Source organism: Kitasatospora sp. NPDC001309 (assembly GCF_042896295.1).
Classification (GTDB): domain Bacteria; phylum Actinomycetota; class Actinomycetes; order Streptomycetales; family Streptomycetaceae; genus Kitasatospora.
Map to the genome: position 1 here is coordinate 115344 of NZ_JBIAXC010000011.1, position 55443 is coordinate 170786.

Sequence of the window (55443 nt, forward strand, 5' to 3'; positions counted from 1 at the left end):
CCGCGATCCGGGCCGCGGCCGCCGCCGGGGCGCCCCGGCACACCGCCGCCTACCTCTCGCTGCTCTCGATCAGGCACCTGCGCCGCGGCGACCCCCGGGACGCCCTCGCCCTGCTCCGGGCCGCCCGGGCCGTCGACCCGCACCCCACCCCCAGGCTGGCCGTCATCCTGCACACCCGGCAGGCCCGCGCCCTGGCCCGGCTCGGCGAACCCGCCGCCGGCCTGCGTGCGCTGGAGCACGCCGAGCAGGCCCTGTCGGCGGCCGCGCCGGGCTGGGACGCACAGGCCGACCCCACCGGCAGCAACATCGACGAGGAGTACCTCGCCCTCGCCCGCGGTCACACCTGGCTGCGTCTGGGGCAACCGGCCCGGGCCCTGGACAGTTACCGGAGCCTGCGCACCGACGGCGCGCCGACGGCCCGGCCCCCCTCGCCGCACGCCGTGGCCCGGCTGCGCCCGCTGGTGGAGGCCCAGTTGGCGGTCGGGCAGGTCGACGAGGCGGCCGCCACCGTCCACGGCGCCGTCGACCGGGCCGGGACCCTGCCGCCGGGGCTCGCCCACTGGTTCGGCAGCCGGCTCGCGCCGCACGCCGACCACCCCGGCGTGCGGGAGCTCCTCGACCACCTGGACGATCGGCCCGCGCCGCAGCGTCGGACCGGGTTCGAATCCGGGGGCGGCTTTGAGTCCGGGGGCGGCTTCGAGCCCGGGTCCGCCTGAAAGCGTCAATTCCCGTTCCGGCAATGCCGTCGGCAGTGCCTCGGGGAGTGCCTCCGCGTCTGGCGAATTCCGTATCGGTTTTTCTAGGATCCGGTACCGAAGCCGGTCCGGAGCCGGTCTCGGTTCCCCCACGATCTACAGAGACATCTCAAGACTGCATCCATGGCGCACCCACTCATCCTGTTGCGGTCCGCGAAGGGCCTTTCCCACCCCGAATACGCCCGTCTCGTCGCCCGGACCCATGTCGAGCTCGGCCTCGGGCAGATGGCGGCCCGTCGGGAGAAGGTCTCCCGGTGGGAATCGGGACGGACCGTCCCCGAGCACACCGCGCAACTGGCGATGGCGCACATCCACGGAGTCGCCGCCCGCGAGGTGCGCCGTCTCGGCTGGCCCCACTGGCTGCACCTGGTCATCGGCGACACCACCCTGCTGGAGCAGCCCTACACGGCCGCCGGCGCCGAGCTCGCCCTGAGCAGCGCCCTCCACCTGCCGAAGGCGCCACGCTCCCCGCGGCTCCTGCTGCGGGGGCCGGCGCTCACCGCCCAACTGCGGTCCGCGCTCACCCAGATCGCGGCGGACGGCGGGGGAACCCGCGCCGGCCGGGACGCCCGCCCCGGCCGGGGTGACGTGCCGGGCCGGTCCCAGGCCCTCGCCGAGCAGCTGCACTGGATCGAGGCCCGCACCGGCGCGCTCGAACGGCACGAGGACGGCTCGCTGATACCCGCCGAGGCCCTCTACCGGGCGGCGCACGCCGAACACCGGCTGGTCGTCGGCCTGTTCAACGGCCGTGACCGCGACGACCCGGCCGCCCGCCCGCTCTTCCGGCTCGCTGCCCGCACGGCGCTGCTCTGCACCTGGTTGAGCAGCGCCGTCGGCGAGGAGACCCGGGCGGAGCGCCACAACCTCACCGCGATCCGGGCCGCCGCCGCTGCTGCCGCGCCCGGGACGGCCTCGGCGGCCATGGCCCACCTCGCCCGTCGCCACCTCACCGCCGGCTCCCCGGCCGATGCGCTGGCGCTCGTCCGGGCAGCCGCCGCCGTCCGCGCAGGGCAGTCCGGTCAGTCCGGTCAGTCAGGACAACCCGGACAGTCCGGACAGCGCGGGTCCTCGTACGGTCCGGAGAGCATCCTGCACTGCGCGGAGGCCCTCGCCCTGGCCCGGCTGGGGAACGCCACCGGCGCGGCGAGGGCGCTGGACCGGGCCGCCGCGAGCGCCGCCTCGGGGGGTGCCGGTCCAGCGGTCGGTGCCGGTGCCGGTGCCGGTGCCGGGGCCGAGCGGTGCGTCACCGTCAGCCGGGCCCTGGCCGCGCTGTTCCTCGGGGATCCGCAGGGTGCGAAGCCGTACTTCGAGCTTTTCACGGACTCCCTGCTGGCACCGCGGAGCGCCGTCCCGTCGCCCCAGACGGGTGTCTGGCTCCTCTACGCGGCCGACGCGCACCTCGCGCTCGGTGAGCTCGACCGCGTCGCCGACACCGTCCACCGCGCCGTCGACGTCACCGGGAGGCTCCCGCCCGGACTCGACCTCCAGTACCGCGCGCGGCTGGCCCGGCACGAGAACGAGCCGGCCGTCCGGCAGGTCCTGGAACGCCTGGACGAGGGCTCCCGCTCCAACCGGCCGATCCCGTAACGGCGATGACCTGGTGGCCTGCCGTCCGGTCCGTGCTGTCCACACGCTCGCCGCACGGGTCGCCGACGATCCGTGCCCGGCCGGGGCCGCCGCCCCTCGACCCCTTCGGAGGCGACATGGTCCACGTCCACCCCCTCACCCGGCTGCGCGAGGGCATGGGCCTGTCCCAGTCCGAGTACGCCAAGCTCGTCGCGCGCACCCACACCGCGCTCGCGCTCGGGAACACGGCGGCCCGCCGGGAGAGGGTCTCCCGCTGGGAGGCCGCCCGCTCCGTCCCCGAGCACACCGCCCAGCTCGCCATGGCGCACATCCACGGGATCCCCGCCCGCGAGGTCCACCAACTCGGCTGGCCGCACTGGCTCCACCTGGCCACCGGGGACGCCACCCTGCTCGACCAGCCCTACACGGACCACGGTGCGGTCCTCGCCCTGCGCGCCGTCGTGGACCTCTCCGGGGCTCGGCATTCACCTGAACTCACCCTGAGGGGGCGTGAGTTGGCATCCCACCTGGGTGCTGCCCTGACACAGCTCGCCGACCCGGGCCGGACCGGCTGGACCCGCCGGACCACCCGCTCGGCCGCCGGGTGCGTTCCCGGCCTGGTCGGGAACCGCCTGCGCTGGAGCGAGGCCCGCACCACGGCTCTCGAACAGCAGGAGGCCGGCACCTTGATGCCCGCCGCGGCCCTGTACGGCGTGGCGTACGCCGAACACCGGCTCGTCGTCGGCAACCTGCTCAGCGGTGCCCGCACCAGTACCGAAACCGGCGCCGGGACCAGCGGCGGCGTCGAAAGTCCGGGACCACGGCGGCTGTTCCCGCTCGCGGCCCGCACCGCCCTGCTCTGCACCTGGCTCAGCAGCGCCCTCGGCGAGGAGACCGGAGCCGAGCGGCACAACCTCGCCGCACTCCGTGCCGCCGTCGCCACCGGTGACCGGGCCGCAGCGGGCGTCGTGATGGCGCAACTGGCCACCCGGCACCTCATGGTGGGTGACGCGGCCGACGCGCGGATGATCGTGCGGGCCGCCAGGGCCGCCGACCCTGAGCCGGCCCCCGCCGCGGCCGTCGTGCTGCACACCAGGGAGGCGCTGGCCCTCGCCCGCCTCGGCCGGTCCGGTGACACGGCGCGGGCGCTCGACCTCGCCGCCGACACCCTCGCCGCCGACACCTCGGTCGCCTCCGACCACAAGCACCGGCACCGGCCCGGGTTCCCGTTCACCGTCGACGACCGCTTCCTGACCTCCGTACGGGCCGACGCCTGGCTCCACGCGGCCGATCCACGGCGGGCCGAACCCCACGCCGCCGCGCTGCTCGACTGGCTGGACGGCCCCGAGCCGGTGCTCGCCCCGCCGCTGACCGGCCGGATGCTGCTGTCCGTCGTCGACACCTACCTCGCCCTCGGCGAGGCGGCGCAGGCCGTCCGTGCCACGTCCTGCGCCATCGGCGTCTCCGGCACCCTTCCGCCGGGCCTGGCCCGGCAGTACCACCGCCGGCTCGCGGCGCACCAGCACGAACCGCTGATCCGGGAGGCGCTGGAACAGCTCGCCCACGGCGAGTTCTGACCAGGGCCCGGCGCCGGTCGGCAGGGGTCGGGCGGGTTCGGGCGGGAGGGCGCCGAACCCGCCCGAACCCGCCCGCCCGGTCGTCGATCAGCCGCCGTTCAGCTGTTGGCGCCCCGAGCGGCCACCGTCCAGCGGTCGACGACCTCCCCGGCCCGGACCACCTCCAGGGTGTCGGCCAGGTTCACCGGCGTGCAGACGTGGACCGGGACGACGGCGACCCGGGAGCCCAGGCGGGGAGTGGGCCCGCCCTCGGGCAGCACGACGGTGGCGTGGTGCTCGGACAGGGAGGCCACCACCGCATCCGGGTGGTCCGGGAGGTAGCCGTGACCGCGGACCCAGGGCGAGGCGTCGGAGCCCAGCACCTTGCTGCCCGCGTCGAGTACGAAACGACCGGGGCCCGGGCTGCTCACCACGGTCGCGAGCGCGTAGAGCCCGAGGTCGTCCGCGGTGCAGCTGCCGATGGCCAGCTGGGTCGCGTCGTTGAAGACGTACACCCCCGGGCGCAGTTCGTTCACCGCGCCGGACCGCCACTGCCCGGCCGTCGGCGTCGACCCGCCGCTCACCACCGGCACCGCGATCCCCACGGCCCGCAGCGCTTCCGCGGCCTCGCCGAGTGCCCGTTCCTCGTCGCGGGCCGCGTGCTCGCGGGCGCGGGGGTCGTGGCCGTAGCCGTGGCCGGGGAAGGTGAAGACGCCCGCCACCTCCAGCCCGGCGTCGACGGCGGCGAGGCCGATCTCGGTCGCGTCGGCCGGAACGACCCCGGTCCGGTGGTGGCCGGAGTCGATCTCGATCATCACCTGCACGGGGGCCGCCGCTCCCCGCAGCGCCCGCCCCAGCCGCCGGACACCTTCCACGGAGTCCGCCCCCACCCGCAGGGCGACCGAGTCCGCGAGGGCGCGCAGCCGACGGGCCTTGGCGTCGTCGACCCACAGGGGGTAGGCGATGAAGAGGTCGGACACGCCGTTCGCGGCGAAGACCTCCGCCTCGCCGACGGTGGCCACGCTCAGGCCCACCGCACCGGCGTCGAGCTGGCGCCGCGCGATCTCCGGGCACTTGTGGGTCTTGGCGTGCGGGCGCACCGCGAAGCCGCCGTCGAGGGCCGCCGCGCTCATCCGGGCGATGTTGCGCTCCATGACATCGGCGTCGACGACCAGCGCGGGGGTCGCCGGCTCCTCGGGGAGATGTGTGCTCATGCCCCATGATCACGCGTCCGGCCGACCTCCGGTTCCCGCCGCGCCCCCGTTCCTGCCGTGTCCCCGGTTCCCGCCGCGCCGGGGCCCTTACGGCCCGTACGGCCCGTCAGGCCTCCGCCGGACCGGGCCCGTCCGTCCCGGCAGCGCGAGGCGCGCCCGGCGGGATCGGCCCCAGGTAGGTGCCGCCGGAGGCGTCGACGGTCTGGCCGGTCACCCAGCGGCCGCGCGGGCCCGCCAGAAAGCCGACCACGTCCGCGACGTCCTCGGGCGTGCCGATCCGGCCCAGGGCGGTGATCGACTCCAGCCCGGCCATCGCCTCGGGGGCGCTGGTCCACGCGGAGGTCATGTCGGTGAGGATCACGCCCGGGTTGACGGTGTTGACGGTGATCCCGCGCCGGCCGAGGTCGTTGGCGAGCGGCGCGGCGAGCGCCTCCAGGGCCGTCTTGCTGACGGTGTAGCCGATCTGGAGCGGCGAGGCGATCCGGGCGGCCGCCGAGGCCACGTTCACGATCCGGCCGCCGTCCCGCAGCAGCGGCAGGGTCCGCTGGATCACGAAGAGCGGCGCGCGGACGTTGACCGCCATCACCCGGTCGAAGTCCTCCTCGGTGATCTCACCGATCGAACCGGCCAGGTGCACGCCCGCGTTGTTGACCAGGATGTCCAGGCCGTCCTCACCGCGCTCCGCCAACCCGGCGGTGAGGCCCTCGAACAGCCGGTCCGGCCCGTCGCCCCGGTCGAACCGGGCCGGTACCGCGAACGCCCGGCCGCCCGCCCCCTCGATCAGCTTCACAGTCTCCGCGGCGGCCTCCTCGTTGCCGCCGTAGTGCACCGCGACCAGCGCCCCGTCCTCGGCCAGCCGCCGTGCGACCGCCCGCCCGATCCCACGGGACCCACCCGTCACCAGTGCCGTCCTGCCGTCCAGCTCGCCCATGCCCGCCGTCCCTCCCACGCCCTCCCGGCCGCATCCGGGGTCGGGCCGGGTCGTCCCGCCCCGAAGCCGGACGACCCCTGATACCTGCCCGCCCCCGCAGGCCTGATGCGCGGGCTCAGGCGCCGGTCCGTCGGGTGGCCCGGTGGGTGGCGACGCGGACGCGGGTGGCGCAGCGGGGGGTGCAGTAGCGCTGGGGGGTGCGGCGGCCGGTGTCGATGTAGTGGCGGCCGCAGCCGGGGGCGGCGCAGCGGCCCCAGGCGCAGGTGCCGCGTTCGCTGAGCCACAGGCCGAGGGCGAGGGCGGCGGTGGAGAGCAGCCAGTGGGTGAGGCCGGCGTCGGCGGGGGCCCGGGTGTGCAGGGACCAGGGGCGGCCGGGGAGCCGGACGAGGTGCGGGCGGGGCGGGTAGCGGTCGAGGAGGGCGTTGATCGCCTCGGCGGCGTGGTCGGGGTCGTCGGTGTCGAGGACGGCGATCACGGGGGCGGTGGCCTCGCACAGTTCCCGGGCGTCGGCCTCGGTGAGGTGGAACGGCGGGCCGCCGTGGCGGTCCAGGAGGGCCTGGAGTTCGGCGGCGCCCGTGTCGGGGTTCGCGCGGACGGTGTTGGCGAGGTCGGCGAGGAAGTGGAGGCCGCGGGGGTTGTCCTCGGGTCCTCGGGAGGGGCCGGGGGGTTCGGGTGTCGGGTCGGGGGTCCGGGGCATGGGGTCGGGGTGTCCTCGTCTCCTGGGTGCTCTCTGCCGCCACCATGGTAACGTCAAAAGTCTCGAATAGCCGTTACGAAGGAGTGGCATGCGATTCCCGGCAACGACCTCCGTGCTCATCGTCGGCGCGGGCCCCGTCGGCCTGACGCTGTCCCTCCTGCTGTCCGGCCACGGCGTGGACCACCTGCTCGTCGAGGCGCACCCCGACACCTCCCGGCACCCCAAGGCCCGTGGCGTGTCGGCGCGTTCGATGGAGGTGTTCCGGCGCTGCGGCCTGGAGCCGGAGATCCGGCGGGCCGGCCTCCCGCCCTCCCAGGTGTACTTCTACCGCGGCCGCACCCTGGTCGACCCGGACTTCGTGCGCACCGGGGTCGCCGTGCCGGACGGCCCCGAGCGGACCCCGTCCCCCGGGCTGATCTGCTCCCAGGACGCCCTGGAGGCCGTCCTCGCCCGGCGCGCCCGGGAACTCGCCCCGCAGGCCGTCCGGTTCGCGACCCGGCTGGTGGCGTACACGGAGGACGCCGACGGCGTGGAAGCCGTCCTGGAGGATCGCGGCAGCGGTGAGCGGCACACCGTCCGCGCCGACCGGCTGATCGGCTGCGACGGCGCGTCTAGCACCGTCCGCGCGGCCGCCGGGATCGCCATGGCCGGGCCGACCGGCCTCGGCCACTTCCTCGGCGTCCGCTTCGAGGCGCCCCTCGGCGAGGTCGTCGCCGACCGGGCCAGCGCCTCCTACTTCCTCACCGAGCCCGGCCGGGGCGGCTTCCTCGCCGTCGACAACGACCGGCGCTGGATCTACCAGCACCCGTACGACCCCGGCCGCGACGACACCACCGCCCTGCGGGCCGACCACCCGCGGCTGGCCCGGCTGATCCGCGAAGCGGCCGGGCTGCCGGGCCTGGCCGTGACCGTCCTGGACACCACCACCTGGCGGATGGACGCCCAACTCGCCGACAGCTACCGGAAGTCCAGGGTGCTCCTGGCCGGCGACGCGGCCCACGTGACGCCGCCGACCGGCGGGCACGGCATGAACACCGGCATCGGCGACGCCGACAACCTGGCCTGGAAGCTGGCCGCCGTCACGGCCGGCACGGCCGGCGACGCGCTGCTCGACAGCTACGAGGCCGAACGCCGCCCCGTGGCCCGCCAGGTCATCGACATCTCCCTCGCCAACTCCCGTGCCCGCACCAGCTACCGGATGGACGACGAACTGCTGCTCACCGCGGCCTACACCTCCACCGCCGTCCTCCCCGTCACCCTGGCGCCGCGCCCACCCCTCGACCCGGACGGCGCCCACCCCGACCCCGCCCCCGGCACCCGCCTCCCGCACCTGCCGCTCCCCACCGGCTCCACCCTCGACCTGGTCGGCCCGGGCTTCGCCCTCCTCACCGCCGACGCCGCCTGGCAGCGCCACGCCGACACCGCCACGGCCGCCGGCCTCCCCGTCGCCCTCCACCTCCTCCCCGCCGACCTGATGCGGTCGCTCACCCTCCCACCCACCGGCGCCACCCTGGTCCGCCCCGACGGCCACATCGCCTGGCAGGCCCCGCACCCGGCCGCCGAAGCGACCCAACTCCTCGACGTACTACGGCAGATCCTCGCCCGCCCCTGAGTCGCCCGCCCCTGGGTCGCCCGCCTCTGGGTCGCCTGCCCCTGAGTCGTGCGGCCCTGTTGTCGCGTGGGCCGAGACGGCCCGGTCGGACCGGAGAGCGTCCGCCCGTTCCACGAGGTGGTCGAGAACCGCGAGGGTGAGGTCCGCGAGGTCGGTCCGCGTGAGCGAGCCGACGTCGAGCCGGAACTGGGTCGCCAGGCGCCGCTGCCGGTCGTGGAAGAAGACCGGATGCAGCCGGGGTGTGCTCGCGCCGCTGGCGAGCCGGTCGCGCCAGCCGGCCAGGACCTCGGGATCGGCGGGGCCGTTCAGGCCGTCGTGCTTGTCGGCGCGGAGCGCCGCGGCCAGTTCCGGACGGCCCCGCCGGCGAAGGCCCTCCTGGATCGAGGACAGCGCCATCGCCGGTTGCAGCTCCACGGCCAGGTCGTGGGCTTCGAGCACGGCTTCCACCGTCGGCCTGGCACCGGTGAGGACGTCGACGCACGGCCGGAACAGCCAGGGCTGGCTGGGCATCCCACGGCCGGGGCAGCGCAGGTCCACGGCGATCCAGGCGTGGTCGGAGCCGGAGGGGTGGTGTCGCCAGGCCATCACCATCGGGTTTCCGCCGCTGGTGCTCATGGCCCTCGCTTCGGCTGAGCCCGGATGGTCGCGGCGCAGCGCGTCGTCGAGGGCGAGGGCCGTACGACGGCTCACCACGTCCGGCACGTACCAGCCGGAGGAACTCCCGATCGCACCGTCGGCCTCCGTTTCCCAGCTGTGCAGGACGTCGGTGATCCCGTGCGCGAGCCACGCGGCGTGCGGATCCGCGGCCGAGTGCCACGCCTGGAAGAGCGTGACGAGGCGCAGCGATCGCCACGGCTCGGTGGGCCGGGCGGCGTCGAAGGTGCAGTAGAACAGGGCCGGTACGGGGTCGAGGGTTTCGGCCCGGGCCCGGTAGCGGTTCAACTGATCGCCGTGCTCGTCGGAGGCGCCCTTCATCTCCAGCACGGCCACGGGACGGTCGTCCGACCGCCGGTACACCACGAGGTCCAGGCGGCCGGCAGGCTGTTTGACCTCGCGTCGACACCGGTACGGGCCGGGGGCGAGGCCGAGCAGGTCGATCAGGGGCTGGGGATCGCGCTCGAACAGGAAGGCCAGCAGGTCGCTCAAGCTGTTCTCGTTGGCGACCAGTCGTTCGAGGGCAGGGCTGGGTTCCGGCATCCGGAGATCATCCTCCACCGGCGGCGGCGTTGCGGGGCTGTTGCAGGGGGAGTGACGGCGGTCACGGTGGGGTGGGGTGGTTCGTGATCGGATGGTCGGATGGGTGAGTTCGGGACGGGTGGGGTGGTGCCGGTGAGGCGCGGGGTCGGTGCGGTGGGTGCGGTGGCGGCGGCGGCGGTGGTGCTGCTCGCGGGGTGCGGGAGCCAGGTGGCCGGGGCGGGCGGGGGGCCTTCGGTCGCCGGCTCCGGCAGTGCGGGGCCGTGCGGGGTGGCGTCGGCCTCGCCGGGGCCGGTGGCGAAGGACGGGGTGCGGATCACGGCGGCGAGTGCGGCCTGTGCGGAGTACGAGGTGACCAACCCGGGCGCGGAGGCGGCCGATGTGACGGTGGTGTTCGGCCGGTCGGGGGCGGCCGGGGGTGTGCTGGGCAACGAGACGAGGACGGTCAGGGATCTCGCACCGGGGGCGACCGGGAAGGGGCGGGTGGAACTGGACGGGAAGGGCTCGGTGCTGACGGTCGTCAAGGTGCGGAGCGTGCCGAGCGCCGAGGCCTCGCGCCCGGACGGGCCGTGCCCGGCCTCCGGGGTGCGGGTGAGCGCGGACGACGGGGATGCGGCGATGGGGTTGCGGGTGGTGGGGCTGCACCTGCGCAACTGCGGGACGGCCACGGTGAACCTCAACGGCTACCCGGACCTCCAACTCCTCGACGTGGGGCACCGGCCGGTCGACGGCGTGCGGCTCCTGCACGGGGGTGCGCAGATCGCGAGCGGCACCGGGGCGGACGACCCGCCGCGGCCGCTCGCGTTGAAGCCGGGCGAGGGGGCACGGTCCACGCTGGCGTGGCGCAACACCACCGAGGCGGGCGCGGGTGACGCGGTGAACGCCCCGTACGTGCGGGTCCGGGTGATGCCGGGCGCCGCGCCGGTGACGGTCGTGCCGGAGCTGGACCTGGGCACCACCGGGCGGCTGGGTGTCGGCGCCTGGGTGCGGGAGGACGGGCAGCCGCCGGCGACCAGGCCGCCGGCGGGGTGATCAGGGCTCGGCGGTCATGACTCGGCCGTCATGACTCCGGGGACGATTTCAGGTAGGTGAACTCGTTGGCCGGCCCGGCCGGGGACGAGTAGCCGTTGGACACCACGGTCACGTTGACGGTGCTGGGCCTGCCGAAGCCGGTGCTCGGGGCGGGCGCGTCGACGACGATCTCGTAGGGCGGCTGGACCTGCGGCGACGCCGCGGGGTTGGTACCGAAGAACACCTGGGCGTCGGCGCCGAAGTTGACGCCGGTGACGGTCACCGAGGTGCCCTCGGGGCCGGTGGCCGGGAAGAGGCCGGTGGTGATCACCGGTGGGGGGCCGCCGTAGGCGAACCGGCCGAAGGGGACGGCCGCCGAGGTGCCCAGCTCGGTGGTGACCCGGACGTCGACCACGCCGACTCCGGGAGGCGCGTGGAGGCTGATCGCGAGGCCGTCGCCGCTGACCGCGAGGTCCTGGCCGGGGACGGGGCCGAAGTCGACGGCCGCGCCCGGGCCGAAGCCGCTGCCGGCGACGGCCAGTGCGGTGCCGCCCTCCCCGGAGTTCGTGGAGAGGGCCCGCACCACCGGGCCGGCCAGGACGTCGGGGGCGCCGAGCAGGCCCAGGTAGGTGGAGTTGGCGTGCTGGAAGGCGACCTGGCCCAGGAAGTCCGCGAGTGAGCTCTTGACGAAGTCCGGGTCGTGGGTCCGGCCGTAGTCGATGGCCAGGGGCACGGCCTGGCCGGGCTGGGCGTATGGGTGGGGACCGGGCAGACCGGCGATCACCGAGATGACGGCGTCCACCTCGTCGTTCGCCGCCGGTCCGGGGGGAGCCGGGTACCAGCCCTCGGCGTCGTCGAGCGAGGTCCAGGCGAGCGGCACGACGTCGTAGGGGTTGTAGTAGCGCGCGTTGACGATCCACGGCAGGGAGTCGACGTAGTCGGCGAAGTCCGGGCCGCCGGCGGTGGGGGCGGCGAAGGTGCAGAGGCCGAACTGCGGGGTGGCGCCGGGCCAGGACCGTGCCTGGAGGTAGGGCGCGACCATGGTGGCGATGCAGCCGCCGAGGCTGTGGCCGATCACGTACACCGTGGGGGTCTGCGCGGCCCCGGCGAGGGCTTCGGTGAGCGCCTGCACCAGGGTCACGCCCCCGCTGCTCATGGACACGACCTGGGTGAAGGCCGCCATCGCGCCCTGGGACACGGACACCGGGGCGGACGGTGCGCCGACGGCGGTGAACGGCACCACCGTGCCGACGTCGAGGTCCTCCAGCAGGTCGGTCACGTTGCCGACCGTGCCGCGGAGGACCACGGCGAAGCTGCTGGAGGAGGGGTCGGCCGCCAGGTACGCCAGGTTGGCGTTGTCGGGGGCCAGCGCCAGCCACCGGAGGCTCCAGTCGGCGCCGGTGGCGAGGTCGGTGTCGGCCAGCTGCCGGGTGATGCCCAGGAACACCCGGTTCAACTGCTCCGGCACCGTCTCCCCGGACGGGCGCGGGGTGGCGGCGGTCGCCGCGATCGCGGCGAGGGTCATCGCCACTTGGGGTGTCATCGGTGCGGTCTGCTCCGCCGCCATGCCCGCTCCTCGGGATCGCCTGGTGGGACAGGGAGGATCGTGTCCGATCGGCTTCCCGCCGCGCCCGTCCGACGCGGTGCCGGATCCCCGCGTCACGCCACCGGGCGTACACCGGCCCCGGGTGCGAAGCCGGTGCGCGCGCCCGTCCGGTCGGGGTCAGGGCGCGAGGTCGATGATCACCTTGCCGGGGTGGTCCTCCCGTTCGGCGGCGATGTCGGTCACCCGGCGCGGGAAGTCGTCCAGGCCGATCCGCAGGGAGGTCAGCTTCTCCAGGGGGAAGGCGAGCGGGTGTTCGGCGCGCAGCCGGAAGCCCTCCTCGTAGTCCTCGCGGTGGCAGCCGTAGGCGCCGGCGAGGTGCAGCCGCTTGCCGTGGTGCTCGACCGGCTCGATGAGCTCCGCGCGGCGGATGGTGTCGACGTCGGCCCGGCCGGGCGGGTAGGTGTCGCCCCGGCGGGTGCCGCCGTAGACGAAGAGGACGGCGCCGTCGGCGGCCAAGTCGCTGGCGGTGTCCAGGAGTTCGGTGGTCGATACGGTGGTCGCCACGATCACCACGTGGTACCGGTCCTGGTGCTGCGGCGCCTTGGCGTCGGTGAGCGGGTGGATCTCCTCGGCGGCGAGCAGGCCCTGCTGCCGGGCGAAGGCGCGCCGGGCCTCGCCGCGGTTGAAGACGGTGGGCGAGGCGCCCAGGTGGCGGGCGTACAGGGCGAAGGTGAGGCCGGCGCAGCCGGCGCCGAGGACGGCGACGCGCCGGCCCCGGAGGTCGGTGAGAGCGGTGAGTTCGAGCAGTCTGCGGAGCGCGTGCACGATGCAGGCGAAGGGCTCGGGCATCCAGACGGCGTCCCGGATGCCGGCCTCGGGGACGCGCACCACGGCCTGGTCCAGCTGCGCCTCGGTGCCGTGGACGAAGACGTACTCGGCGAAGCCGGTGGTGCGGGTGGGGGTGATGTTGGGGTTGAGGGTGACGAGTTCGCCCTCCCGGAAGCCGGTCCGCGCGCCGGCGAAGGCGACGGTGCCGACGAGTTCGTGGCCGAAGAGCGGGCCGCGGTCCTCGGGGACGTCGCGCGAGCCGACGACCTCCTTGGCGTCGGCGCGGCAGATGCCCAGGTGGTGGGGCTTGATGAGGACGGTGTCGGCGCGGAGCGCGTCGTGGGGGAAGGGGCGGGTGCCGAGGCTCACCACGCCGTCCCGCAGGGTGGTGGTGGCGTACTCGGCCGGGAGGTTCGGCGCTTGGGGCACGGGGGCTCCTCAGGGGCGGGAGGCGGACGGCTCGTGGGGGACGGACGGCAGGTGGGAGGCGGACGGCTGGTGGGTGCGGGCGAGGTCGCGGGCGCGTTCGAGGTCGAGGGCGAGGCGGACGGGGTCGCCGTCGCGGTGGTCGTTCTCCAGGACCAGCGCCTCGGGCCGGAACCCGTGCGCGGCGAGGGCGGCGAGGGACTCCCGGACCGGGCCGTCCCCGTCGCCGAGGAGGTCCCGCGCCACCACGCCGCCGGTGCCGTCCTTGAGGTGGACGTGGGGCGCGAGCCAGGGGTGGACGGCCTCGACCAGGGCCACCGCGTCGACCCCGGCGACCCGCGGGTTGTAGGTGTCCAGCAGCAGCCGGAAGCCGTCCGCCGCGACCTGGTCGACCAGGCGGCGGGCGCGTGCCGGGTCGAGGTCGTTCTCGTTGGCCAGCAGCAGCCCGCGGGCCCGGGCCTCCGCCGCCGCCCAGGCCAGTACGGCGGCCGTGCGGTCCAGTTCCGCGCGGTCGGTGACGGCGCTGCGGCGGAAGCTGGGGACGAAGGCCAGCGGGGCACCGAGGGCGTGGGCGGCGTCCAGCACCCGGATCAGGACGCGTCGGACGCGCAGCGCGTCCCGGCCGCCCGGCGGGGCGTGCAGGCCGATGTCGTTGAGGGTGTTGCCCGCGACGGCGAGCGGTCGGACCCGGAGCCGGGCGCAGTGCTCCAGGATCCGCTCGACGGTGCCCGGCGCGTCGAGCCACGGCCCGCGGCCGGGGCCGCCGAGGTCGAGCTGGAGGCCGTCGGCGCCGGCCCGGTGGGTGAGCCGGACCGCGTCGAGGTGGTCCCCGGGCAGGCGCCAGCCGGCCAGCCCGAGGAGCGGGGCGGCGGTCACGAGGCGGCGCCGGCCGCGGCCCTCGCGGTGGCGGTGGCGGTGGCCGGGACGGGGCGGCTCTGGGAGAGCGGCAGCCCCTCGCCGACCGGGCGCCAGCCGCCCTCGGGGTCCACCACCAGGTGGGCGCCGTGCAGTCCGGCGCCGGCCGTCGCCGCGAGCTCGCGGGCCAGCGGGGCGAAGCTCGCCGGGCGCATGTACGCGGTGTAGTCGAAGCCGTCGGGGCGCCGGCGCCGGATCCCGGGGGTGTCGACCATGCCGGCGGGCAGGGCCTGGACGATCCGCAGCGCCTCGGTGCCCGGCGGTTCGGCGGCCTCCTCCTGGGCGACGGAGTCGAGCAGGGCGGCGGCGCCCGCCTTGGTGGCGGCGTAGCCGGAGCGGCCCGGCCCGGCGTTGTAGACGACCTCGGAGGAGATGCCGAGGAACACCCCGGGGCGGTCGGGGCGGCGCAGGGCCGGGACGGTCCAGGAGAGGGTGAGCCAGAGGCCGTGCAGGTTGACGTCGAGTTGGCGGCGCCACTCGGCCTCGGTGCACTCGCGGAAGAGGGTCCGCCGGTCGCCGTAGTGGACGGCCGAGTAGCAGACGGCGTGCAGCGGTTCGGCGCCGGCCAGGGACAGGTTCTCGGCGACCCGGTCGGTGTCGGTCAGGTCGGTGGCCGCCCAGCGCAGCCGCTCGGCCCCGGGGCCGGCCGGGCGCGAGCGGCTGAGCACGGTGACGTCCAGCCCGGCATCGGCCCAGGCGTCCGCGACGCCACGGCCGATGCCGGTGGACCCGCCGACGACCAGGGCGCGGCGGCGGGTGCGGTCGGGCGCGGTCACTGGGCCTCCAGGGGTGTGGGCGGCGCCGGGGCGAAGCGCACCGCGAGTTTGACGAGCCGGCTCCCGGCGACGCTGCGTCCGCCGCCGGCCGAGAGCCCGGTCATGATCCGGGCGGCCTCCGGCGGCCCGACGACGTGCGTCACCAGGTCGCGGTAGGCCTCCGGGTGGTGGCACAGCTCGGCGGCGGCCTCGGCGAGGTGGTCGTTGCCCACGCCGCGGTGGCCGGTCAGCCGGACGCGTCGGCCGTCGGCGGTGCGGGTGGTGGTGAAGGCGTACGGGACGGGGTGCCCGGCGCAGTTGGCGGCCCGGACGGCGGCCAGGTCGACGCCGGGCAGTTCGGTGACGGCGGCGCCGGGCGGGAGGCCGCCGAACAGGTCGACGGTCAGGTCGCCGGTCGCGTCGTCGTCGAGGTGGTCCGAGAGTCCGGGGCCGCCGAGCCGCAGGGCGGCGGCGAGCGCGGCGAGGGTCCCGTCGCGCGGGGTCGCGAGCAGGGCCGCGACCGGCCCGGAGCCCACCGGGGGCACCGGGTTGAGCGTCAACTCCGCTCCGGGGAAGGCCCGTTCAGCGCTCCAGGCCAGCCCGTCCGGGGTGTGGTGGACGAGCAGGACGCGGACGTCGGCGCCGAGCCGGCGGCGGGCGGCCCGGACGGCGAGCTGCCCGATCGTCCCGTCGCCGTACACCACCAGGGTCCGGGGACGGCCGGCGGCCAGCAGGCCGAGGGCGTACCGGACGGCGGCCAACGGCTCGATCAGGGCGCCGAGCACCGGGTCGGGCTCCTGCGCCAGCGGCACCACCAGGCCGTCCCGGACGGCCGTCGCCGGGATCAGGGTGCGTTCCTGGAGCAGGCCGTCGACGTTGTGCCCGAGCAGGAAGGACGGGTCCGTCCGGTGGGTCGGGTTGACCACCACCGGGGTGCCCGGGCGGCGCAGGGCGGCGGGGACGCCCGGGCCGGCGGCGACCACCCGGGCGATGCCCTCGTGGCCGATCACCGGCGCCGGGTCGTCGCGCAGCCCGCGCAGCATCTGGATGTCCGTCCCGCACAGCCCGGCGACCTGGGTGGCGACGAGGAGTTCGCCCGGGGCAGGGGCCTGGGTGGGACGCAGCCGCAGCCGTACACCGCCGGGCTCGCGGACCAGCGCGCGGTGGCTGGGGACGCGCTCGGCCGTCGTCACGTCGACGCTCCGGCTCCGGCCGCGATCCCGGCCCCGGCGAGGCTGTCGGCCTCGCCGGGGGCGGTGACGGTGATCCGCCGGTGCAGCCAGTCGGGGGTGCGGTCGCTGGTCAGGTAGAGGCCCTCGCGGGTGAGGTGGCCCAGCAGGGCGCGCCGGTAGTGGTGGCCGAGGCCGTGGACGACGCCGCCGGTCAGCACCACCTCGTCCAGCTCGGGGTCGAGGCAGAGCGCGGTGCGCAGGACGGCCGCGACGGGGGCGGTCGCGGCGTCGAGCAGGTCGGCGGCGAGCGTGTCCGGCCCGGGGCGTCCGTCCTGCCCGTCCCTCCCGTCCTGGGCACGCTGCGCGCCGGTCCCGTCCTGCTCGTCCTGCTCGTCCAGGGCCCGGCGCAGTGCCGGCTCGAAGGCGGTGCCGCCGGCGGTGAGCCGACCGAGCCGGGAGGCCGCCCAACGGGCGGGCTCCCGGTGGGCGAGGGTGTCGGCCAGCCGGGCGATGCCGGGGCCGGAGGCGTAGGCGGCGAGGTGGCCGGGCCGGCCGCAGTCGCAGGTCAACTCCACGGTGCTGCCCAGGAGTTCGGCGTGCACCGGTAGGTGGCCGATCTCGCCCTGCAGTCCGCTGTCGTCGACCGGGATCCGGCGCTGCCGCTGGTCGAGCACCCGGCAGGCGATGCCGGAACTGATGGTCGCCAGCAGGACCTTGCGGTGGCCACTGCGCTCGGCGGCCGCGGCGGCGTGCAGCAGCGCGGCGGTGACGTCGTTGACGATGTGCCACCGGACGTCCGGGCGCCGGGCGGTCAGCGCGGCCCGCAGGTCGTACGGCTCGCTGTGCTCGCCCCACAGCGGGGCGGAGGCGTAGACGAGCCCGGAGCGGTGGTCGAGGGCCGCGCCGAAGGAGATGCCGACGACGGGGGCCGGGGTGTGCGGCACGCCGGCGCACAGCTGGCGGACCATCATGTCCTGGAGCTCGGCGACGGTGGCCGAGGGGAAGCGCTTGAAGCTGGGGGAGGGGTGCGTGGTGCGGGTCCCCAGCCCGCCCCGGCGCTGCCAGACGGCCCGGCGGATGTGGGTGCCGCCGACGTCGAAGACGGTGATGTCCGCAGGCGCCTGGCCGCCCGGCGAGGCGTCCGGCAGAGTGTCCCGGCCGCCGCCCGGCGAGGTGTCCGGAGAGGCGTCCGGCGAGGCCTGGGGCACGGTGCCCGCGCTCATACCGCCGCGCCGACGAGTTCGGCCCGCGCATCCGTCGTCCAGGCGCCGATGAACTCCAGGGCCCGGCCGAGCTCCGCCGGGGTGAGGTCGTTGGCGAAGACGACGGAGCCGATGCCCCGGGTGAGCGGGACGCGCTGGAGGCCGTCCCGGTGCTTGACCGCGTCGGCGAGCGCCTCCTCCAGCAGCTCCTGGGTGAAGATCGGGTGGGCGACGGGGAGTCGGAAGCCCTGGAGGAGTCTCAGTGCCCGGTCGGTGTCGTGCGCGGAGAGGTGGCCGCGGAGGTGGGCGAGGGCGAGGCAGATGGCCATGTCGACGGCGACGGCCTCGCCGTGCAGCAGGGGCGGGTCGGCGCGCAGTTCCAGGGAGGGGCTGAACGTGTGGCCGTAGTCGACGGAACGTTCCAAAACCTGTTCCCAGAGGTTGGGTTCCAGTTCGTCGAGCATCCCGGAGATGGCCCGGGACAGCACCTCGCTGACCGCCGAGCCGCAGCCGCCCAGGGTCTCGGGGGTGATGTCGCCGACGGTGGCCTCCAGCAGGTCGAACAGGACGGCGTCCTTGACCAGCGCCATCTTGATCACCTCGGCGATGCCGTTGGCGACGTGCCGGGGGTCGATGGTGCGCAGGAAGTGCGGTTCGATCAGGGCGAGTTCGGGGGCGAAGTAGGCGCCCAGGCGGTTCTTGTGGTGGCCGTGGTTGATTCCGGTCTTCACGCCGATGCCGGCGTCGATCTGGCCGACCAGCGTGGTGGGGACGCGGATGTAGGGCACGCCGCGGCGGTACATGCTCGCCGCGAAGCCGACGATGTCGAGGACGACGCCGCCGCCGACGGCGACGACCTTCTCGGCGCGGCGCAGGATGCCCATCCGGGACATGGCCTCGGTGACGAGGACGGCCTGCTCCAGGGACTTGGCGTCCTCGTCGCCCTGGACGACCTGCCAGGTCGCGTCGATCAGCCAGCGGTCGAAGTACGCGGCGAAGCGCTCGTGGTAGAGCGCGTCGACGGCGGAGTCGATCGCGAGCAGGCAGCGGAAGGGCCTGCCGTGGCCGCCGCCGACGGCGCGGGCGAGGGTGGGGTCGTCGAGGTCGAGCAGTCCGCGCACCATGCTGACGCTGTAGGCGATGGGTTGCTCGGCCCGGACGTTCCAGTGTAGGCCGGGCGGCTTGGGGAGATCCGCTACCGGGTTCAGGCCGGTCGGGCGGTGGTGCGTGGTCGGGCCGGGGAGTGGGGTACCGGACATGACGAAACCTCCGTGAGCGTCCTCGAGCGGGGGAGTGGGCGGTGGGAACGAGTCGACCGTCCGCCTGTTGTCGGCCTCGAACGCTAGTGCTCGATCCGTATACACGGCAACGTGATGGCGGTCACAGTAGATGCATTCGAATGCATATTTCTGGACTGTTACTTCGCATGGAGTCCTGTTGCGGGGAGGTGAAGCGGCATGAAGCGGCCCCGGTCGCGGGCGGTGGCCTGCGACCGGGGCCGGTGCGGGGAGGGGGTGCTCAGTCGATCGGCACCGCGGGCGCGTACCGCAGCCGGGCGACGAGCGAGGCGGTGGAGTCGCTCAGGGCGGCCGAGTCGAGCGCCTCGGCGAGGGCCTTGCGCAGGGTCTGCTCGGCCTCCCCGGCCAGCCGCCGGCCGGCCTCGGTGATCCGCACGTCCACCCCGCGCTTGTCGTCCAGGGCGCTGCGCCGCACCACCCACTCGGCGTCCTCCAGGCGGGCGGTCATCCGGCTGACCGAGGGCTGGTTGGCGCCCAGGGTCTTCACCAGGTCCGACATCCGCAGGGTGCCGTCGCGCTGCTCGGCGAGCGAGAGCAGGAGCAGCAACTCGTTCATGGAGACCCCGTGGCTGCGGGTCAGCCGCCTGCCCGCGGTCGCGTTGACCTGCTCCATCAGGCGGGTGAGCTGTCGCCAGATGGCGATCTCGTCCCGCCCGCTCCCCGGTCCCCATGTCTCCATCGACGCGGCCCCTCACTGAGTCCTTCGGAACGTTCTGCTTGTCCGTCCGCCACTGTTTTCCAGCGTAACTCTTTGCGGCAGTTGACCACCCAGGCACGTTCGTCCATTATCTATATGCAATCGCATACATCATCCTTGAACCTGGCTCCCTACGAAAGGCTTGGGTCGCCATGCCACTGCCCCTCCTGGCCCTGATGCTCGGAGTGTTCTGCGTCGGCACCGCCGAGGTCGTCATCGCGGGGATCCTGCCCGAGATGTCCGCCGATCTGGACGTGACCATCCCGACCGCCGGCCTGCTGGTCACCGGTTACGCGCTGGGGGTGACGATCGGGGGGCCGATCATCACCCTGCTGACCACCAAGTGGTCCCGCAAGGGGCTGCTGCTCACCCTGATGGGCGTCTTCATCGTCGGCAACGTCATCGCCGTGCTCGCCCCCAACTACCCCACGCTGATGGGCGCGCGCATCTTCACCTCGCTCAGCCACGGCACCTTCGCCGCCGTCGCCTGGCACGTCGCCGCCCTGATGTCCCCGCCGGACAAGCAGGCCACCGCGATGGCCAAGATCGCGCTCGGCTTCAACTTCGCCAACGTGCTCGGCTCCCCGATCGGCACCTTCATCGGACAGCACTTCGGCTGGCGGGCCACCTTCGGCTACGTCACCGGCTTCGCCGTGCTGTGCCTGCTGCTGATCGTCAGGTTCGTGCCCGGCGCGCTGTCCACCGAGGGCGAGGGGGGCGCGGAGGGGAGCCTGTCGCTGCGCGAACAGATGAAGGTGTTCCGCAAGGGGAGTCTGCAACTGTCCATGCTGATCACCGTGTTGGCCCAGGGGGCGGTCTTCACCACCTCCACCTACCTGGCCCCGCTGCTGCGCGACATCGGCCACTTCGCGCCCGCCATGGTCGGCATCCTGCTGATCGTCTTCGGCATCGGCTCCGTCCTCGGCAACATCCTGGGCGGCAGGGCCGCCGACGCCAACGTGATGCGCGGCGTGCTGCGCGCCCAGAGCGCCCTGCTGGTCGCCCTGCTGCTGTTCTGGCTCGCCGCGCCCCACCAGGTCCCGGCCGCGATCGCGCTGTTCCTGTTCGGCGCCGCGGGCTTCTCCATCATCCCGGCGCTCCAGGCACGGATCCTCGCGGTGGCCGCCGCCGCGCCCGCCCTCGCCCTCTCGGCCAACGTCTCCGCGTTCAACCTGGGCAACGGGCTCGGCGCCTGGCTCGGCGGCGCGACCATCGACCTCGGCTACGACGCCCGGGCCGTCACCCTCACCGCCGCCCTCGCCACGGCGGTCGCCCTGACCCTCTCGGTGCTGATGTGGGCCCGCGGCCGCCGCGAGGCGCCGGAGCCCGCCGCCGCCGCGCCCGCCGCCCGCGCGGACGGCGTGGACGCCGAACTGGCCCGGAAGGCCTGACCCCCGGAGCCCGGACTCCCCGCCGCCGCGCCGCCCGCCGTCCCACCGGCGGGCGGCGCGGCGGCGGTTTTCGGTCACCCCGGGCGAAGGGGAAATAGGCTTGCCGCCATGACCGTTCGCGCTGGTGTGGACACGATCTTCACTCGACCCGCGGAGCCCGACACCCGGCGCCGGACCGCCCGCCGTACGCAGTCCGATCGCACCCTGTCCGATCGTGCCCCGTCCGGTCGCACCCCGTCCGTCCGCCCGCCGGGCACCACGGACCCCGGACCGACGGCCGGCGGCGTCCTGGACGAGCTGTCCGAGGTGCTCTTCGCCCCGCTGCCGCGCAGCGACCAGCGCGCCAAGGGCGCCCTCTACCTGCGCGGGCTGATCGCGGCGGAGGGCCGCAAGTCGATCCGGAACATCGCCGCCCAGGTCGGCGGCCCCGAACTCGCCCAGAGCCTGCACCACTTCATCGCCGCGTCCACCTGGGACTGGGAGCCGGTCAGCAGGGCGCTGCAGCGCCACGCCGACAACGAACTGCGCTTCACCGCCTGGGTGGTGCAGGCGCTGCCGGTCCCCCGGAAGGGCCGGCAGGCGATCGGCATGTGGGGCGTGGCCAGCGACGTCACGGTGCCGGTCAGGTGGCACCTGGTGCCGTTCGGCCAGGCGGCGGCCGGGTGCGTCGCGGCGGCCGCCCGGGTGTGCGACCCGAGCACGATCGGGCCCCGCCCGGTCGTCCTGGACCTCCCGGGGGCCGAGCTGGGGCCGGTCTTCGACCGTTACGCGCGGGCGGGCGCGCCGTTGCTGTCCGCCGTCCCCGCCACCCTGCCGGTGCTGGACCAGGGGGCGGGCCGCGGTGCGGGCCGGGGCGGCCGCTCGCTGCCCGCCGGCCGGGTGCTGCAACTGCACCGGATGCTCCGCCGGCCGGTGGAGTGGACGGACCCGGCGACGGGCGCCGTGCGCCGGAGCCTGGTCGGCGGCGTGCCGGTGGAGTGGGCCGGGCTGCCGCTGCTGCTGCTGGGGCAGTGGGACGCCGGGCAGGAGCAGCCGGTCGGCTGCTGGCTGACGAACCTGACGGCGACGCCGCTCGGGGTGCTGCTGCGGCTGGCGAAGCTCCCGCGGCGGGTCGAGCAGGACTTCGCCGGTTCCGCCTCGCACGTCGGGGCCCTGGACGACTACGAGGGGCGCGGTGCCGACGGCTGGCACCGCCACATGACCCTGGCGGCCGCCGCGCACGTGGCCCAGGTGGTGGCCGCGGCGCGGGCCCGGGTCCGTCCGTGGACCCACTGCATGGTGTCGATGGAGCGGATGGGCCGCTCGTTCTGAGCGTACGGAGCGGGAGCCACGGCGCACCGACCACGCAAATCGGACATCGCCCGTTTCAAACCTCGGAGTTCGTCCTGTGTCACCTCGGCGGGAGGTTCTGACACAGGCAACGTGACCGCATCGCCCGGTCCGTCCCCCCGGAGCCATCATCGGAAGCATGCGAATTCTGGTTGCCGGCGGTGGTGTCAGCGGTCTGGCCACGGCGGTTGCGCTGGGGGCGCGCGGCCATCACGTCCTCGTCCTGGAGCAGCGGCCGGTGCTCACCGGGGACGGGGCGGGCGTCCGGCTGGCGCCGCCCGCGTTCCGGCTGCTGGACCGGCTCGGCATCGGCGACGCCGTCCGCGAACGGTCCCTGGTGATCGACGAGTTCCGAGTGATGGACGGCGCGACCGGGGAGCCGGTGAGCGCGATCGCCCTGCCCGCCCGGCACGGCGACGGCCGCCCGACGCACGCGACGGCCCACCGGCTGGACGTCTACGAGCCGCTGCTGGAGGCCTGCTGGGAGCTGGAGTCCGTCCAACTGCTCGCGGACAGCCGGGTGGTCGGCTACACCGAGCACGGCGAGTCGGTGGTCGCGACGCTCGCCGACGGACGCAGCGTCACCGGCGACGCCCTGATCCTCTCCGGCACGGCCCGCTCGGTCGTCCGCCGGGACCCTCGGTGGGCCGACCGCACCCCGCGGTCGCGGCTCGCGGTCTACCACACCGTTCTCCCGATGGAACTGGTCGCGGACCGCTGGCAGGACGGCGCCGCCACCAGCTGGGTCGGCGCGCAGTGGCAGGTGGCGCACTTCCCGCTGCCCGACTCCCGTTACCTCAGCCTCTCCGCGACCCGCCACCGGTACGGCGGAGCCGACCTGGACGGCACCCGGGTCGACCTGGAGCAGGTGCTCGCGGCCTTCCCGGAGATCGGCTACGCCGCCCGCAACGTGCTGACCATGGGCCGGGACTGGCGCGCCTGGACCGTCCCCGACCGGGCCGCCGGGGCGGGCCGGGTCCGCGGCCGGGTCGCCCTGGTGGGCGAGCGCGCCGAAGCATCCGGCCCGCTGGAGGACCCGGGCGGCCTGCGGCACGCGCTGGAGGACGCCGTCGACCTGGGCACGGGCTGGGACGCCTCGGCGGGCGACGCGCTCCGCTGGCTCGCCGACTTCGACGCCCGCCGCACCGCGCCGGCCCCGGAGGTCCCGACCGGCTGCGGCGGCGGGCTGCGCTGACCGTGCCGCCACCGGAACGGCGCCCCGGCCCCGGGTGAGCGTCAACTCACCGTGCCGGAGAGCCGGTTCCCCCCGCTCAGCGGTGCCAGGCCGGGTCGGTCACGATCGCCTTCAACCGGTCGGTGTCGAGCGCCGGATCGCCCCGGCGGTAGGTGTAGGAGTTCTCGCCGTTGCCCTCCGAGATCTGCACCCGGCTGCCGTCCGGGTAGTGCACGGCGGCCAGCCAGTGCAGCACCGGGTCGGTCGCGGTCTTCCCGTTGCCGAAGCGGTTGGTGACGACGACCGCCCCGTCCGGCCGCTTCTCCCGCACCTCCAGCGGGGTCGGCAGGTCGCCGCCCATTCCGGCGAACTCGTCGCGGCCGCGCTGGGACGGCGGGTCCGCGTTGACCACCAGTCGGCTGGTGCGGCCCTCGAAGGTGAGGATGAGCGCGCCGTGCTCCGGGTCCTGGCTCTGCACCTCGGCCCCGGCGGGCAGCAGCGGGACGAGCTTCGCGAGCAGGCCCGGGCCGGCGGGAGTGGTGGCGGTCGGTGCGGGCGTCAGGCCGGCGGCGGGCCCCGGGGTGCCGTCGGCCGGGCGGAGGGTGGCGAAGATCCGGTCCCAGGCCGGGGAGGTCACCAGGGCCGTCAGCTGGGCGGCGTCGAGCGGCGGGTTCGGCCGGTTCGCCGTGGCGGGCTGCCCGTTGTACTCGGTGAACTCGATCCGCCGGCCGTCCGGGGCCGCCCAGGTGACCCGCCATTCCCGGCCGTTCTCGGGGTGCAGGCTGCGCAGCTTGTCGATCACCAGGACCGAGCCGTCCGGCCGGACCGTCCGGTCGCAGGAGTCCTGCGGCATGTCGGTCGGGTCCATGCAGACCGCGCTCACCTCGGGCTTGAAGTCCGTCCGTTGGGCGCTGAACATGAGGATGCTCGCTCCCGCGCCGTCGTCGAACAGCAGGGTGGTGCCGGTCCGGTGCGGGTCGGCGATCCCGCGCGAGCGGTCGGTGAGGCCCGTCACCGTGCCCTTCGGCAGCAGCTCGGTGAACAGCGCGTTCAGCTCCTGGTCGGACAGCGTCGGCAGGGCGGGGCCCGGCGGGCCGACCGGGCCGACCGGGCCGGAGGTGCCGCCGCGGACGGCCGCGAAGCCGCCGGCCCCGGCCAGCACCAGCACCGCGAGGCCGCTCGCGAGGACGGCCCGGCGGTTGCGCCGCCGTCGGCGGCCGCGCTGCTCGGCCTGCGCGGCCAGGGCGTGGTGCACCGGCTCGGGGGCCAGCTCGGCGGCGCCGCGCAGGGCGCGGGCGAAGCCGTCGGTCAACGCGTCCGCGAATGCGTCGTCGTCACTGGGCATGGCGCAGCACCGCCTTCCGGGAGGGGCCGTCGGGGCCGGTCTTCGTGCGGGATCCGTCCGTCGCCGTCCTGCTTCCTGTCGCTGTTGATCCGCTCAGGACCGCGTCGAGGTCCTCGCCCAGCACGGCGCGCAGCCGCGCGAGGGCCCGCCGGGAGCGGGTGCGGACGGCGGCACTGCTCAGCCGCAGCACGGCGGCGGTCACCTCGACGCTGCGGTCCTCCCAGAAGCGCAGCACCAGCACCGCGCGGTCCGGGGCGGGGAGTTCGGCGAGGGCGCGTAGCAGGGTCAGCCGCAGCGCCGGGTCCGGGTCGTCGACGCCGACCTCGGGGAACTCGTCGGTGACGCGCTCGGAGGCGCTGCGCTTGCGCCGGTAGGAGAGGAAGGTGTTGACCAGGACGGTCTGGGCGTAGCCGCTGGGGTTGTCCAGCCGGGATATCCGCCGCCACTTGAAGTAGATCCGGCCGAGGGCCTCCTGCACCAGGTCCTCGGCGAGGTGGGCGTCACCGCCGGTGAGCAGGAAGGCGGTGCGCAGCAGGTGCCGGGCGCGGGCGGCGACGAAGTCCGGGAACTCCGGCCAGGGTGGTTCGGGCGACGCTGCCGCACGCGATTCTTGATCCATACCTTGGTAACGCGGTGGGCCCGGCATCGTGTGACAGTCCGTTCGCCGGGGGTTCGTCAGGCCTTCGTCGGAGCGCCGTCGGAGCGCCGGCCGGGCGCCGTCAGGGCGCCGGGCTCGGCTGCCGGGCCCGGCGGGAGCCTACCCGGGGCAGGGCGGCGGTGCCGAGGGCGAGCCAGCCGGCGGCGAGCAGCCAGCCGCCGAGGACGTCCAGGGGCCAGTGCACGCCGAGGTAGATCCGGCTGAGACCGACGGCCGCCGCGAACAGCAGGGCGCCCGCGACGGCGGCCCTGGTGGCGGCCGGGTGGGCGCGGGTCACGGCGAGGGCGAGCAGGCCGGCGCAGAGCGCGGAGGTGAAGGAGTGGCCGGACGGGAAGGAGAAGCCGGAGGCGGCGGTGGCCCAGTCGGCGTGCGGTGGGCGGGGGCGGGCGCAGGCCGCCATGAGGCCGTAGCGCAGCAGTTGGCCGGCGAGCAGCCAGAGCAGCGGGGCGAGCAGCAGCAGGACGGCCCGGCGGGTGGGGCGCGGGGCGGGCAGGGCCCGGACGGTGACGGCGCCGGCGGCCAGGGCGAGCAGGTAGGGCACCGCGCCGGTGCCGAGCGAGGTGACCGCCGCGGCGGCCGTCCGGGCGGCGGACGGCCGGTGGGCGGTGCTCCAGTCGGCGGCGTCCCGCTCGAAGCCGTACGGTGCCCAGCCGTGCTCGGCCAGCAGGGCCGCCAGGGCCGCGAACAACAGCAGCGCGGCCGCGGCCGCGGCCGCCCACCGGCGGGGCCGGGCGGTCGGCGGGTGGTCCATCGTGGCGGGCGCCCTTCCTCGGGAGACGGGGGTGCGGGCTCGCGCCCCGCGGCCGGGGCGGTCAGCCCGCCGCCATCGGACGGTACATGCCGATCGAGTCGTGGGTCGCGGTGTCCTTGAAGCCGAACCGCTCGTAGAGGAGGCGTGCGGGCCCGTCCGCGATCAGCGAGACGTAGGCGGTGGCGGGTGCCCGGCGGTCCAGTTCCTCGGTGAGGGCGGCCATGATGCGCTTGCCGAGGCCGCGGCCCTGGTGGGCCGGGTGGACGCAGATGTCGACGATCTGGAACGCGGTGCCGCCGTCGCCGATGATCCGGCCCATGCCGATCGGCTCGCCCTCGTGGTGCAGGACCACGCCGTACCAGGTGTTGGGCAGGCCGATCGCGACGTCCTCGGGGGCCCGGTCGGAGAGGCCCGCGTCGGTGCGCAGGCGGCGGAAGACCTCGACGGTGGGGACACCCGGGCGCAGCTCGTAAGGGTCATTCTTGCTTGTCATGCATTACATCGTACAGGTCGGGTGCGACGGGTCCCCCTCCCGGCGCGCGTGCCCGAACCCTCCGGTCCGCCGCTGCCCGTCCGCACGGCGATCATCCTTGACGGAGCGTCGGCGGGTGGCGGAAAGCCCGGATCCGGCACCTCGGGGAGCCGGATCCGGGCCCCGGAGACCCCGGGGGGGGGGGGAGGTGCCCGGAGGTGGTCGGAGGGCTCGCCGTACCATGTCCGACCTGTGGGTTTCGTCAGGGCGTGGAGGGGACGGGCGGGTGGCCAGGGTCGAGTGGGCCGGTGGGCTGGGACGGCTGGTGGGCGCGGCGGCCGAGCTGGGGGAGGCGGGCCGGCAGGCGGTGCTGCGCGGCGGGCGGTCCGCGGCGGGCGGGCGCTGGGCGCTGGCGGCTCTGGGCTCGGTGGCCCCGCCTCCGGTGCCGGCCACCGAGCCGTGGAAGCTCGCGCTGGGCACGCTGATCGGCCGTCACCCCCGGACGCCGGCCGTGGCGCACAAGCTGCTCGGGCTGCTCGACGGCTACGGCGCGGTGCACCTGGGGCCGGTGCGGGTCGGTTTCGACGGTGAGGAGGTCGAGTGGGACAAGGTCGTCGAGATCCGTACCCGCAACGCCTTCGAGGTGCTGACCACCAGTGCCCTGGAGCAGGACGTGGACCGGATCCGCGAGTTCCTCCCGCCGGTGCCCGGCCGCAAGTGGGCGGTCACCAAGGCGGGTGAGGCGCTGGCCACGGTCGTCCTCGCGGCGCTCGAACGCGGCTCGGTCGACCAGCGGCTGGACGAACTGACCGTTCCGGCCCAGATCGTCCACCGCGGCCTGCTCGGCCGGCCGCGCACCCTGGACGCGGGCTGCTTCGCCGCCGCCGCGCTGGTGATCGTCGGTCAGGCCGGGGAGAGCCTGATCGCGACCGCCCGGCAGCGGGGCATCCCGGTCCGGCCCGCCGAGGCCGTGACCGAGGCGGACCGGGCGGAGCACGTCGCGGTGCTGCGCGAGCGCACCGACGCCGTCGCCCGGCTGCTGGGCCGGATCGAGCAGGGCGATCCGGAGCAGTCGGGGCGGCCGGAGCAGTTCGATCGCCCCGAGCAGCCGGGGGAGCTGCCCGCGGTCTCCCTGGACAAGGCTCCCGCGGCCGCGGCCCCGGGCCTGTCCGATCCACAGCCCCGCCCGGCGGGATGATTCGACTCTTGGACGGTGTTGCGGCGACGGTGGGGGAGGAGCCCGAGGCGGCGGAAGCGATGGCGGTGACCGGGACGGTGTTCCGTGGCGAGGAGCTGCCCGCGAGCGAACGCTTCGACTGCTGGCGGGAGTTGCTGGAACGGACCCGGGCCTGCGAGGCGACCAGCGCCCACGCCGGCGACTTCCGGGCGGAGCTGCGGCGGGCCGAGCTGGGCGAGGTGGTCCTGCTCGGGACGTCGTTCCCGTCGGTGCGCTTCCGGCGGACGGAGCGCATGGTGCGCCGGGCCGACACGGGCGTCTACCACCTGTCGTTCCTCCAGCAGGGCACCATGGCGCTGACCCGCGGGGCCGGCCGGACGGAGACCCTCGGGCCGGGCTCCCTGCACCTGGTGGACAGCTCGCACCCGTACGACCTGCGGACCTTCGGCGGCCCGACCGACGGGGGCACCGTCCCCCGGCTCTCCGGGGTCGGCGTCGACTTCCCGGCCGAACTGCTGCCGCTGCCGCCGCACCGGCTGCGCGACCTGCTCGGCCGCGCCTTCTCCGCCCGGGAGGGCTCGGCGGCGCTGCTGTCGCAGTTCCTGGTCGGGCTGGACCGGCAGGCGACGGCGCTGCGGCCGGCCGAGGCGGCCCGGCTGGGGACGATCGTGGTCGACCTGGTCGCCGCCTGGGTCGCCGGGGAGCTGGAGGCCGAGGCCGCCGTCCCGGAGGAGACCCGGCACCGGGCTCTCGCCGAGGCGGTGCGCGCCTTCGTCCGGCGCAACCTCCAGGACCCCGACCTCACCCCCGCGACGATCGCCGCCGCCCACCACGTCTCCGTCAGCCACCTGCACCGGGTCTTCACCCGGGAGGCGCCGGACGGCGAGACCCTCGCCGCCTGGATCCGCGGCCAACGCCTGGACCGCGCCCGCCGCGACCTCGCCGACCCCGCCCAGCGCACCACCGCCGTCCAGGCCGTCGCGGCCCGCTGGGGCTTTCCCCGCGCGGACGATTTCAGCCGGGCCTTCCGGGCCGCGTACGGGCTCCCGCCCCGTGAGCACCGCTCCCGGGCGCTGGCCGAACGGGCGGCCGAGGGCGGGTGAGCCCGGCTGGGCCGGGTGCGGCCGCGCGCGGTGGGGTGCCGCCGGGTGGGCCGGGTGCGGCCGGACGGTCGGCGGGCCCGGTGGTGCTACTCGGAGCGAGCGGGCCGTCGGGGTGCCCGGTGGTGGTGGCCGGAGGAACCCTGGCCGTCACGGTCGGTGGCCGTCCGGCCGCCGCCACCGGTGCTCCGACCGCCGCCGGTGCCGCGGGCGCTGCCGGAGCCGGGGGAAGGACGGCCGCGTCGGCCGTGACCCGCCGACGGGCCGCGGCGCGACCGCTCGACCACGGGGTCGGGCACGGTGACGGGCACGCCGCTGGGCACCCGGGCCCCGGTGATCCGGGCCAGGTCCTCGTCACCGGCGGTGACCCTGGTGGTGACGGGCGTGATCCCGGCGGTGCTCATCATCCGGACCGTCCCGCGGCGCTGCTTGGGCAGCACCAGCGTGACGACGGTGCCGGACTCCCCGGCCCGGGCCGTGCGCCCGCCCCGGTGCAGGTAGTCCTTGTGGTCGGTCGGCGGCTCCAGGTTGACGACGAGGTCGAGGCCGTCGATGTGGATGCCCCGGGCGGCGACGTTGGTCGCGATCAGCGCGGTCACCTGGCCGGTGCGGAACTGCTCCAGGGTGCGGGTGCGCTGCGCCTGGAGCTTGCCGCCGTGCAGGGCCGCGGCCCGCACCCCGGTCGCCAGCAGCTCCTCCACCAGCCGGTCCGCGCCGTGCTTGGTCTCGGTGAACATGATCACCCGGCCGTCGCGGGAGGCGATGTGGGCGATCGTGGCGCCCTTGTCGTAGTTCTGCACGTGCAGCACGTGGTGCTCCATCGTGCCGACCGCCCCCGCGGCCGGGTCGACCGAGTGGGTGACCGGGTCCGTCAGGAAGCGTCGCACCAGGCCGTCGACCCCGCGGTCCAGGGTCGCGGAGAACAGCATCGTCTGGCCGCCCCGGTCGATCTGGTCGAGGATCTCGGTGACCTGCGGCAGGAAGCCCATGTCGGCCATCTGGTCGGCCTCGTCGAGCACCGTGATGCCGACCTGGTCCAGTCGGCACTCGCCGCGCAGGACGAGGTCCTTGAGCCGGCCGGGGGTGGCCACCACGATCTCCGCCCCCCGGTTCAGCATCCAGGCCTGGCGGCTGAGCGAGGTCCCGCCGACCACGGTCGCCGTTCGCAGCCGCAGGGCGCGGGCGTACGGGGTGAGGGCCTCGGTGACCTGCTGGGCGAGCTCGCGGGTGGGGACCAGCACCAGGACCAGCGGACAGCCCGGCTCGGCCCGGCGCCCGGCGGTGCGGGCGAGCGCGGCGAGGCCGTACGCGAGGGTCTTGCCGGAGCCGGTACGGCCCCGGCCGAGGACGTCGCGGCCGGCCAGCGAGTTGGGCAGCGTCGCGCCCTGGATCGGGAACGGCGTGGTGACGCCCTGGCGGGTCAGCGTCGACAGCAGCGGCTGGGGCAGGTCCAGCTCGGTGAAGGACTCGACCGCCGGCAGCGCCGGGGTGGAGCTCTCCGGAAGTGCGAACTCGCCCTGTCCGGCGGGGCTTTGGGGGGTGTTCCGGCCGACGGGGCGGCGGCCCCGGAAGGGCCGGCCGGCGGAGCGGGAAGCGGTGGTGGGGCGGACGTCTGCGTCTCGGTAGGAGGAGCGACCGGAGCGGGTCATGCGGGAACCTTCCTCAGGGCGGCACGTCACGAGGAAGGCTCCGGTGGCGCGGGGCGCAGGGGAGACCGCAGGGAACGGGCCGGAAGTGTGACGGGCGGAGCGTGGACGGTCGGACCGTGCGGGGTACGTCACCGCAGTCGGCCCGCACCGCGGAGGGGCGGGCGCGCAGAACCTCGAACCGTGGGCGTTCGCGGCGGGGAACGCCGAGGGGCCCGCCCCGGGCATGTGCGCGGTGCGGGCCCCTCACCACCAGGCGAGTGCCGTGGCGGGTGAACTACAGCGGGCGAATGTTCTCGGCCTGCGGGCCCTTCTGGCCCTGCGTCACGTCGAACTCGACCTTCTGGCCCTCAAGCAGCTCACGGAAGCCATTGGCGTTGATGTTCGAGTAGTGGGCGAAGACGTCCGGGCCGCCACCCTCCTGCTCGATGAAGCCGAAGCCCTTCTCCGAGTTGAACCACTTCACAGTGCCATTAGCCATTAAAAGTCTCCTTCAAGGGACTGTCCGAGAGCACGCACGGTGCGTGCTTCGAGTCACCGCATGAAGTGCCCACCGGGGAAGAGCCGGGGAACGAAAAATGCGCCTGCAAGATCAGCAGGCGCACACAAAGTTCATGGGAACCACTACTGCAACTAAGTCGACTGTAGCAGGCTGCTGCCCCCGATGGCGGTACTTTTCGGGACGACGTCGAAATCGTGACGTCGAAATGGGCCCGAACCCGTGCTGCCGCGGCGCATACTGAATGACAAATGACGAATTTTTCAGCAGGTCGCCGCCCCCTGCCCACCAGCCCCTTCAAGCCCCGGACCGAGGCGCCGCGCAAGCACTTCGCCGTCGGGGACCGGGTCACCCACGACGGGTTCGGCCTCGGCCGGGTCATCGCCGTCGAGGGTGACGGAGACATCGCGGTGCTCGTCGACTTCGGATCGCGCCAGGAGCGCATCACCCAGCCGTACACCGCGATGTTCCGGCTCTGACCCCGGCACTCCGCCCCCGACGACGGTGCCGCCGGGCCCGCCCGGTCACCCGACGTCGCGGGCGGCGCTGCCGAGCGCCTCCAGGTTCCAGGTGATGATCCGACGGGGGTGCACCCGGACGATGTCCTTGCTGAACCGGTCGGGCGCCACCGGTGGCACGTCCACGGCCAGTACGTCCGCCCGGCCCCTGATCTCGATGCCGCGCCCCCAGCCGGCGGTGACCGGGTGGTCGGCCGGAGCCATGTCGTCCACCAGCACGGACACCTCGGGACGCGCCTGGGCGTTGCGGTACTTCCGGCTGCGGGCCATCCCGGGCCCGCCGATGTCGATGGTGCCGTCCTCGTTGAGCCGGAAGCCCACCGGGCGGACCTGTGGGCTGCCGTCGGGGCCGAGGGTGGCCAGGCGGGCCAGCAGCTGGGTGGAGAGGTACGCGCGCTCCGTCGTGGTGAAGATCATGCGAATCACCGTAGGAGCTGGAGCGCCCTTGAGGTCAAGACCCCCGAAGGCCCGGGTCCGCCGGACCCCCGACCGCGGCCCGCTGCCGGCCCGGTCGTAGCCTGAGCGGCGCAAGCCCGCATCTCAACTTTCAGGGGGAAAGCATGCGTTGGCGCACCTTGGCGACCGCCGCCCTGCTCGCCGCGGTCACCGCGACGGGTCTGGGCGCGCCCGCCGCGAGCGCGGCCGGGCCGGGGGAGCCGGGAGGGCTCGTCCCCGCCGCCGACCGCGAGGTCACTTTCACCGCGGACGGCACCACGGCCTACGGCACCCTGCACGTCCCCGCCCACCGGGCCGGGCAGCGGCTGCCCGCCGCGCTGCTGCTGCCCGGCAGCGGCGCGACCGACCGCAACGGCGACGAGCCGCCCGCGCTCACCCCGGGCACCCTGGCCGCCGTCGCCGGCACCCTGGGCACGGACGGGGTGATGACCCTGCGCTTCGACAAGTACTTCACCGGTCGCACCGGCGCCGGCGCCTACCAGGGCGACCCCGGCCGGCTCGACCTGCCCGCCTTCACCCGCCAGGCGGCCGCGGCCTACACCACCCTGCGGGACCAGCCGGAGGCCGACCGGCGCGCGCTCCTGGTGGTGGGCCACAGCGAAGGCGGGCTCCAGGCGCTGCTGGTCGCCCGTACGGTCCGGCCCGCGCCGGCCGGCCTGGCGCTGCTGGCCCCGCAGGACGAGCGGTTGCTGGACCTGCTGACCGCCCAGCTCGGTGACCAGCTCGACCAGGCGGTCGCGGCCGGACAGCTCACCGAGGAGGTGGCGCGAGCGAACAAGGCGGGGGTGGCCGCCGCCGTCGCCGACTTCCGGGCGGGCCGGCCCACCGACACCGGTGCCCTGCTGCCGCCGCTGGCCGGGCTGCTGAACGCGCTGTTCGGCCCGAACAACGCCCGCTTCGTCCGCAGCGACGACGCGGTCTACCCGCCGGACGCCGCCCGGGCGGTGCGCCCCGGAACCAGGGTGACCGTCACCTGCGGCACCGCCGACACCAACGTGCCCTGCGCGACCGTGCCGCCGCTGCTCGGCGCCCTGGGCCGGGCGCACACCACCGGCCCGGGCCTGCGCACCCTGGACGGCGTGGACCACTTCCTCCACCCGGCGGGCACTCCGGTGAACGACCACGCGCTGGCCCCGGCGGTGGAGGCCGCGCTGCACGAGTTCGCCCGCCCCTGGAAGCGCTGAGCCCGGTCCGGCCGCTCGGCGGCGCCGGCCGTTCCGAGCGGCCCCGCAGGGGGTCCCCGCGGGGGGTCCCCGCGGGGGCGGGGTCAGCTCGGGCGGCTGGCGGCCAGCAGGTCGCGCAGGAGCGGCAGCAGCTCCTCCGGGTCGGCCGCCGCGAGTTCGCTGAACGCCCCGCTGGAGCGGGCCAGCACGATGCCGGCGAAGGCGGCCGCGGCGAGCTCGGCCCGCAGTTGCGGCCGGTCCACCCCCTCGGCGGTGAAGCGCTCGCGCAGCGGGTCCACCATCCGCCCGTACAGGTAGGCGCGGGAGGCCTGCTGCACCTCGGTGTTGTCGCCGGGCTGCACCGCGGCCTGGAAGGACGGGCCGGGGCCGCGCTGGGTGAGCCGCACCAGCAGGGTGCGCAGCCGTTCCTCCTCCAGCAGGTCGGCAGGGGGCTCGTTGCCGAGTTCGAGCTGGACGGTGGCCAGGTAGAGCTGGGTCTTGCCGCCGAAGTAGCGGGCGATCAACGCCGGGTCGACACCGGCCCGTTCGCCGATCTCCCGGGTGGTGGTGCGCTCGTAGCCGCGTTCGGCGAAGAGCTCCAGGGCCGCCTGGATCAGCAGTTCGCGGCTGCGGGCGGCGTCCCGGCGGCGCGGGGGCGCGGGCCCGTCGGACGGCGCGGTCACCGTTCGGTCCCCGCCCGCAGCACGGGTACCTCGCCCTCGCCGGCCACGGCGTCGGCGATGCTCTCTTCCACCATCAGCTCCTCGTCCACTCGCACCCCGTTCCGGGCGGCGGCCGCGGCACTGACCCGCGGCAGGACGATCGTAGTCAGACCGATCACCACCCAGACCGCGCAGCCGATCAGCGCGGCGTCCCGGTAGCCGCTGTCGGCGGGCAGCAGCTGCCCGGGCGCGGTGTGGGCCTGGAGCACGGCGCCGCACAGGGCGCTGCCGGTGGAGTACCCGATGGTGCGCAGCAGTTGGTTGAAGCTGACCGCGCTGCCGACCTCCTGGGCGGGCACGGCGGCGACGATCAGACCCGGCATCACGGCGAAGGTGCAGCCCACCCCGAGCCCGGCGATCCCCATCACCACCAGGTGCTCCCACAGGTGGTCGCGGGCGAAGAGGAAGGCCAGCATCGAGACGAGCGAGACGGCGCAGCCGATCGGCAGGACGAGGGCGGAGGAGGTGCGCCGGGTGAGGACGGGCACCATCTTGCTGGACAGCAGGCTGACCGCGGAGAAGGGCAGCAGGACCAGCCCGGCCACCACGACGGAGGCGCCCAGGCCGTAGCCGGTGCCGGTCGGGGTCTGGACGTAGCGGATCACCAGGGAGATCAGCAGGTACATCCCGACGCCCGCGACCAGGCCGGCCACGTCGGCGCTCAGCACCACGGGGTTGCGCAGGCTGCGCAGGTCGACCAGCGGGTGGGCGGTGCGCAGCTCGTGCCGGACCCAGGCGGCGAGCAGCAGCACCGACAGCGCGGCCACCGTCCACAGCCGGCCGGAGGCCCAGCCCCAGCTCTCGCCCTCGCTGAGCACCAGCAGCAGTCCGACCAGGGCGAGGCTGAGCAGGACGGTGCCGGGCACGTCGAGCGGCCGTCGTTCGCGGTGCTTCGCCGCGGGCAGCACCAGGACGGCGAGCAGCAGGGCGAGGCCGCTGATCACGGCGCCGAACCAGAAGCCCGCGTGGATGCCGAAGGACTGGGCGATCAGCCCGGTGATCGGGTAGCCCAGGCCGACGCCCGCCACGGTGGTGATGGACAGCAGCGCGACCGCCGAGCGGGAGGCCGCGGCGGGCAGGGCGTCCCGGGCGGTGGCGATGGCCAGCGGGGTGAGGCCGACGCCTACGCCCTGGAGCGCGCGGCCGGCGATCAGCCACCAGAAACCCAGCGGCAGCGCGGCCAGCACGCTGCCGAGCACGACCACGGCGGCGGCCGCCAGGGTGACGGTACGGCGGTCGGGCCCGTCGCCGAGGCGGCCGAGCACCGGGGTGGCGATCGCGCCGACCAGCATGGTGATGGTCAGCGACCACTGGGCCTCGGCGAGCGAGACGTGGTCGACGGCGGCGATGGTCGGGATCATCGGGGCGCCGAGGCTGCTGATCACCGCCACCACGGCGCTGAGGAACACCAGGACGGGCACCAGGGCCCGCTCACGTCGCGTCGACAGGCCCGTCGGGGTCTCCATGGACGCGCCCTCCCTTGTCATAGATCGAGCGTTCGGACCGGGGGCGGTGCGCCGCCCCCGGGCACCCCGGGGCACGGCCGGCCGAGGGATGTCACCAGCCGATGTCATCAGTTGATGTCTTCACATGATGACATGCCCGGAAGGGGTGGCGGGAGAGGGGTCCGGGCCCGAGCAGCTGTGAACCGGGCCAGGGCCGTCCGGGTGATAGCCCGGTCGGGTCCCGGGCGGCTTCACCGGGAGCGCTCCGTACGGGTGGTTGGCTGTCCGGCGGGCTGCGGCCGACCGGTCGTCGTCGGCCGAACGGACCGTCGGCGCACGCCCGTTCCCTTCCCGGTGGCAGGCGGCCGACGAGCGGCGCCCCGCTGACTCCCCGGGCGACTGGAGGTGGTCGGTGGACACGGCGCGCAACGGTGACGAACCGCCGGGGAAGCGGCCCCGACGGCCCGCCGCCGCGCTGGGCGCCCTCGCCCGGGCCGTCGGACGCGGCGGCGCCGCGGTCACCGCCCGGCTGTCCGGCGCGGCGGCGGCACTCGCCGGGCGGCTCGACCGCCTGCCCGCGCCGCCCGGACCGTTCCGGCCCCGGTTCTGGCGCAGCCCGATCCGCGGGCCGTGGCTGACCTCGGTGTTCGGGCTGGTGCTGCTGCTCGGGATCCCGGTGCTCTTCGTGACCGGAGCCCTCTCGTACGCCGCCTACAACCCCGACCTCGACCCGCTCAACGACCAGACGCCGGACAAGGGCGTGCTCGGCTTCTACCTGTTCGACTGGCCCACCAGCCCGTCCTGGCTGTACCGGCTCACCCAGGGCGTGCACGTGACCCTCGGCGTGGTCCTGGTGCCGGTCCTGCTGGCCAAGTTGTGGTCGGTGATCCCCAAGCTGTTCGAGTGGCCGCCGGTGCGCGGCGCGGCCCACGCGCTGGAGCGGCTGTCGCTGCTGATGCTGGTCGGCGGCGCCGTCTTCGAGTTCGCCACCGGCATCCTCAACATCCAGCTCCACTACGTCTTCCCGGGGTCCTTCTACACCCTGCACTTCTACGGCGCGTGGGTGTTCATCGCCGCGTTCACCGTCCACGTCGCGCTCCGGCTGGGCCGGATGGTCCGCGCCCTGCGGTCCCGCTCGCTGCTGGTCGAGCTGCGCACCGGCCGGACCGGCACCCGGCCCGAACCCCCGGACGCCGACGGGCTGGTGGCGCCCGAGCCCGCCCCGCCGACGATCGCCCGCCGAGGGGCGCTCGCGCTGGTCGGGTCCGGCTCCCTGGCGCTGCTGGTGGTGACCGCGGGGCAGAGCATCGGCGGCCGGCTGCGGGGCACCGCCCTGCTGGCGCCGCACAACCGGGACCGGGACTCGGGGCCGAACGGCTTCCAGGTCAACAAGACCGCGGCCGCCGTCGGCGTCACGGCCGCGCTGGTCGGGCCGGACTGGCGGCTGGAGCTCCACGGCAGCGGGCCCGTCCGGGTGTTCACCCGGGAGCAGCTGCTCGCCCTGCCGCAGCGCTCGGCCCGGCTGCCGATCGCCTGCGTGGAGGGCTGGTCCACCGAGGACCAGCAGTGGAGCGGACTGCCGCTCGCCGACCTCGCCGCCCTGGCCGGACTGCCCGACGCCGCGAACGTCCTGGTGGAGTCGGTCCAGCCGCCCGGCCCGTACACCTCCGTGGTGCTGCGGGGCAACCAGATCCGCGACCCCCGCTCGCTGCTCGCCCTGCGCGTCAACGGCGCCGAGCTCTCGCTCGACCACGGCTACCCCGCGCGGATCATCGTCCCGGCCAACCCCGGTGTGAACAACACCAAATGGGTCGGCCGCCTGACCTTCCGGACGGGGCGGGCATGACCGGGCCGAGGAGCCGCCGGGCGGCCTTCACCCGCTGGTACGGCGCCGGACCGCTGCACCTGCTGGCGCTGCTCGCCTCCCTCGCCCTGACCGGCTACGCCGTCGAGCGGCTGGTGACGGTCCGGCCGCTCGCGGTGGCGGTCTGGTTCGTCGGCGCCGCCGTCGCCCACGACCTGATCCTGCTCCCGCTGTACTCGCTCGCCGACCTCTCGGCCCGGTCCGTGCTGCGCCACCGCGCCGCGCCGACGCCGACCGTCGGCTGGATCAACTTTCTGAGAGTCCCGGCGTTCCTCTCCGGTCTGCTACTGCTCGTCTGGTTCCCGCTGATCCTCGACCTCTCCGCGCCCTACCCGGGCGCCACCGGGCTCTCGGAGGGCGTCTACCTCGGCCGCTGGCTCGCCGTCACCGCCGCCCTGTTCGGGGCCTCCGCCCTCGCCCTCGCCGTCACGCTGCGCCGCGCCCGGCGACGGGGCGCCCGCGACGTTCGGGAACCGTAAGGACGTGCTTCGCCCGGTCCGCCCCGATCCGTTCCTACAGTGGTCGGGACCGGACCCCCGAGGAGAGGTTGACCAACGTGACGGTACATCAGGAGAGTTCCCGGGCCGAGCTGGGCGTGATCGGCGGTTCGGGGCTGTACGCGCTGCTGGACGAAGTGGCGGAGGTGCGGGTGGAGACGCCGTACGGTCCGCCCAGCGACGCGGTGTTCGTGGGGGAGGTGGCCGGGCGCCGGGTGGCGTTCCTGCCCCGGCACGGGCGGGGCCACGGGGTGCCGCCGCATCGGATCAACTACCGGGCGAACCTGTGGGCGCTGCGCTCGCTGGGGGTGCGGCAGGTGCTGGGGCCGTGTGCGGTGGGCGGGTTGCGGGCGGAGTTCGGCCCGGGGGCGCTGGTGGTGCCGGACCAGTTCGTGGACCGGACCTCGGGGCGGGTGCAGACCTACTACGACGGGCTGCCGCTGCCGGACGGATCGGTGCCGGGGGTGGTGCACGTGTCGATGGCCGATCCGTACTGTCCGGCGGGGCGGGCCGCGGTGCTGGGGGCGGCGCGTTCGGTGGCCTGGGAGCCGGTGGACGGCGGGACGCTGGTGGTGATCGAGGGGCCGCGGTTCTCCACTCGGGCGGAGTCGCGCTGGTTCGCGGCCAACGGCTGGTCGGTGGTCGGGATGACCGGGCACCCCGAGGCCGTACTGGCCCGTGAACTCGGGCTCTGCTACAGCTCGTTGGCGCTGGTCACCGACCACGACGCGGGAGTGGGGAACGGCGAGGGCGTCACCCACGCGGAGGTGCTGGAGGTCTTCGCCGGGAACGTCGACCGGCTGCGCACCGTCCTGTTCAAGGCCCTGGAGGCCCTGCCCGCCGACCGGGAATGCCCCTGCCCGCACGCCCTGGACGGTCTGACCACCGGCCTGCCCGGTGTTCCCGGTGACTGACCGCCCGGTGCTCACCCGGACCCTGCCCTGCGCCGCCGCCCTCGCCGCCCTGGTCGCCGCCCTCGCGGGGACCGTGACCGGCGGCGGCACGCTCGCCGACCGGGCGCCGCTGTACGACTGGTACGCCCTGGACGCCGCCCTCTTCGCCCTCGCCCTGCTCCTGCTGCGGCGGGTGGAGGAGCGCCGGGTGGCACCGATCGTGCTGGCCGGGAGCGTCCTGGTCGCCGCCGTGGGGCTGCTCGCGCCGCCGCGCACCAGCGACGACGCCTACCGCTACGTGTGGGACGGGCGGGTCCAGGCCGCCGGGACCTCCCCGTACGCCCACGCCCCGGACGACCCGGCGCTGCTCCGGCTGCGCGACCCCGGCCTGTTCCCCGCCGGGGACGGCTGCACGACCTGGGACGAGCACCGGACCGCCGCCGGGGACTGCACCCGGATCAACCGGCCCGCCGTGCACACCATCTACCCGCCGGTCGCCGAGGCCTGGTTCCTCGCCGAGCACCCCTTCGGCGGCGGGGTTCGCGGCGTGCAGGTCGGCGGCGCCCTGCTGGCGGTCGCCACCACCGCCCTGCTGGCCCGGCGCGGCCGGCGGGCCGCGCTCTGGGGCTGGTGCCCGGGCGTGACGGTGTGGGCCGTCAACGACGCCCACGTCGACACCCTCGGCGCGCTGCTCATGGTGGCCGGGCTCGGCTGCGCGGCCCGCCACCGGGCCGGGCCCGCCGGCGCCCTGCTCGGAGCGGCGGTGGCGACCAAACTGCTGCCCGCACTCGCTCTGCCCGGGGCGTTCTCGGGCCTGCTCGCCCGGCGGCCCGCCAAGCGCGACCTCGTCCTGACCGCCGCGGCCCTCGGCACCTTCGCCGCGGTCTACCTCCCGTACGTCGCGGCCTCCGGCCTCGGCGTCCTGGGCTACCTGCCCGGCTACCTCCGGGAGGAGGGCTACGAGCAGGGCCACCTGGAGCGCTTCGGCCTGGTGCGGGCGCTGCTGCCGGACCGCTGGGCGCCGTGGGCGGCCGCCCTGGTGCTGGCCGCGGTGGTGCTGTGGGTGCTGCGCCGGGGCGACCCGGCCCGCCCCTGGCGCGGCGCGCTGCTGGTCACCGGGACGGCCCTGCTGCTGGTCGCGCCCAGCTACCCCTGGTACGGGCTGCTGGTGGTGGCCCTGGTCGGGCTGGACGGGCGGTGGGAGTGGCTGGCCGTCCCGGCCGCCGGGCAGGTGCTCTACCTGGTGGGCGGCGAGGACGCCCAACGCACCGCCTACGGCGCCGCGCTGGCCTGCGTGCTGGCCGTCCCGGCGCTGCGCGCCCTGGCCGGGGCCCTGTCGCTCCGGCTGGTGCGCGGGGGCGGGCCGGAGATGACGAAAGTCTGACGGGACGCCCCCGCCACTGGCCCCGGACCGCCCCGACCTGGTCGAATCGTCGCGTGGACAGTACAGACGAAGAGGACCGGGGCACCCCGGTCGGGCGCCGGGTGGTGCTCGGGCTGCTCGGCCTCGGCGCGCTCGGCGTGGCCGCCGGGCCGTTCCTCCAACGGGTGGAGTCCGGGCTGGCGGAACGCGACCCGAGCGGCCTGTCCGGGCTGCTGCCCGGCAACAACGGCTTCCGCTACTACTCGGTGGTGACCTCCGTCCCCGAGCGGACCGCCGCCGACTACACCCTCACCGTGGGCGGCCTGGTCGAGCGCCCCGCCACCCACCGGCTCGCCGACCTCCAGGCCATGCCGCAGCGGCGGCTGGTCAAAGACGTCCAGTGCGTCACCGGCTGGCGGGTGCCGGACACCCCGTTCGAAGGGGTGCCGCTGGCCCACCTGCTGGACGCCGCCGGGGTCCGGCCGGGCGCGAAGGCGGTGCGCTTCGACTGCTTCGACGGCGCGTACAGCGAGAGCCTCACCCTCGAACAGGCCCGGCGCGACGACGTGCTGGTCGCGCTGCGCCTGGAGGACAAGCCGATCAGCCACGACCACGGCGGGCCGGTGCGGCTCTACGTCGCGCCGATGTACTTCTACAAGTCCGCGAAATGGCTCTCCGGGATCACCGTCACGGACTCCGTCCAGCCGGGGTACTGGGAGGGCAACGGATACGACGTCGACGCCTGGGTCGGCCGGTCGAACGGGCGGGACGATGCACCGACGAGCTGAACTGGTCCTGCGCTTCACCCGGGCCGAGCGCTGGGTGCACCGCACCACCGCCGCGCTGATGGGCGTCTGCCTGGCCACGGCCGCCTGCCTCTACCTCGGGCCGCTGGCCGTCCTGGTCGGCAACCGGCCGCTGGTGGTCACCGTGCACGTCTGGTGCGGCCTGGCCCTGCCGGTGCCGCTGCTGCTCGGGCTCGCCTCCCGGGCGCTGCGCGCCGACTTCTCCCGGCTGAGCCGCTTCACCCCGGCGGACCGCCAGTGGCTGCGCGCCGCCCGGGCCCGGGCCGGGAGGCGCCCGGCCGGCAAGTTCAACGCCGGGCAGAAGCTGTACGCCCAGTGGACGCTCGGCTCGATGCTGGTGATCCTCGGCACCGGCCTGCTGATGTGGCTCACCCACCTCGCCCCGCCGGCCTGGCGCACCGGCGCGACCTTCGTGCACGACTGGCTGGCCGCCGCCATCGCCGTGGTGATCGCCGGGCACGTCCGGATGGCCTGGCGGGACCGCGAGTCACGCCTCGGGATGCGCACCGGCCTGGTCGAGCGCGCCTGGGCCGAGCGCGAACACCCGCAGTGGCGGCCCACCCGTCCGGAGCCGGTGCGGACGGCTGCCGGGGAACGGCAGGAGTAGCCGTCCCACCGCCGTCCCGGTAGGTGTCCCGGGGATCCCGTAGGCTCGCCCGGATGCCGTGGCGCCGGGGGTGGCGGGCGGCCCGGTCGGGTGGGGGAGCAGGCAGGTGTGGTCGGACGGTGCGCGGGCCGAGTCGGTCCTGGCGGGCGCGGCTGCCGCCTGTGACGCGCAGTTGCGGTACTGGGCCGGGCAGTTGACGGGAACGGTCGGACAGGTGGCGGCCCACCAGTTCGGCTGGTCCGGCGCCGGTGCCGGACCCGGCGCCGCGGATCCGCGGCAGGGGGGCAAGAAGGTGCGGGCGGCCCTGGCCCTGAGCTGCGCCCGGGCGGTGGGCGGGGATCCGCAGCGGGCGGTTCCCGCCGCCGTGGTGGTGGAACTGGTGCACAACCTGTCGCTGCTCTACGACGACGTGCTGGACGGCGACGCGGTCCGTCGCCACCGGGCGGCCGCGTGGGAGGTGTTCGGGCCCGCCGCCGCGACCCGGTCGGCCGACGCGCTGCTGCTGCTGGCCTTCGAGGTGCTCGGGGGCCCCGGTGCCGAGGCGGCCGGCGGTGCGCAGGCCGGCGGCGAGGCGGTGGCGGAGGCGGCGTCGAAGGCCTTGCTGGACACCCTCATCCAGCTCGCGGTGGGTGAGGGACTGGACGTGCTGTTCGAGGCGGAGCCGCGCATCGGACTGTCCGAGTGCCTGGAGATGGTGTCGGGCAAGACGGCGTCGTTGATCTCCTGTGCGTGTCGGCTGGGCGCCCTCCACGGCGGCGGGGGACCGGAACAGGTCGAGCTGCTGGCCGCGTTCGGACACGACCTGGGCATGGCGTTCCAGCTGGTGGACGACCTGCTGGGGATCTGGGGCGACGAGGCACGCACCGGCAAGCCGGTCTTCGCGGACCTGCGGGCGCGCAAGCTCTCGGTGCCGGTGGTGGCCGCGATGGCCTCGGGCACCGCGGCGGGCGAGGAGCTGGCCCGCCGCTACACCGCCCCGGCCGGTCCCGACCGGTCCGGGGAGGCGGAGCTGGCCGGCCTGGTGGAGGAGGCGGGCGGCCGCCGGTGGACGCAGGAGCGCGCGGCCGGGTACGCGGACGCGGCCCGGGACCGCCTGCGGAGCCTCGCGGAGCGCTCCGGTGCGGTGCCCGAGGCCGTCGAGGACCTCGACGCGTTGTGCGGACTGATCGTCAACCGGTCCCACTGAGGCGGGCGTCCGGCCCGTCGGGGGCGGTGGGGGCGGTGGGGGCGTCGGGGGCCGTGGGGGCGGACCAGGGCGGCGGGGTGTCGAGGATGTGCCGGCGGCCCTGCCGGAAGAGCGCGGCGTCCACCTCCTTCAGGCGGCGCAGCTCCGACGGCTCGTACAGGGCGTGCACCTCGGCCGGTTCGGCGTCGTGCCCGGCGGCCTCCAGCAGCGCGTTCGCCGCCGAGCGGCCGCTCTGGTTCGCACCCTCCATGGTGGCCAGGTTCACCGGGCAGCGGACGAAGTCCCCGGACATGAACAGGTTCACCGCGGCCGTCCGCGCCTGCGGGCGCAGCGCCCAGGAACCGGTGGTGTTGATCAGCAGGGCCTCGTCGTTGGTGGCGGGCCCGGGGCCGTCGAGGTTCTTGACGGCCGGGTCCAGGTACCAGGAGTGGAGCAGGCCGTCGTGGAGGGTCCGCCGACGGCCGTCGTTCAGGGCGTCGGCGAGCTGGGCCCAGACCTCGGCGGCGACCTCGGCCCGGGTGCACTCACGGGCCGGTTTGCCGTGGAGGATGCCGGGGGTGTCCCAGGAGGAGATGTCCACCGACAAGCAGTCGGCCACCGTCCCGTCGCCGTAGGTCGCGGCGAAGTCGGTGTCCCAGAACTGCGCCTGGCTGATGGAGGTCAGGGCCCACGGGGAGTCCTGGTAGATGACGTGCCCACGGGTGATCGGGGTGGGTTCGGTGAGGTAGAACTGCAGGCCGACCATCCAGTCGGTACGCAGGTCCGCCGTCCGTTTCAGCTCCGGGTCGGCCTCGGCCAGGCCGCGTGCCAGCAGCGCCCCGATCCGGTCGACGGGGAGAGCGCACACGTACCAGTCGGCGTCCGCCTCCCGCCGCCGCCCTCCCGGACCGCGCAGCACCGCGCCCGCCACGGTGCGGCCCCGTACCGTCAGGCCCTCCACCCGCCAGCCGAGTTCCAGCCGCACCCCCAGCCGCGCCAGGTGCCGGACCCACGGGTCGATCCAGGCGGTGCTGGTCGGGCCGTTCAGGACCCGGTCGGCGGCCTGGGCCCCGCCCCGGCCGAGGAAGCCGTAGCCGAAGGCCTCCAGGAACCCGCCGACGGTGTGGGCGCTGCACTCCTCCGCCCTCGCCGCCACCACCGTGCGGGTCGCCCCCACGACGCACACCTTCCGGTACTCCTCGGAGGCGCCGTCGGCGGCGGTGAAGTCCCACCAGGACGTCTGCTCCCACTGCCCCAGCCGCCGCTGCGCGCTGCTGGTCATGTAGACCAGCATCCGGTTGGCGAAGTAGAGCAGTTCCTCGTTCAGTTCGCCCTCGGCGCCCAGTTTCATGCCCCGGGCCCGCAGGATCTGCAGCGGGGTCCGCGGGCCGGCGGACAGGGAGACGTCGGCGACCGTCTCCCCGACCCGTCCCGACCGGGCGGACAGCATCTCCGGAGCCTCCCGGAGGTTGCCCTCGACGCCCGAGGGCGAGCCCTGGAGCGGGATCCGCCGCATCGTGTCCGGCAGACTCCGGTAGAAGCCGGGGAAGAACCGGAACCCGTGTTCGCTGGGCAGGTCGAGCCGGCCGCCGCAGCCCGTCCCGGGGACCGAGGCGCTCCGCGCCTTCCCGCCCCACCCGGAGGGCTCCACCACGGTGACCTCGAAGCCGCGCTCCGCCAGCTCCATGGCCGCCGTCAGGCCCGCCACCCCGCCGCCCAGCACCATGACCGTCCGGCCCGAACGCCCTGCCACCCCGCACCCCGTCCCGGCCCTACGGCCGCTCACCCGATCCGACTTGGTCCGCCCCTGCGGTGCTCACCGGTGGCCCGGGCGCCGCCCCGGTCGGGGCAGGGGCAGCAGCAGCCCCCAGACGTCGCGTTCGGCCGTGGCGGACCAGACCATGTCGCCGTGGCCGTAGTCCGGGACCACCCGGTAGTCGACCTTGGCCCCGCCCCGGTCGATCAGGCGGGCGCCGAGGTCGTGGTCGCCGCGGCCGAACTCGGCGTTCAGCCAGACCACTTCGGCCCGGATCGCGGCCCAGTCGAGCAGCTCGGGTTCGGCCCGGTCGGACCAGAGCGCCGCCAGGTCGCGCAGCAGCGCGGTCGGCTGGAGGCCGCTGCCGAGCCGGGCGACCGCCTCTTGCCAGACCGGGAGCGGGGAGTGGGCCAGGGCGAAGCGGTCGTCGGCGGGGGCCGCGCCGAAGGTGTAGCCGCCGGTGCTGTGGCCGCGGTGGTGGATCCAGTTGGTCGGGCCGGACAGGTCCCGGGTGCGGGTGAGCGCGTAGTGCAGCAGCCCGAGGTTGCTGAACGGTGCCGCGCCGTCCACCGGCCGGGGCAGCCCGCTCGGGGCGTCCGGGGCGGTGCTCGCACGGGCGAACAGGCCCTTGAGTCCGGGGTCGACGGTCCACTCGCCCGCCGTCAGCCGCTGTTCGAGCAGCTCGTGCAACTCCTCGGCGCGGGCCAGCAGTTCCGGCTCCCGCTCCCGGTCGTACGGGCCGGTGGTGTCGAGCACCAGCACCCGCCGCGGGCCCTCGCCGCCGAGCCGGGCGGCGGCGGTCAGGGCGAGCGCGGCCCCGGCCGAGTGGCCGAGCAGCTCGTACGGCAGGCCGGTGACGGAGCAGGCGGCGGTGACGACCCGTTCGAGGTCGGCCAGCTGCCCGTCCAGGCCCCAGTCGGCGCACCGGGGGCCGATCCGCTCGGGGGTGAGCGCGTCCTCGCGCGGGGTGGTGCCGAGCACCAGGCAGCCGTGGTCGGTGAGGAAGCGGGCGAGGCTGCGGCCCTGGGCGGTGCAGTAGTTGGCGGCGACGTTGAGACCGCCGCCCGGCAGCAGGTGGGCCACCCGGTCCGCCGTGCGCGGGTCGCCGAGGACGTCGACGGTGAACCGGTCCCCGGACGGTCCGACCGGGACGGTGAGCCGGTGGTGGTCGCGGTCGATCCGTACCACCGCCGGGTCGTCGCACCCGAGTGCCGCCGCCAACTCCCCGACGATGTCGCTGCCCACCGCTGCCCCCTCCTGTGCCCGGCCGCCCGGGACGCCGGACGGTGCGCACCAGTGTGACGCATGGTCCGGACGGGCTCGCAGGTCGGCCGGTCGGCCGGTCGGCCGGTCGGTTGCAGGGGGGCTCCCCGGCGGATCAGCCCTTGCGCAGGGCGAGGAAGCGGCGGCCGTGCGAGGTCCAGCGCTCCGCCTCCGCCAGGCCCGCGGCGCGGGAACGCCGCAGGGCGGCGGCCGTGCCGAGCCGGGCCCAGGGGAAGGCCGGGCCGAGCCGCCCGTCCGGCCCCTCCACCCGGACGACGGCCCGCTCGTCCACCTCCTCCGGTTCCACCTCCACCAGCAACAGCCCGTCCGGGGCGAGGAGTTCGGCGCTCCGGCGGAGCAGTGCGTCCGGGTCGCCGCCGATGCCCAGATTGCCGTCGGCGAGCAGGGCGGCGCCCCAGCGGCCCTCGGCGGGCAGCCGGTCGAACACCGAGCGGCAGAGCGCGGCGCCGCCGAGGCCCACCGTGCGGGCCACCGCCGCCCTGGTCACGTCCACGCCTAGCGCGGGCACCCCGAGGGCGAGCAGCTCCGCGACCAGCCGGCCGGGGCCGCAGCCGAGGTCCAGGACGGGCGCGGCGAGCCGGGCGCAGCGCCGCAGCAGGCTGTGGTCGGCGCCGGCCGCCGGGGCGCACCAGCGCTCGATGTCCAGGTGCAGCCGCCGGCCGTCCTCGCGGCGCAGCCAGAGCGGGCCGAAGCCGGTGCGGACGGCCTCGGCGAAGGGGTCGTCCACCCAGGGCGCGGCGAGGCTCAACCCGCCACCTCCGGAACGGGGTCGAGGGCGCGCAGCCGGGCGGCGAAGCGGCTGTGCGGGGCCTGGTCGGCGACCAGCCGGGCGTCCTCGACGGTGTCCACGTCGGTCAGCCCGGGCAGCCGGTGGACGGTCAGTCCGGCCTGCGCCAGGCGGTGCAGCAGGGCCGCGCCGGTGCCGGGGGTGGACATCGGCACGCCGTGCAGCAGCCGGGCCGCCAGCCGCTCGCTCGGCCGGGCCAGGCCCAGGGCCCAGAACCCGCCGTCGGCCGCCGGGCCGTACCAGGCGTCCAGGCCCGGCCGCCGGGCGGCGGACAGCGGCTCGGCCAGTGCGGCCGGGTCCAGCTGCGGGGTGTCCATGCCGACCAGCAGGGCCGGGGCGTCCGGGGCCAGCCGGGCGGCGTGGGCGAAGGCGGCGGCCAGCCGGCGGTCCAGGCCGCCGGCGCACTGGGGGACGACCTCCCAGCCCGGCGGCAGCCAGCCGCCCGGCTCGCCGTCCAGGACCAGCAGCCGCCGCCCGGCGGGCATCGCGGACAGGGCGTGCAGGGTGTCGGTCAGGGCGGCCTCGGCGAGCGCCGCGGCCTGCGCGGGGGTGCACGGTGGGGTGAGCCGGGTCTTCACCCGGCCGGGCATCGGCGCCTTGGCGATCACCAGCAGGGTCGGCGGCGGCGCCGCCAGCACCGCACGCATGTCGCGGACGGCCTGCCGGGTGCCGCGCAGGGTGCCGGTCACTTTGGAGCGGCCCGCGCGCGGCAGGTAGTCGACCGGGGTCTCGGCGATCCGCAGCCCGGCGGCCGAGGCCGCGAGCACCATCTCCAGCGGGTAGCCGGAACGCCGGTCGCCGAGCCCGAGGGCCAGCAGCCGTTCGCGCCGGGCGGCCCGCATCGGGCCGAGGTCGTGCAGCGGGGCGCCGGTGCGGGCCCGCAGCCGCCGGGCCAGCACGGCGTTGGCGAGCCGGGCGTGCACCGGCCAGGCGGTGGCGGTGGCGGGTCGGCGGCGCCCGAGGACCAGGTCGGCCGTGCCGGCCAGCACCGGTCCGGTGACCCGGGGGAGTTGGGCGGGGTCGAGCGAGCCGTCGCAGTCCAGGAAGCAGACCAGTTCGGCGGTGGCGGCGAGCAGCCCGGCGTGGCAGGCGGCGCCGAAGCCGCGCCGGGGCTCCTCGACCACGGTCGCGCCGAGCGAGCGGGCCAGTTCGGCGGAGCCGTCGCGCGAACCGTTGTCCACCACGACGGCCCGCCAGCCGGCCGGGATGCGTCCGAGCACCCAGGGCAGGGCGGCGGCCTCGTCCAGACAGGGCAGTACGACGTCGACGACCGGGGCGAGGGGGAGGGGAGGAGTCACGCCGGTCACGCTAACCGCGCCCGGCGCCGTCGGAGCCGAGCCGCGCCCTTACGGAAGTACGACGTCCGGGCGGTGCGCCCCGTTCGGGGGACGGCTGGGGGACGGCCGGGGGGCTGGGGGACGGCCGGGGAGCCGCCGGGCCGGGCGGCGGATCTTACGGAACTCGGACGTGCCGTCCGGGTGGCCGCCGTCGGCCGCCGTCGGCTCGTATCCTCGGCGAGGTGAACGAGAGCCCCACCGCCGCCGCACCGGCGCCCGCCGCCGGGCCGATGCCTGCCGCCACCGCATCGGCGCCTGCCGCCACCGCTCCGGTGACCCGGCCCGGCCGCATCCTGGTGGTCGACGACGACCCCACGGTGGCCGAGGTCGTCGCCGGCTATCTGACCCGCGCGGGCCACCACGTCGACCGCGCCGCCGACGGCCCCCGGGGCCTCGCCCTGGCCCGTACCGCCCCCCGCCCGGACCTGGTGGTCCTGGACCTCATGCTGCCGGGCATCGACGGCCTGGAGATCCTGCGCCGGCTGCGCACCGACCCGGACGGCGCCGAGCTGCCGGTCGTGCTGCTCACCGCCAAGGGCGACGAGACGGACCGGATCCTCGGGCTCGAACTCGGCGCGGACGACTACGTCACCAAGCCGTTCAGCCCGCGCGAACTCGTCCTGCGGGTCCAGTCGGTGCTGCGCCGCTCCCGGGCGGGCGCGGCGGGCTCGGCGGGCACGGCGGACGCGGCGGAAGGGCCGGGCGGTGGGCGGCTGGTCTCGGGCGACATCGCGCTAGACCCGCAGGCCCGCCGGGCGTACCGGGGCGGACGTGAACTGGCGCTGACCCTACGGGAGTTCGACCTGCTGGCGTTCCTGCTCCGGCACCCGCACACGGTGTTCTCCCGGCAGGAGCTGATGGAGCGGGTGTGGGGCTGGGACTTCGGCGACCTCTCGACGGTGACCGTCCACGTGCGCCGGGTGCGCGAGAAGATCGAGGACGACCCGGCCGCGCCGAGGCTGGTCGCCACGGTCTGGGGCGTCGGCTACCGCTACGACCCGGCACCGGCCGAGGGCGCGGGGACCGGCCGGAAGGGCGGCCCGGCGTGAAGGACCTGCTGCTGATCGCGCTGTTCGCCGCACTCGGCGCGGGCGGGGCGGGCCTGCTCGGCTGGGCGGCCGTCCGGCTGCTGCGCCGCCGCTCGCTCGCGCTGTCGCTGTTCTGCGTCGCCGCCGTGACGGTGCTGGCGGTCACCTCCGGGACCTTCGCGGTGGCCCAGGCGATGTTCCTGTCCCGGCACGACCTCGGAGTGGTGATCACGGTGCTGGCGATGGCCGCGGTGGTCTCGCTGGCCACCGCCGCGCTGCTCGGGCGCCAGGTGGTGGCCGGGAGCCGGGCGCTGACCGCGGCCGCCCGGACGGTCGGCAGCGAGGGCGGGTTCGCCGCGCCCGAGCGCCCACTCGGTCTGGAACTGGCGCAGCTCGGAGCCGAGTTGGCCGCCACCAGTGCCCGGCTGGCTGAGTCCAGGGCGCGTTCGCAGGCCCTGGACACCTCCCGGCGGGAGCTGATCGCCTGGATCTCGCACGACCTGCGCACCCCGCTGGCGGGCCTGCGCGCCATGGCGGAGGCCCTGGAGGACGGCGTCGCCGAGCGCCCCGAGGAGTACCTGCGGCGGATGCGGACCGAGGTCGAACGGCTCACCGGGATGGTCGACGACCTCTTCGAGCTCTCCCGGATCCAGGCGGGCGCGCTGGCCCTGTCGGTGTCCCGGGTGTCCGTGTACGACCTCGTCGACGAGGCGCTCGCCGGGGCCCACCCGCTGGCCCGGCAGCGCGGGGTCCGGCTGGAGGGCGGTCCGGTCGCGGCCGAGCCCGTCGAGGTGGACTCCGGGGAGATCACCCGGGTGCTGGGCAACCTGCTGGTCAACGCGATCCGCTCGACCCCCGAGGACGGCGTGGTCGCGGTCTCCGCCCGCCGGGAGGCGGACGAGGTGGTGCTCGCCGTCACCGACGGCTGCGGCGGCATCCCGGAGCCGGACCTGCCCCGGGTGTTCGAGACGGGCTGGCGCGGCAGCGCCGCCCGCACCCCGCCGCCGGCCGGCCCGGGCGGCGCCCGGGAGCGGGGCGAGGGCGGCGCCGGACTCGGGCTGGCCATCGTCCGGGGCATCGTGGAGGCCCACGCCGGACAGGCCCGGGTCCGCAACGTCGCCGGGGGCTGCTGCTTCGAGATCGTCCTGCCGGCCGCCCGGGGCTGAGCACCTCCGGGGGCCGAGCCGACCGGGTCCGCTCAGGCCCGCTGCGCCGCCGCCGCGAACTCCACCATCCCGTCGGCGAAGCCCACCCGGGCCCGCCAGCCCAGCTCCGCGCGCAGCCGCGCGGAGTCCGCGGTGATGTGCCGGACGTCCCCGAGCCGGTACTGCCCGGTCACCACCGGCGCCGGCCCGCCGTGGGCGGCGGCCAGGGCCCCGGCCATCTCGCCGACCGTCCGGACCTCGCCACTGCCCGTGTTGTACGCCCGCACGCTGCCCGGGGCCCGGTCGCCGACCGCCGTGAGCGCGGCCAGGTTGGCCGCCGCGACGTCCCGGACGTGGACGAAGTCCCGGCGCTGCCCGCCGTCCTCGAACACCCGCGGCGCCTCGCCCCGGGCCAGCGCCGAGCGGAACAGCGAGGCCACCCCCGCGTACGGGGTGTCGCGCGGCATCCCCGGCCCGTACACGTTGTGGTAGCGCAGCGTCAGGAGCCGGCCCCCGCAGGCGCGGGCCCAGGCGCCGGACAGGTGCTCCTGGGCGAGCTTGGTGGCGGCGTACACGTTGCGCGGGTCGGCCGGGGCGTCCTCGGCGACCAGGCCGGGGCGCAGCCCGGCGCCGCACTCGGGGCAGGGCGGCTCGAAGCGTCCGGCGTCCAGCTCGCCGGGGTGCCGGGGGCCGGGGGCGACCTCCCCGTGCTCGGGGCAGCGGTAGCGGCCCTCGCCGTAGACCACCATCGACCCGCCGAGGACGAGGCTGCGCACCCCCGCCCGGGCCATGGCGGCGAGCAGGACGGCGGTGCCCAGGTCGTTGCAGCCCGCGTAGGCGGGCGCGTCGTCGAGGTCCAGGCCGAGCCCGACCATGGCGGCCTGGTGGCAGACCGCGTCCACCCCGGCCAGCGCGGCCTCGACGGCCTCCGTGTCCCGGACGTCCGCGTGCCGGAAGTCGACGCCGTCCGGCAGCGCGGGGACCGCCCCGGTGGGGTGGACGGCGGGCAGCAGCGCGTCCAGGACGCGGACTTCGTGGCCCGCCGCCGCGAGGGCCCGTACGACGGCCGAACCGATGAACCCGGCGCCGCCGGTGACCAGAATCCTCATGACCGGGGACGCTACCGCCCGCGGCCCCGGCGAACGGCCGATCCGGCGTCCGTGTCACGCTTCGGTAAGGAACCGCGTGGGGACGCCCCGGTCGACCGTGAGGTAGCGCTGGGTAGAGATGACATGTACGCTGCGTGTCGCCGGATGAACAGTCGACGGGCCCGGCCGTTGCTCCGTGGGGGGAGTCACGCCCAGGCCCGGTCGCCGGTCGGGGCTCGGTCGCGCTCGTGGGGGAGTTGCGGCCGGGCCCGTATCCGGTTGTCAGTACTCTTCCCGCCGGCCCGCCCCACCAGACCTGACAACCGTCCAGCGGGCACCCGGTTCCAGGCGCATCCGTCCAGAACGGCCGCCCGGCAGCCCGGAGTTGAACCGTCCCCCGCACGCGGGCCGTTCAGCCGCGGGCGGCGGCGATCCGCTGCCGGAGCGCGCCGCGGCCTCCCGCGTTGCTGTCAGCCCGCCTTCCAGGCGAGGGGCTTGCCGTCCTTGTCGATCCACAGCAGGTTCGTCAGCGGCTTGTCGCTCGGCGCCAGGTAGATCGCGCACTCGTGCTCGCTCTGCCCCTTGACGAAGTCCTTGCCGCCCTTCGGGACGTCGCTCTCGCACTTCGGGAAGCTGCTGAGCAGGTCGACCTTGCGGGCCTGGGCCGTGTCGCTCACCATCACCCGCAGCTGCCGGTTGAAGTAGGGCTCGAAGATCCCGTTGCCACCGGTGTGGGTGTAGGTGACGTTCACGTAGTACGGCGTCTTCCCGGTCATGTCCTCCGGCTTGAGGAACTTGGCCAGGTCACCGATGTCACCCTTGACCACGCTCGTCGGGGCGATGCTGAGCGAGATGTCGCCCTTGTCGCCGTCGTGGTAGGTGCCCTGGGCCTTCGCCCCGACCGCCGGGGCACCCGCGAAGCGACCGCCCGCGACGGCACTCTGGCTCGGGCTCGAACCCGGCTGAGCGGGGTCGGAGGCCGCAGATGTGACGGACGGCGCGGCCGTGCCGGCCGTCCCTCCCGCCGAGGCGGCCGACGACGGCCCGGCGACGGGGGCGTCCGCGCCGCTCTGGTCCGGCCCGCAGGCACTCAGCAGAAGGGCGAGCGCCGCGGTCGCGGGCACGGCCGAGCGCAGCAGGAGGTCGGTACGCATGAAAGGGACTCCGTGGCAGGGGTTGGTGGGAGGACGAGGACTCGGCCGCCCGCAGTGACCCGTGGAACCTCAGAGCCACTGCCGGGCGCAGGCCCATGCTCCGACAGTCGCAGCCGTCCCCGCCTGAGTACGCGTACTCAGACGCGGCCGGCGCTGCTACTCGATCACGCCAGTACAGGTGGACGGCCGCCCGGTCACCCCTCGACGACGCATCTGCGCACGGTCAGGTGCTGCCGGGGCTGTACCGCGCGCTCGGGGGCGTCGTGGTCCACCTCAGCTCCGGTACGCCTCTCACAGCGGGGGACACCGAACAGACGATCAGCACGTCGCCAGTGAGTGCCATGACAGACGTGTGGCCCTTGTAGTCCAGCGCTCGACCGGCCAGGCGTTCGCCCTGGACAACGAGCTCGGTATCCGTTGCAGGCGTGGCCGTGACGTCCCGTAGAACCCTCTCCATGAGCTGCGGCATGCGCAGTCCGGTGTGTTCGCCCGCCGCCCACAGAGCCTGAGCAATGAATCTGGCGGCGGACGCCTCGTGATGCATCCGCGGCGGTGGCGCGTCCTTCCCGGGAACGGGTCGGATGGTTTCCACCGCGGCGACGGGGAGGGAAGACCTGGTATAGGCGATCTCGACCATTGTCGGAGTCCCATCGGTGGCTCCCCTGTCGATATTCCACATCCAGGAGTCGTCAATCCATGCGAGATCGGCGACCGGCCTACCGAGGCTTTCGAGGACTTCCTTCGGGAACGGCCTTTCGCCGTCGTCATCGTGGGAATCTCCGCCTGTGAAGAACAAGGTTGAACCCTTCGAAGTTCGTAGGGGCGGTGCGACACCTGTCGAGGTATCGCACCGCCCCTACCTCGTGTGCAGACCTGCTCCTCGCCGGGCGAGGCGCCCTTCTTGACCGGGTACTCGGAGCCTCTGGTGGCCTTCTCGTTGTACCCGGTGAAGCTCATCCCGACCTTCATCGCGTGCGAGGCGGGCTTGCTGTCCTGGCTGGCAGCCTTGGGCAGGGCCGGAGAATGCCACCACAACGGCGCCGCAGGCCACTGGGGTACACGGAGAGAAGCTATCTCGAACATCCTCCGCACGCCACCTATTAATCACCGTGCGATTCGGAATGGGAGAATCCTGATCCGAATCGATGGTGAATCATTGCTGGTTGCCCGAAACGCAGCCAGGACGAACTAGTTCCACTTCCCGGGGGGCGCGAATGTGGCGGAAGTCAATCTTCGGGGGTCCTGGGGCCGCCGACTCGGCGGCGGCAGCGCACTTGCCCCCCGATCCGGTCGTCGTCGCGCTGACGACCACCAATGCGATTCAGCTGGCCCACCGTCCGGCGCGACGTTCTCGACATACCGCGCTGCCACCCGCAGTCGGACGTCCGCACAGGTGGTGCTCAAACTCGAGCACTCACCGGGCCCCGAAGACCGCTGCTGCGAAGGCTTCGTCTGCCGGAGCGCCAATGACCTCACTGCGGACGAGTCCTTGCAGCCGTCGACGTACGTTTGGGGGGCGGGGCTCCGGACTTCCTCGGAGCTGCGCCATTTCCGGGAGCAATGGATGCGAGAATGTGGCGCGCTCGGTCCAGTAGAGCATTGGTGGAACGCGGATGCGAATCACGGACCGCTATGGTGTGCCGACGCTTGGGAAGTATCGCGGGCAGGATTCCTTGCGGGGTCACCATGATGTGATTGTGAAGGACGACCGTGTGTACGATGCCTGGACAGGACCGGGTGGTGGACCGATGGATGTGTATAGAAGCCAATTCGAGTATGGTGACGACCTAGTCTTCACTCCCCTCCACTAGAAAGAGGCTGGTCGTGGACTTCTCTACCCTCCTCCAGAACGTGCAGCGCAGGCCCGGAGCTTATGGCCTGGATGGCTCGTATCGAGAATTCGTCGCCTTCATCAATGGATGCGATGCAATGCAGGACTGGGGACTGCTTAAGGGATTTGGCGAGTGGCTTGCCGAGAGGCTTGGGCATGGTGCGAATCTCGTTTGGTGGGAGCTGGTTCGCCAGATCTTTGTATCGGATCATGGAAGCGTGGCAGGTGAGTCAGATGATGAGGCTCTGTGCAGTCGGATGTTCGTTCTGATGGGTGAGTTTCTAGCCCACGAAACTGCGTAACCCTGCGTGAAGAGGCGCTACCGGAATCCATTCCCGGTAGGGCCTCTTCACGCTTTGGCGGCAGTAGTTGACCGCAACGTCAGTGGACAGGTGCTGCACAGAGCGGCGGACCGTCGCCGTCGTCGGGGTCGCGGTCGAGTGCCTCGGGTTGTGGAAGCGGATCTGGTGCAGGTGCGCTCGGCGGAGGAGGGCGTTGAAGTGTCGAGTGAGGGTGGCAGGCTCGATGGGGCGGGAGGGTGATGCGATGTTCGGAGCTGGCTGTTTGCTTTATGCAGCCGAAAGGATGACATGAATCAAGAAGAATATCGGGCAAGGAGGGAAGGGATAGCTCGAACCCTTCAGGAGCGATGGAGTCGTGATGGATCGGTGATTGGGGTCCTGCATCTCCTGATCTCGGAGATCGGCCCGAGAGGCGACATGGGAGCCGTGGCGTTTGCCGTGGTCGGGTGCATGCATGACGCGTTTGATATGTCGTTGATGGAAGCCCGCCGACTCTCGAGATGGCATGCCATCGGAGGGGATCTCTCGGACACAGAGATCGAGCAGCGATTCGCGACCCTGGTTCCTCGCGGGCCTGACTCCTAGTACATTGATCCATTCCTCAGGACTGTTCCTGCGGGACCACGGAAAGCTCTGCACTCCCGTGGTCGCTTCCGTGGCGGAGGATCACCAGCCCGCGCCAGCGGGATAGGAGGAGGCCACTTCCCGAGCGCAGGACACTCCTGAGTGTTCGCCGGCGCTGAGCGAGAGCCCCACTGACGTGAAGTCGGTGGGGCTCTCGTGCCCTTCCGGGGGCAACGCTGATGCTGCCTGAGGGCTCTGCCGATGGGTCGATGGCGTGGCCCGGTGCGTCGGAGGTTGCGGCTCTGGAGCTGCCTGCGGTGGAGAAGCCCGCTCGCCAGGACGGACGCTCCGGCCCCGAGCATGTGGCCGGTTCGTGGCCTGGCGAAGCTGCGATCAAACCTGGTGATCGCTTGTCGCGCGTGAGTATGTGAGCGGGTGTCCCACCGTAGGGGCCGAATCAGGTCGCGGGGGCGTGTCGCGGCGGATGCCACACCATCCGGTCAACGGTCCCAATCAGTCATATTCGTAAAGCGGTTGCTGGTCGAAACGGGCAGCCGTCCAGGGGGCACCGACAAGCACGCCGTACTCGGCGGGAGACGGGTGTTCGCGCCTCCCGCCGAGTACGGCGCCCAGGACCGGGTGCGGTGCGGCAGCGGGACTACGTCCACCTGGCCGGGTCGGTGGGGTCCGCGCGGCCGTCGGTCGGCGCGCTCCGGGACCGGCTCGCCGGGGACCCTGGCTGGACGGTGCA

General features: G+C 74.9%; 50 protein-coding genes and 1 pseudogene (1 of these 51 cut by a window edge). 22 read left to right on the top strand and 29 right to left on the bottom strand.

What is annotated here, in order from left to right; all coding sequences use genetic code 11:
• From ACFY2K_RS14285 to ACFY2K_RS14295, 3 genes are all read left to right on the top strand, one after another.
• Window positions 1-716 carry the 3' portion of a hypothetical protein gene (locus tag ACFY2K_RS14285; RefSeq protein ID WP_387711507.1) on the top strand. The gene continues 715 nt to the left of window position 1, outside the view, so only the last 716 of its 1431 coding nucleotides appear in the window; the start codon falls outside the window, past its left edge; its stop codon occupies window positions 714-716.
• A gap of 162 nt (window positions 717-878) precedes the next feature.
• Window positions 879-2342, top strand: a complete 1464-nt coding sequence (locus ACFY2K_RS14290) for a hypothetical protein (protein ID WP_387711509.1) — start codon at window positions 879-881, stop codon at window positions 2340-2342.
• 116 nt (window positions 2343-2458) lie between these two features.
• Window positions 2459-3898, top strand: coding sequence for a hypothetical protein (locus ACFY2K_RS14295; protein WP_387711511.1), 1440 nt, complete (start codon window positions 2459-2461; stop codon window positions 3896-3898).
• Between the two features lie 98 nt (window positions 3899-3996).
• Here the strand turns inward: ACFY2K_RS14295 and ACFY2K_RS14300 are convergent, their stop codons facing one another.
• The 3 genes from ACFY2K_RS14300 to ACFY2K_RS14310 all read right to left on the bottom strand — a co-directional run bounded on the left by ACFY2K_RS14300 (window position 3997) and on the right by ACFY2K_RS14310 (window position 6719).
• Complete coding sequence (locus tag ACFY2K_RS14300; protein ID WP_380400372.1) at window positions 3997-5091, bottom strand: alanine racemase; 1095 nt, start codon at window positions 5089-5091, stop codon at window positions 3997-3999.
• Between the two features lie 106 nt (window positions 5092-5197).
• Window positions 5198-6022: an SDR family NAD(P)-dependent oxidoreductase gene (locus tag ACFY2K_RS14305; protein ID WP_387711513.1), complete on the bottom strand. Its 825-nt coding sequence runs from the start codon at window positions 6020-6022 to the stop codon at window positions 5198-5200.
• A 115-nt stretch (window positions 6023-6137) separates the two neighbouring features.
• Window positions 6138-6719 (bottom strand): CGNR zinc finger domain-containing protein, encoded by a 582-nt coding sequence (locus ACFY2K_RS14310; RefSeq protein ID WP_380642560.1) that lies wholly within the window; start codon window positions 6717-6719, stop codon window positions 6138-6140.
• 88 nt (window positions 6720-6807) lie between these two features.
• On the opposite strand from ACFY2K_RS14310, the gene ACFY2K_RS14315 reads away from it, so the two are divergent.
• Complete coding sequence (locus ACFY2K_RS14315; RefSeq protein WP_380593076.1) at window positions 6808-8331, top strand: FAD-dependent monooxygenase; 1524 nt, start codon at window positions 6808-6810, stop codon at window positions 8329-8331.
• On the opposite strand, the gene ACFY2K_RS14320 is transcribed toward ACFY2K_RS14315, so the two are convergent.
• Complete coding sequence (locus ACFY2K_RS14320; RefSeq protein WP_387711515.1) at window positions 8305-9528, bottom strand: hypothetical protein; 1224 nt, start codon at window positions 9526-9528, stop codon at window positions 8305-8307. The genes ACFY2K_RS14315 and ACFY2K_RS14320 overlap by 27 nt on opposite strands.
• Before the next feature lie 99 nt (window positions 9529-9627).
• Between ACFY2K_RS14320 and ACFY2K_RS14325 the strand changes: the two genes are divergently transcribed.
• Window positions 9628-10557 (top strand): DUF4232 domain-containing protein, encoded by a 930-nt coding sequence (locus tag ACFY2K_RS14325; RefSeq protein WP_387711516.1) that lies wholly within the window; start codon window positions 9628-9630, stop codon window positions 10555-10557.
• A 28-nt stretch (window positions 10558-10585) separates the two neighbouring features.
• Here the strand turns inward: ACFY2K_RS14325 and ACFY2K_RS14330 are convergent, their stop codons facing one another.
• The 8 genes from ACFY2K_RS14330 to ACFY2K_RS14365 form a co-directional block, all read right to left on the bottom strand.
• The gene (locus ACFY2K_RS14330; protein ID WP_387711518.1) at window positions 10586-12103 is read right to left on the bottom strand and encodes an IPT/TIG domain-containing protein; all 1518 of its coding nucleotides are present in this window, start codon (window positions 12101-12103) and stop codon (window positions 10586-10588) included.
• Window positions 12104-12259: 156 nt separating this feature from the next.
• Window positions 12260-13339, bottom strand: a complete 1080-nt coding sequence (locus ACFY2K_RS14335; RefSeq protein WP_387711520.1) for an alcohol dehydrogenase catalytic domain-containing protein — start codon at window positions 13337-13339, stop codon at window positions 12260-12262.
• A gap of 9 nt (window positions 13340-13348) precedes the next feature.
• Window positions 13349-14212: a sugar phosphate isomerase/epimerase family protein gene (locus tag ACFY2K_RS14340; protein WP_387711522.1), complete on the bottom strand. Its 864-nt coding sequence runs from the start codon at window positions 14210-14212 to the stop codon at window positions 13349-13351.
• Window positions 14209-15027 carry an SDR family NAD(P)-dependent oxidoreductase gene (locus tag ACFY2K_RS14345; protein WP_380522965.1) on the bottom strand — a complete coding sequence of 273 codons (819 nt, stop codon included), beginning with the start codon at window positions 15025-15027 and terminating at the stop codon, window positions 14209-14211. Before ACFY2K_RS14345 ends, ACFY2K_RS14340 begins: the two co-directional genes overlap by 4 nt.
• Window positions 15024-16199 carry an alcohol dehydrogenase catalytic domain-containing protein gene (locus ACFY2K_RS14350; RefSeq protein WP_380522966.1) on the bottom strand — a complete coding sequence of 392 codons (1176 nt, stop codon included), beginning with the start codon at window positions 16197-16199 and terminating at the stop codon, window positions 15024-15026. Before ACFY2K_RS14350 ends, ACFY2K_RS14345 begins: the two co-directional genes overlap by 4 nt.
• The gene (locus ACFY2K_RS14355) at window positions 16196-17401 is read right to left on the bottom strand and encodes an ROK family protein (RefSeq protein WP_387711525.1); all 1206 of its coding nucleotides are present in this window, start codon (window positions 17399-17401) and stop codon (window positions 16196-16198) included. The genes ACFY2K_RS14350 and ACFY2K_RS14355 overlap by 4 nt, the downstream gene beginning before the upstream one ends.
• Window positions 17398-18639 (bottom strand): sedoheptulose 7-phosphate cyclase, encoded by a 1242-nt coding sequence (locus tag ACFY2K_RS14360; protein ID WP_387711527.1) that lies wholly within the window; start codon window positions 18637-18639, stop codon window positions 17398-17400. The genes ACFY2K_RS14355 and ACFY2K_RS14360 overlap by 4 nt, the downstream gene beginning before the upstream one ends.
• Window positions 18640-18898: 259 nt before the next feature.
• Window positions 18899-19357: a MarR family winged helix-turn-helix transcriptional regulator gene (locus tag ACFY2K_RS14365; protein ID WP_380522969.1), complete on the bottom strand. Its 459-nt coding sequence runs from the start codon at window positions 19355-19357 to the stop codon at window positions 18899-18901.
• Window positions 19358-19527: 170 nt separating this feature from the next.
• Here ACFY2K_RS14365 and ACFY2K_RS14370 point away from each other — a divergent pair, with 170 nt between their 5' ends.
• The 3 genes from ACFY2K_RS14370 to ACFY2K_RS14380 all read left to right on the top strand — a co-directional run bounded on the left by ACFY2K_RS14370 (window position 19528) and on the right by ACFY2K_RS14380 (window position 23290).
• Window positions 19528-20766 (top strand): MFS transporter, encoded by a 1239-nt coding sequence (locus tag ACFY2K_RS14370; protein ID WP_380522970.1) that lies wholly within the window; start codon window positions 19528-19530, stop codon window positions 20764-20766.
• Between the two features lie 108 nt (window positions 20767-20874).
• Window positions 20875-22077, top strand: coding sequence for a transposase (locus ACFY2K_RS14375; protein WP_387711529.1), 1203 nt, complete (start codon window positions 20875-20877; stop codon window positions 22075-22077).
• 157 nt (window positions 22078-22234) lie between these two features.
• Window positions 22235-23290, top strand: coding sequence for an FAD-dependent monooxygenase (locus tag ACFY2K_RS14380; RefSeq protein WP_387711531.1), 1056 nt, complete (start codon window positions 22235-22237; stop codon window positions 23288-23290).
• Window positions 23291-23366: 76 nt separating this feature from the next.
• Here ACFY2K_RS14380 and ACFY2K_RS14385 read toward each other — a convergent pair whose 3' ends face one another.
• From ACFY2K_RS14385 to ACFY2K_RS14400, 4 genes are all read right to left on the bottom strand, one after another.
• Window positions 23367-24614 carry a hypothetical protein gene (locus tag ACFY2K_RS14385; protein ID WP_387711533.1) on the bottom strand — a complete coding sequence of 416 codons (1248 nt, stop codon included), beginning with the start codon at window positions 24612-24614 and terminating at the stop codon, window positions 23367-23369.
• Window positions 24604-25233 (bottom strand): SigE family RNA polymerase sigma factor, encoded by a 630-nt coding sequence (locus tag ACFY2K_RS14390; RefSeq protein WP_387711535.1) that lies wholly within the window; start codon window positions 25231-25233, stop codon window positions 24604-24606. The genes ACFY2K_RS14385 and ACFY2K_RS14390 overlap by 11 nt, the downstream gene beginning before the upstream one ends.
• A 100-nt stretch (window positions 25234-25333) precedes the next feature.
• Window positions 25334-26023, bottom strand: coding sequence for a phosphatase PAP2 family protein (locus tag ACFY2K_RS14395; protein WP_380591468.1), 690 nt, complete (start codon window positions 26021-26023; stop codon window positions 25334-25336).
• Between the two features lie 61 nt (window positions 26024-26084).
• Window positions 26085-26516: a GNAT family N-acetyltransferase gene (locus tag ACFY2K_RS14400; RefSeq protein WP_387711537.1), complete on the bottom strand. Its 432-nt coding sequence runs from the start codon at window positions 26514-26516 to the stop codon at window positions 26085-26087.
• A gap of 265 nt (window positions 26517-26781) precedes the next feature.
• Here ACFY2K_RS14400 and ACFY2K_RS14405 point away from each other — a divergent pair, with 265 nt between their 5' ends.
• Both ACFY2K_RS14405 and ACFY2K_RS14410 read left to right on the top strand, forming a co-directional pair.
• Window positions 26782-27693 carry a hypothetical protein gene (locus tag ACFY2K_RS14405; RefSeq protein ID WP_387711539.1) on the top strand — a complete coding sequence of 304 codons (912 nt, stop codon included), beginning with the start codon at window positions 26782-26784 and terminating at the stop codon, window positions 27691-27693.
• A gap of 8 nt (window positions 27694-27701) precedes the next feature.
• Window positions 27702-28775 carry a helix-turn-helix domain-containing protein gene (locus ACFY2K_RS14410; protein ID WP_387711541.1) on the top strand — a complete coding sequence of 358 codons (1074 nt, stop codon included), beginning with the start codon at window positions 27702-27704 and terminating at the stop codon, window positions 28773-28775.
• A gap of 86 nt (window positions 28776-28861) precedes the next feature.
• On the opposite strand, the gene ACFY2K_RS14415 is transcribed toward ACFY2K_RS14410, so the two are convergent.
• Together ACFY2K_RS14415 and ACFY2K_RS14420 are read right to left on the bottom strand one after the other, a co-directional pair.
• Window positions 28862-30421, bottom strand: coding sequence for a DEAD/DEAH box helicase (locus ACFY2K_RS14415; protein ID WP_387711542.1), 1560 nt, complete (start codon window positions 30419-30421; stop codon window positions 28862-28864).
• A 274-nt stretch (window positions 30422-30695) separates the two neighbouring features.
• Window positions 30696-30899 (bottom strand): cold-shock protein, encoded by a 204-nt coding sequence (locus tag ACFY2K_RS14420; RefSeq protein WP_045694210.1) that lies wholly within the window; start codon window positions 30897-30899, stop codon window positions 30696-30698.
• A gap of 269 nt (window positions 30900-31168) precedes the next feature.
• On the opposite strand from ACFY2K_RS14420, the gene ACFY2K_RS14425 reads away from it, so the two are divergent.
• Window positions 31169-31396, top strand: a complete 228-nt coding sequence (locus tag ACFY2K_RS14425) for a hypothetical protein (protein ID WP_380400328.1) — start codon at window positions 31169-31171, stop codon at window positions 31394-31396.
• Window positions 31397-31441: 45 nt separating this feature from the next.
• Here ACFY2K_RS14425 and ACFY2K_RS14430 read toward each other — a convergent pair whose 3' ends face one another.
• Entirely contained in the window at window positions 31442-31852 is a 411-nt protein-coding gene (locus ACFY2K_RS14430; protein WP_387711544.1) for a PPOX class F420-dependent oxidoreductase, read from the bottom strand.
• Between the two features lie 143 nt (window positions 31853-31995).
• Here ACFY2K_RS14430 and ACFY2K_RS14435 point away from each other — a divergent pair, with 143 nt between their 5' ends.
• Window positions 31996-33075 (top strand): alpha/beta hydrolase, encoded by a 1080-nt coding sequence (locus tag ACFY2K_RS14435; protein WP_387711546.1) that lies wholly within the window; start codon window positions 31996-31998, stop codon window positions 33073-33075.
• 83 nt (window positions 33076-33158) lie between these two features.
• On the opposite strand, the gene ACFY2K_RS14440 is transcribed toward ACFY2K_RS14435, so the two are convergent.
• Window positions 33159-33737: a helix-turn-helix domain-containing protein gene (locus ACFY2K_RS14440; protein WP_380522981.1), complete on the bottom strand. Its 579-nt coding sequence runs from the start codon at window positions 33735-33737 to the stop codon at window positions 33159-33161.
• Window positions 33734-35242 carry an MFS transporter gene (locus tag ACFY2K_RS14445; RefSeq protein WP_387711548.1) on the bottom strand — a complete coding sequence of 503 codons (1509 nt, stop codon included), beginning with the start codon at window positions 35240-35242 and terminating at the stop codon, window positions 33734-33736. Before ACFY2K_RS14445 ends, ACFY2K_RS14440 begins: the two co-directional genes overlap by 4 nt.
• 508 nt (window positions 35243-35750) lie before the next feature.
• On the opposite strand from ACFY2K_RS14445, the gene ACFY2K_RS14450 reads away from it, so the two are divergent.
• The 7 genes from ACFY2K_RS14450 to ACFY2K_RS14480 all read left to right on the top strand — a co-directional run bounded on the left by ACFY2K_RS14450 (window position 35751) and on the right by ACFY2K_RS14480 (window position 42437).
• The gene (locus ACFY2K_RS14450; RefSeq protein WP_380523006.1) at window positions 35751-37067 is read left to right on the top strand and encodes a molybdopterin-dependent oxidoreductase; all 1317 of its coding nucleotides are present in this window, start codon (window positions 35751-35753) and stop codon (window positions 37065-37067) included.
• Complete coding sequence (locus tag ACFY2K_RS14455; protein WP_380641598.1) at window positions 37064-37564, top strand: hypothetical protein; 501 nt, start codon at window positions 37064-37066, stop codon at window positions 37562-37564. Before ACFY2K_RS14450 ends, ACFY2K_RS14455 begins: the two co-directional genes overlap by 4 nt.
• 77 nt (window positions 37565-37641) lie before the next feature.
• Window positions 37642-38496, top strand: coding sequence for an S-methyl-5'-thioadenosine phosphorylase (locus ACFY2K_RS14460; protein WP_380641596.1), 855 nt, complete (start codon window positions 37642-37644; stop codon window positions 38494-38496).
• A complete protein-coding gene (locus ACFY2K_RS14465; protein ID WP_387711551.1) occupies window positions 38489-39859 on the top strand; it encodes a glycosyltransferase 87 family protein in 1371 nt (456 codons plus the stop codon). Before ACFY2K_RS14460 ends, ACFY2K_RS14465 begins: the two co-directional genes overlap by 8 nt.
• A gap of 53 nt (window positions 39860-39912) precedes the next feature.
• Entirely contained in the window at window positions 39913-40626 is a 714-nt protein-coding gene (locus ACFY2K_RS14470; RefSeq protein WP_380591486.1) for a molybdopterin-dependent oxidoreductase, read from the top strand.
• Window positions 40610-41251 (top strand): cytochrome b/b6 domain-containing protein, encoded by a 642-nt coding sequence (locus ACFY2K_RS14475; RefSeq protein WP_380522986.1) that lies wholly within the window; start codon window positions 40610-40612, stop codon window positions 41249-41251. Before ACFY2K_RS14470 ends, ACFY2K_RS14475 begins: the two co-directional genes overlap by 17 nt.
• Before the next feature lie 106 nt (window positions 41252-41357).
• Window positions 41358-42437, top strand: coding sequence for a polyprenyl synthetase family protein (locus ACFY2K_RS14480; protein WP_387711553.1), 1080 nt, complete (start codon window positions 41358-41360; stop codon window positions 42435-42437).
• Here the strand turns inward: ACFY2K_RS14480 and ACFY2K_RS14485 are convergent.
• The 5 genes and pseudogenes from ACFY2K_RS14485 to ACFY2K_RS14505 form a co-directional block, all read right to left on the bottom strand.
• Window positions 42421-44169, bottom strand: a complete 1749-nt coding sequence (locus ACFY2K_RS14485) for an FAD-dependent oxidoreductase (RefSeq protein ID WP_387711555.1) — start codon at window positions 44167-44169, stop codon at window positions 42421-42423. The genes ACFY2K_RS14480 and ACFY2K_RS14485 overlap by 17 nt on opposite strands.
• Before the next feature lie 63 nt (window positions 44170-44232).
• Window positions 44233-45417, bottom strand: coding sequence for a thioesterase domain-containing protein (locus ACFY2K_RS14490; RefSeq protein ID WP_387711557.1), 1185 nt, complete (start codon window positions 45415-45417; stop codon window positions 44233-44235).
• A 133-nt stretch (window positions 45418-45550) separates the two neighbouring features.
• Entirely contained in the window at window positions 45551-46204 is a 654-nt protein-coding gene (locus tag ACFY2K_RS14495) for a methyltransferase domain-containing protein (protein ID WP_380400304.1), read from the bottom strand.
• Entirely contained in the window at window positions 46201-46833 is a 633-nt protein-coding gene (locus tag ACFY2K_RS14500) for a DUF2064 domain-containing protein (protein ID WP_387711602.1), read from the bottom strand. Before ACFY2K_RS14500 ends, ACFY2K_RS14495 begins: the two co-directional genes overlap by 4 nt.
• 3 nt (window positions 46834-46836) lie before the next feature.
• Window positions 46837-47541 (bottom strand): annotated as a pseudogene (locus tag ACFY2K_RS14505) (glycosyltransferase family 2 protein); the annotation flags it as partial.
• Between the two features lie 269 nt (window positions 47542-47810).
• On the opposite strand from ACFY2K_RS14505, the gene ACFY2K_RS14510 reads away from it, so the two are divergent.
• Both ACFY2K_RS14510 and ACFY2K_RS14515 read left to right on the top strand, forming a co-directional pair.
• Complete coding sequence (locus tag ACFY2K_RS14510) at window positions 47811-48629, top strand: response regulator transcription factor (protein WP_387711604.1); 819 nt, start codon at window positions 47811-47813, stop codon at window positions 48627-48629.
• Window positions 48626-49774 (top strand): sensor histidine kinase, encoded by a 1149-nt coding sequence (locus tag ACFY2K_RS14515; RefSeq protein WP_380522990.1) that lies wholly within the window; start codon window positions 48626-48628, stop codon window positions 49772-49774. The genes ACFY2K_RS14510 and ACFY2K_RS14515 overlap by 4 nt, the downstream gene beginning before the upstream one ends.
• Window positions 49775-49806: 32 nt before the next feature.
• Here the strand turns inward: ACFY2K_RS14515 and ACFY2K_RS14520 are convergent, their stop codons facing one another.
• The 3 genes from ACFY2K_RS14520 to ACFY2K_RS14530 form a co-directional block, all read right to left on the bottom strand.
• Entirely contained in the window at window positions 49807-50862 is a 1056-nt protein-coding gene (locus ACFY2K_RS14520) for an NAD-dependent epimerase/dehydratase family protein (RefSeq protein WP_380641588.1), read from the bottom strand.
• A gap of 449 nt (window positions 50863-51311) precedes the next feature.
• Window positions 51312-51995, bottom strand: a complete 684-nt coding sequence (locus ACFY2K_RS14525) for a hypothetical protein (RefSeq protein WP_387711560.1) — start codon at window positions 51993-51995, stop codon at window positions 51312-51314.
• Window positions 51996-52218: 223 nt separating this feature from the next.
• The gene (locus ACFY2K_RS14530) at window positions 52219-52791 is read right to left on the bottom strand and encodes a hypothetical protein (protein WP_380522993.1); all 573 of its coding nucleotides are present in this window, start codon (window positions 52789-52791) and stop codon (window positions 52219-52221) included.
• Window positions 52792-53819: 1028 nt separating this feature from the next.
• On the opposite strand from ACFY2K_RS14530, the gene ACFY2K_RS14535 reads away from it, so the two are divergent.
• Window positions 53820-54128 carry a hypothetical protein gene (locus ACFY2K_RS14535; protein WP_387711562.1) on the top strand — a complete coding sequence of 103 codons (309 nt, stop codon included), beginning with the start codon at window positions 53820-53822 and terminating at the stop codon, window positions 54126-54128.
• Window positions 54129-55443: the final 1315 nt, after the last annotated feature.

Coding starts and splice junctions, on each gene's coding strand:
- ACFY2K_RS14290 (WP_387711509.1), top strand. CDS start 879: ATGGCGCACCCACTCATCCTGTTGCGGTCCGCGAAGGGCCTTTCCCAC.
- ACFY2K_RS14295 (WP_387711511.1), top strand. CDS start 2,459: ATGGTCCACGTCCACCCCCTCACCCGGCTGCGCGAGGGCATGGGCCTG.
- ACFY2K_RS14300 (WP_380400372.1), bottom strand. CDS start 5,091: ATGAGCACACATCTCCCCGAGGAGCCGGCGACCCCCGCGCTGGTCGTC.
- ACFY2K_RS14305 (WP_387711513.1), bottom strand. CDS start 6,022: ATGGGCGAGCTGGACGGCAGGACGGCACTGGTGACGGGTGGGTCCCGT.
- ACFY2K_RS14310 (WP_380642560.1), bottom strand. CDS start 6,719: ATGCCCCGGACCCCCGACCCGACACCCGAACCCCCCGGCCCCTCCCGA.
- ACFY2K_RS14315 (WP_380593076.1), top strand. CDS start 6,808: ATGCGATTCCCGGCAACGACCTCCGTGCTCATCGTCGGCGCGGGCCCC.
- ACFY2K_RS14320 (WP_387711515.1), bottom strand. CDS start 9,528: ATGCCGGAACCCAGCCCTGCCCTCGAACGACTGGTCGCCAACGAGAAC.
- ACFY2K_RS14325 (WP_387711516.1), top strand. CDS start 9,628: ATGGGTGAGTTCGGGACGGGTGGGGTGGTGCCGGTGAGGCGCGGGGTC.
- ACFY2K_RS14330 (WP_387711518.1), bottom strand. CDS start 12,103: ATGGCGGCGGAGCAGACCGCACCGATGACACCCCAAGTGGCGATGACC.
- ACFY2K_RS14355 (WP_387711525.1), bottom strand. CDS start 17,401: ATGAGCGCGGGCACCGTGCCCCAGGCCTCGCCGGACGCCTCTCCGGAC.
- ACFY2K_RS14360 (WP_387711527.1), bottom strand. CDS start 18,639: ATGTCCGGTACCCCACTCCCCGGCCCGACCACGCACCACCGCCCGACC.
- ACFY2K_RS14365 (WP_380522969.1), bottom strand. CDS start 19,357: ATGGAGACATGGGGACCGGGGAGCGGGCGGGACGAGATCGCCATCTGG.
- ACFY2K_RS14370 (WP_380522970.1), top strand. CDS start 19,528: ATGCCACTGCCCCTCCTGGCCCTGATGCTCGGAGTGTTCTGCGTCGGC.
- ACFY2K_RS14375 (WP_387711529.1), top strand. CDS start 20,875: ATGACCGTTCGCGCTGGTGTGGACACGATCTTCACTCGACCCGCGGAG.
- ACFY2K_RS14380 (WP_387711531.1), top strand. CDS start 22,235: ATGCGAATTCTGGTTGCCGGCGGTGGTGTCAGCGGTCTGGCCACGGCG.
- ACFY2K_RS14385 (WP_387711533.1), bottom strand. CDS start 24,614: ATGCCCAGTGACGACGACGCATTCGCGGACGCGTTGACCGACGGCTTC.
- ACFY2K_RS14390 (WP_387711535.1), bottom strand. CDS start 25,233: ATGGATCAAGAATCGCGTGCGGCAGCGTCGCCCGAACCACCCTGGCCG.
- ACFY2K_RS14395 (WP_380591468.1), bottom strand. CDS start 26,023: ATGGACCACCCGCCGACCGCCCGGCCCCGCCGGTGGGCGGCCGCGGCC.
- ACFY2K_RS14400 (WP_387711537.1), bottom strand. CDS start 26,516: ATGACAAGCAAGAATGACCCTTACGAGCTGCGCCCGGGTGTCCCCACC.
- ACFY2K_RS14415 (WP_387711542.1), bottom strand. CDS start 30,421: ATGACCCGCTCCGGTCGCTCCTCCTACCGAGACGCAGACGTCCGCCCC.
- ACFY2K_RS14420 (WP_045694210.1), bottom strand. CDS start 30,899: ATGGCTAATGGCACTGTGAAGTGGTTCAACTCGGAGAAGGGCTTCGGC.
- ACFY2K_RS14425 (WP_380400328.1), top strand. CDS start 31,169: ATGACGAATTTTTCAGCAGGTCGCCGCCCCCTGCCCACCAGCCCCTTC.
- ACFY2K_RS14430 (WP_387711544.1), bottom strand. CDS start 31,852: ATGATCTTCACCACGACGGAGCGCGCGTACCTCTCCACCCAGCTGCTG.
- ACFY2K_RS14435 (WP_387711546.1), top strand. CDS start 31,996: ATGCGTTGGCGCACCTTGGCGACCGCCGCCCTGCTCGCCGCGGTCACC.
- ACFY2K_RS14445 (WP_387711548.1), bottom strand. CDS start 35,242: ATGGAGACCCCGACGGGCCTGTCGACGCGACGTGAGCGGGCCCTGGTG.
- ACFY2K_RS14455 (WP_380641598.1), top strand. CDS start 37,064: ATGACCGGGCCGAGGAGCCGCCGGGCGGCCTTCACCCGCTGGTACGGC.
- ACFY2K_RS14475 (WP_380522986.1), top strand. CDS start 40,610: ATGCACCGACGAGCTGAACTGGTCCTGCGCTTCACCCGGGCCGAGCGC.
- ACFY2K_RS14500 (WP_387711602.1), bottom strand. CDS start 46,833: ATGCCCGGCCGGGTGAAGACCCGGCTCACCCCACCGTGCACCCCCGCG.
- ACFY2K_RS14510 (WP_387711604.1), top strand. CDS start 47,811: ATGCCTGCCGCCACCGCATCGGCGCCTGCCGCCACCGCTCCGGTGACC.
- ACFY2K_RS14520 (WP_380641588.1), bottom strand. CDS start 50,862: ATGAGGATTCTGGTCACCGGCGGCGCCGGGTTCATCGGTTCGGCCGTC.
- ACFY2K_RS14525 (WP_387711560.1), bottom strand. CDS start 51,995: ATGCGTACCGACCTCCTGCTGCGCTCGGCCGTGCCCGCGACCGCGGCG.